The following is a 56680-nucleotide window of genomic DNA, read 5'->3' as shown; positions in this document are numbered from 1 at the left end:
ATGGTGAAATAGCTGGATATGCGGATGTTCAGCCAAATGGGTACATTGACCATTTCTATGTCTCGGGAGTCTACCCGAGACAGGGCGTAGGGACGCTACTGATGGACCGCATTCATGAAGAAGCCAGACAACGTGGAATGGGTGAACTTACTTCAAATGTCAGTAAGGCTGCGGAAGCGTTCTTTCTACGACACGGCTTTCATGTCGTGGAACGAGGTTTCCCTGTGTGTCGTGGCGTGACACTACAAAATGCACTGATGCGTAAATATTTGGCGAAACAGATGAAAAGAAAAAGAGTCGTGTCTGGATAGTTAAATCAGAGTGTCATCATCATTTCATGCCAGGCCATACCACCGTGATCTGACTCTGACGGTTTCATATACTGGTAACCAAAATGAGCATACAGATCGACGTGGCGATCTTTACACAACAGGTGGATTGTTTTTTTGTTCATTGCTTTCATATGCGCCACGAATTCACGCATCAGCAACGACGAGTATCCTTTGCCCTGATAATCCGGGTGAACCACGACAGACATAATCACGGCATTAGGTGCATCCGGATCGTGTCCAACCAGTTCTTTAAATTCTTCATCAGACATCACGACTTCCCATGCGCAGCCTGCATTGATGAAACCAATAACGTCGCCGTTCAGCTCCATACACAGAAAACCTTCCGGATAGCGGTTAATACGGGTGGCTATTTTCTCGCGCGTTGCGGCTTCATCCCCTTCGTAGGATGTGATTTCAATATCATAGCAACGATCGACATCGGCGGCAGTGGCCTGACGGAATACAGGGGTAGACATAGTTTTGCCTCTTCAGAATCATTTTGTTGGAAATATACTATCTTTTTTCAATCATGCTTTCGCTGCATTTTATGCAAAAATAAAATGTACAATATTCATTAATCACTATTTTCAAATTTCACCCGGAAAAAAGAACCATGGTGTCGACGTTGCGCAAGACCGATCTGAATTTATTGCTTATCTTCGATTCTCTTTATCGGCATGGGAGCGTAACGGAGGCCGCTAATGAAATGGCGCTAAGTCCGTCAGCGCTGAGTCATGCGCTCAATCGCTTACGTGCCTCACTGGATGATCCCTTATTTGTGCGCACTGGCGGACGCATGGTGCCAACGTCAAAAGCAGAGAGCATTGCCGCTAACGTTTCCGCCGCTCTGAACAGTCTCTCGACTTGCCTACATGAGCCTGAACACTTTGAGCCGGAAAAAAGCCGGGAGACGTTTACTTTTGCCGCCACGGACTACACGGCCGCTGTGATCCTGCCAGGCCTGATCGCGAGAGTTAACAGCCTCGCGCCGGGTATTACCATTAAGCTTATCTACTCACGCGATTTTAACGCCGATGAAGATCTGCTTTCGGGCAAAGTTGATTTTGCTCTTGGTTTTGAAGAAGAGCAGAAAAATCCCCGGCGCGGTATTGAGTCCATTACCTGCTTTACTGATGATTACGTGGTTGCGGTGCGACGTGGTCACCCTGAAATTTATGATTCCCTTACCCATGAGCGCTATATTAACGCCGGACACGTGGTGGTACGCCCATGGCTGGAATCCCGGGGTGCTATCGACCGCTATCTGGAAAGTCAGCAGGTACGCCGCCGAATTGTTGTTGAATTACCAAGTCTGATGATTGCCCCGCTCATTGTTTCAAATACTGATCTGGTCATCACGCTGCCCAAGCGGGGCATCTCATCTGTTTTTGATATGAAAAATCTTGTGGTGTTTACTCCTCCATTCCCAACACCCCAGTATATTCTGAAGGCTTATTACAGCCCACAGCTCAGTAACTCCCCTGGACATTTATGGATGAAAGAGCAAATTTTACAGCTTTGCGAGCCGCAAAACCCGATTACGTCAATGAATGCAGCCGATCAAACCCCTGACGCAGATCGGTGATCAGGTCATCCGGATCTTCCAGGCCAATCTGGAGCCGAAGGGGTTCTCCCTTCTTGTGCCACGTTGTCGCAGTTCGATATTCCCGGCAGCCGAAAGGAATAATCAGGCTTTCAAAACCGCCCCAGGAATACCCCATTCCGAACAGCTGCATGTCATTTAGCATGCGTGTACGGGATCAAGCACCACAGAGAACAGCCCTGACGATCCCGTAGGGTCTCGCTCCCATATTTCATGTCCCGGACAATCCGGCATTGCGGGGTGGAGTACAGTTTTGACTTCAGGTTGTTCTGCAAGCCAGTGAGCAATTGCCAGTGCTTCCGCTTCTTTCAGCGAATATGCAACGTTCTTAAACCATGTAAGGCAAAGAAACAGTCTTCTGCACCCGGTAACATGGCAAGTATGCCCAAAATCATGCCCGTTGATGTTGGGCTTTAGATACTTTTTACATCAACGTAACCCGCTTCCAGATAGCAGACAAAACTGGGTCAGAAAGTTAATTTATCCTGCTTTTTTGCCCGCAACTCGTTAACAATACCTACAAACGCAAGACCGACGGGAACAAGGGCCCCCCACAGGACGGAGTTCCAGCCGTAGAGGCTGAGTAGAGCACCTGAAGAAAATGACCCTACAATCATAACCCCAAATACCACAAAATCGTTCAGGGACTGGACCTGGGTTTTCTCTTCTGGACGATGATATTCAATGATCTTCGCCGATGCGCCGGTGAAGCCAAAATTCCAGCCGAGACCCAGCAAAATCAGCGACAACCAGTAGTGAAAAATATCGGTTCCACCGAGTCCGGCGAGGACAGAGCATGCAGTGATAAGCAAACCCGCAGCAGCGATACGCATGGCTCCAAAGCGGTTAATTAATTTGCCAGTGAAGAAACCCGGACCGTACATGGCAATAACGTGCCACTGGATACCGAGATTGGACGCCTGTTGAGAGATGCCGTGCATGTGCATCGAGAGTGGTGCTGCCGTCATCAGGAAGTTCATCACCATATAGGTTACCGCACCGCTGAATACGGTTCTGGCAAACCCTGGCCGACGGGCAATTTCGCGTAAAGGCCGCCCACCCGTTTTTATCGCGCAGGTAGGTTCTGCGGTTTTTACGCCTTTAAGTATGAATGCCGAAATAACGGCCACGAGCGCCTGCGCGAGGAACGTGACGGCGAAGGTATGAGGCGGCCAGAGGTGCATCGTGCCTGAAACCAGCATCGGGCCAATCACGCCGGCAACCACGCCGCCTCCCATCACCAGCGACAGGGCCCGGGCGCGACGTTCTGGCGTGACGCCGTCGGTTGCCGCAAAACGAAAGCTGAGCGCAACGGCTGCATAGGCTCCGCCCATGAAGGCGGCAATGCAGAACAATATAAATGAGCCAATCACGACGGCCAGGGCGGCGGTCAGTCCAGTCAAGACACCCGCCCCGGTTCCGACCATAAATGCGCTTTTACGGCCATTTTTACGCGCTAATGAGCCTAACGGCAGGATACAGCCTGCCATCCCCAGAACAAACATGGTGATGGGAAGTGTAGCCAGCGAGCTGCCGGGAGCGAGGGCGTTACCCACAATTGCGCCAGTGGCATAAAAGACGACAGAGTTGGCACCCGCGAGGGCCTGCGCGGCCGACAGGCGAATGATATTATTTCTCTGGTCTGCAACGGGCAGGAAATGTTCTGCGGACATGTGATTAATTATCCTGATTCATGGTGAGCACTATCCTGTATCGCGCCAGACCTTGCTTAAGTCTGTTGAGCGCCTCATTTGCCCGTTCAAATGGCAACAGCTCTGTGATGGGCAACGTCTGAAAGAGGTGGCTGAACTGCAGTGCGCGCTCGGTTTGCGCCGGTGTGCCGACGAAGGAGCCTGTCAAGGTGCGTTCAGCGCCGATCATCATACCCGGCGAGACCTGCAGCGGCTTTTGTCCTGTACCCAGCAAGATTGTTTTACCCTGGGGGGAGAGGGCGGACAAGAGGGCTGAAACCGTTTCTGAAGCCGGTGCAGTTGCCACGATAAAATCCACACCGCCGTCATTTTTCAGGCGTTCTGATGCATTTTCCTCAAGTGTATTGATGTAGTGATGCGCACCCAGCTTAAAGGCCGCGCGTTCTTTTTCGCTACCCCGTGCAATCACAGTCACCTCAAAACCCATTTTACGGGCGTACTGAACAGCCATGTGTCCAAGCCCACCCACTCCGAGAACAGCCACTCTGTCGCCCGCTCTTGCGCCTGAATTACGCAGTGCGTTGAAGGTAGCGGTACCGGCGCAAAGGATCGGGGCTGCATGCACGGAAGAGAGCGCGGAGGGAATTGCTATCAGCGCGGTATGTCGCATGACAACGTACTCTGCGTAGCCGCCATCGCAGCTGAGGCCCGGCGTCAGTTGATTTTCACAGAGATGAAAAAGCCCTCTGCGGCAAGGTTTGCAGTGCTGACAATACCCACCCAGTCGGCCGACGCCTACGCGCTGACCGCATTGCCAGATATCGGGTACCCTGTTCCCCTTGCGGGCAATAAACCCGACGATTTCATGTCCCGGTATACGGCCGGGTTGGCCCTCCTGCGGCGCTCTTTCCACGTCCCGGAGATCGGCACCGCATACTCCGCATGCTTCAATTTTGATAAGCACCTCATCCGGACCGGGAGCGCGTATCGGCCGCTTTGTCATTTCCAGCACACCGGGGGCAACGATCTGCATCGCGCGGTATTTTTTATTCATAAATGGCACCGATATAATAGGGATTATCAGATGGCAAGGGCGAGATCTTTAGCCCTGGCTTCCTGAACAAAGACGGCCGTCATACAGGCATTAAACGCAGCGAGCATTAATTCCCGCGGATCAGGAGCCAGTCCCTCGCCACCCAGCGAAACCGGTTCATCGGAATCGATAACATGGTTTTGAAGTGCCAACGGAGCGGAACCTCCGGAATACGGCTGGCAGAGCGTCCGGCGCGGTCTTCAGGCGTTACGGCCAGCCATCACACCGCCATCAATATCCCAGATAGCGCCGGTGACCCAGCCAGTTTTTTCAGAAAGCAGGAAAGCCACAGTTTCCGCGATGTCGACTGGCGTACCCACGCGTCCGATCGGATGGAAGCTGTCAAAGCTGTTCATCACATCTTTTACGTCGTCTTTCGGAATGAAGCCTTCGTAAATAGGAGTGTGAACAACGGCCGGAGAAACCGCATTCACGCGGATCCCTTTTTCACCCAGCTCAATGGCCAGGTTTTTAGTCAGCGCGTGCAGACCGGCTTTGGCCATCGAATAGGCTGAAGACGGCGTGGCACCAATCGCCTGCTGCGCCCACATGGAGCCGATATTCACGATGGAGCCTTTAATCCCGGCATCAACCATATTGCGCACCACGTCACGGGTAATAAAGAACGTTGCGCGGTTAATGCTCATATACATGTCATAGTCTGACGCTTCATGTTCGGTGAAGGGTTTTGGGAAAAACACGCCAGCCGCATTGACCAGCAGGCTGATATCTTTGTGTTCGGCATTAATGGTGTCTACCACATGCTGCATCCCTTCTTCTTTCATCAGGTCGGCAACGATGATAGAAACCTGACCATCCGCAGCCAGCGCCTGGCGGGCCTGCCCGGCTTTGTCCTGACGATTGCCAACAAGCACAACGCTGCCGCCGTTTTTCAGAACCAGCTTCGCCGTTTCGAAGCCCATACCGCTTGTACCACCGACCACTAACAGTTTTTTACCGGCAAAAGATGCGTTCATCGCTAACCTCTTTGAATTCATATGGTTGTTATTGATGAAAAGCCGTACTCCTCATCGTGTGAAATCAGAATGCCACCCGGACGCCTGATTGACGACTGAGAAGAAATTGCGACTCAGGAAAGAAAATCTTTCTCGCTGGCGTATACTGAGGAAAATAATGAATCAGGATTTCCACAATGCGATCGCTAAACCGACTTAAATGGCTGCACGCTTTTGAAGCCACCGCCAGGCACGGCAGCTTTACCGGCGCGGCACAGGAGCTTGGCGTTACGCCCGCTGCAGTAGGCCAACTGGTACGCTCGCTGGAAGACTGGGTCGGACACCCGCTTCTTCACCGCACCCGCTCCGGAAAAGAGCGGCTGACGTTGGTTGACGAAGCGGAGGAGGCGCTACAGGACATCACGCAGGGACTGGACAAACTCGAAACCGGGTTAAACAAGCTTCGCGGTCGCCGCTCGCGTTCGGTGGTGGTGGTGACGGCATCGCAGGTGCTGATGATGAACTGGCTGATGGATCGCCTGAACCGGTTTTCGGAAACGCACGAAAATATCAATCTGCGGCTTAACGTCACGGAAAAACTGATGGATGTGTCGCACGGCGAGGCGGACATCGGTATTCGCTGCGGACAGGGCGACTGGCCAGGCGTGTATAAAACCTGGCTGATGGATGAAGAAGCGGTGCTGGTCTGCAGTCCGCGCCTGGTGCCGCCCGGGAAAATGGCCTGCCGTGAATGGCTCGCCACGCAAAAACTCATTCACGATGACACGCCGCATCCTGGGGCGGATTTTCCGTCATGGGATGCTGTCCTGATGGCGGTCGGTGCACCCGAAGCGCTGGATAGCGGGCTGCATATTAACTCCACCTCAGCGGTCATCCTGTCGGCCCTGAGCGGCAGGGGCGTGGCCATCGTTCGTTACGCTTTGGTGAAGCAGCTTATCGAAACCGGTCAGTTGGTTCAACTGCACCCCGATCGCCGTTGGCCGCTCAAATGGTCCTATTATCTGGTCACCCCGCAACAAAAAGTTATGCGTGATGAAGTCAACGTTTTCCATGACTGGCTTCTTCAGGATGTCGTCTCAGACCGTTCATAAACTGCCCCCTCAGGCATTACGCTGCCCCGGCAATCACGTCGGGTGCGTAGTGCTTATACCACGACAATTCACGACATAGAATTTCTTTTCTGCTTCACAAGATTATCTGATTTGTTGAAGCTGTCTGGCTTTCTGATAATCGCCCTCAACGAAAGGTAATACAGACCGGTTTTTTAAACGGGCGTATTACTTCAACCCTGAACGAAGGAGAGAACGATGGCTTATCTGCAAATCACCCTGAATATCAGTAATGAAAACCGTGCGGCAGCCGCTGAGGTATACCAGAAATACAAAACTCCGTTTCTGACCACCATTGAGGGTGCCACCTCTAAAGAGCTGCTTGTCCGCGACGAAGACGTCCAGGTGCTGCACGGTTTTACGACCGTTGCGCAGGCGCAGGCATACCTTAACAGCCTGCTGTTTACGCAGGATGTCGTTGCCGGATTAAAACCGTATTTAAACAGTGCGCCTGACGTGCGTATTTTCGACGTCATTTAATAACTTTTCTGAGACAAACAACAACCGGAGTTTTGAATGTTCTTAAACTGGAATGAATATCGCAGTGGCCTGCTCGCCACCATCGACAAATTTGCCAAACTGCAGCCTGAGTTTATGAAAGGCTTTCAGCAGATGGATAAAGGTGCGTCAGAAAGCAAGCACCTCGATCCCAAAACCCATGAACTGATTGCGCTGGCCGTGGCCGTAACCACCCGCTGCGACGGTTGCCTGGCCGTTCATGTGGATGCTGCTGTTAAGTACGGTGCCACGCGCGAAGAGATCGCCGAAGCGCTGGCGGTTGCCATAAACCTGAACACCGGCGCAGCGCTGACGTATACCGCGCGCGCACTGGATGTGTACGATAATCTGCCGAACAAATAGGCCTGCACACGGCTCCGCGTGGGGCCGTCTAATCACTGATTATGATGTTACTGAATTATGATTTTTCGCAGCGCGTGATCATTACCCCGGATGATTATCAATGGATATTTTCACCCTGGCCCTGGGTTGAGCGCATGATGCTTGACCGGATTGGTCGCAAGCAGGTACGCGCAACCCTTCTCGTCAAGCTGCGCCAGATGTCTGCCGATGCACGCCAGCCGCTCAGGTTATATACGCAGAAGGCGGCTAACTGGCATGGTCAGCCGCAAAGACAAGTCTTCGCTTTATTCTCTGGCACCTCAGAAACAGTGCTGCTTCAGAAGCTTGCCCCAGGCGCGCGGATTTTCTGTGCGCCGCATGTTGGCGGAGCAGAGATCCACGACGTATCCGAGCCAGATTCGGGTAAAACGGCGATTTTTGGTTTTACTGGCGTACTTGCAAAATCGAGATGAACTGTCAGCGATGCTGTTCTCAAAAGCCTTTGTCGGGAGCCGCTCGTACGCTTATTTGGGCAGGATGCGGTAGAGCCCGAAGCTGAGTATATAAAAGACTGGGCGGCCGATCCGTTTCTGCAACGGAATTTGATCTCCAGCAGGAAGTCAGTCACGTAATACCTGAGCAACTTTCCGCCAGGGGAGAATTGTCCGGTGAGATAACAGGTATTGCCAGTGAATGGTCGCCGCAGTTCCTGGGCTATCTGACAGGCGCAATTGACTCTGCATTAACGGGCGTTCAGCGCTGGCTACAACAGAAATAACCCGCGAAAATGGGGGGCTACCATCCGAGCAGGAGATGGGTTGTTGAAAACAGAGTATCCGGTTCGATAATGCGTCAGCTTTTAAAAAGAGCTGGCTTCTGAAGCGTCCGCTCCTGGCACAATGCGGACAAGCTGACTTAGCTGAAGGTCCGCTGAGAGCGAGAAGCGGACGTTTGGCTTGCTACCAAAACAATGGTGAGAATATCAACGAGCTGTACATAAAGGACATCAAGTTCATTATGTACAGGCTCTATCTTCCGGCACGGACTATCGTGTTAATCTCCTAAGCCAAGTATCCCAAGATTCAATACGGATAGGTGGAGTTGAATGAATTTCATAGTCATGGCGTTTTTTACTTTCTTCTAAATCATTTACTGTTCGCCCCCCAATGACAATAGAGCGAACGTTTACATCTTTATTTGGATCTACTTGCTTACAAGATTCAGGTCCGACGAATGCATTATGGATTAAATCACCTGACAAAACTTTAATTCGTTTTTCATGAGCATCTTTCCGAAAAGATTCATAATCCCTATAGACCAGACCAAGCCTTTTTTGGATCTGCTCTGCGGCATCTCTAACTTTATGATTAAATGAACCGTAGCTATTCGCATTAACTAAGTTAAAGTTAGCTCCTTTCACTTCAATTAGGATGATATCCATACGCGATCTGCCTGCGAAAATTACAAAATCCACTAATCCATCAGCTAGCGGATATTCGGAAAAACAAATATACTCATTATTACCGACGTAAGCCTCGGCAATTAACGACAAATCGTTTTTTATAACCTGCTGAATATCTTGTTCCTTTGCACCTGACTCAATTAGCTGAGCAATTGAAGACTTGGGAATCATAGAATTTAATATTTCGCACTTACGAGAAATAAACTCTGGTGATGGTATATAAGTTGAATCTATAAAAGGATCTCGAGCGTACCTTATTTTATCGGCTTTCTCATATACCTTCCTATTATTTATGCTGCGTTCAGAAAACTCATCTTCATCACAACCGAGTAAATCTAATACTTTTTCTCTTGATATTGAGATCCATTCTGTTTTTGGGCTTATGTTCACTATATCAAACGTATCAAGCTTATGTGAGTTTCTTTCATAGTGCTCTATGAAAACGGCAGGTTGTGTAACTACCCCATGTTCATAGATTGAACTTATTATCTTTTCTACTGCATTGGTTACCGACTGACCATCGTTTAATGAACCTAGGTCGGTTAAAAGCACAATAATATCTTTTTTATTTATGTAACATCTGACTCTGCAAATCCCACCGATTCCGGAAGTTCGGTTATTGCCAAAATCGTGAACTAAATCTAATGTTTTCAATTTAAAAATATCCCTATACTCTTTGAAATTGGCTTTAATTTAAGCTAGACGAACTAACGTTTTAACATCATGCTTGTATAAATCAAACAACTTCCGCTCCTGGCACGATGGGGACCTTCGCAAACAGGACACCCTCGATCTCACCAAAATGGTCAAGCTTCACCTCTTTAATAGAAATATGGCTACTACCCATCGTGTTGCGCCCTGGCTCATTAATAAATCAACATTATAGGTCCGCAGAAGTCATGGGATGACCGGTGTTACCGGGATATTTACACATACACCGTTACCCCAACCCAATGATGGTCAGAGCTGTTAATACCTGTTAAGGCATAATGGATACACTCGCGGATAATCCTGCCACTAACTCAATGCCTGCAGGCATGGTATCTAACTGGATGCGCACCGGTACACGTTGAGCCAGCCGAACCCAGTTAAAGGTGGGATTGACATCCGGCAGCCCAAGTCCGCCGGTCTCATCGTTGCTGTCACCAATTCCCCGCCCGATACTCTCCACATGGCCTATGAGCTGCGAATCAAAACCCATCAGTGAAATCTGCGCGGTTTTCCCGACGCGGATATGACTCAGTTTAGTCTCTTCAAAATAGCCCACCACCCAGAAACTGTGCGCATCGACAATGGCGACTTTTGTCTCTCCCGCGGTGGCATAGTCACCGGGCCGAAGACGGAGATGTGTGACATAGCCGTCCACCGGTGATCTCACGGTGGCATGCGCTAAATTAAGCTGAGCCAGTTCCAGCGCGGTCAGTGCGCCCTGATAATTGGCCGCCGCGATGCTTGCCGCACTGCCTGTTTGCTGGATGTCCTCACTGGATATCACCCCTTTGATCATCGCCCGTCGCCTTGCCGCATCCTGCCGCATTAGCATCTCATGACGTTTTGCCTCAACGTCAGCCTGTGAACTCAGCACGGCCAGCTTCAGCCAGTGGGGATCGATGGCATAGAGAATATCGCCACGGTTAACCCACTGGTTATCGCGGACCGCCACGCGACTCACCGGCCCGGAAACATCCGGTGCAATCTGCACCACATCCGCACGAACCCGCCCGTCGCGTGTCCAGGGTGTTTGCGCATACTGTTTCCAGAAAATAAATGCCACGAGTGTCGCCACCGCAACGGCACTTAATGTCAGCGCATAGCGACCCAATAAAGAGAGTAAAGATTTCATGCAAATAACTCCAGAGTGGTCAGGCCCTGCAAAAGCAGGAAACAACTAATGATAAAAGTCGAAAAATCAATCAACGGGCGAAAGGGCAAACGTCGGTAAAGCCTGCTGAAAGAGAAAATTAATAAGAGTGATAGCGTACAGATCAGCGCGATGAGCACAGTCATCAGCAGACCGGGAAAAAAAACACCCCCGATATTGATGTCATTTATCATTTGTGGATTCCTCGTCCTGCGTTCGTAACGCGCAGTGCAAATCAACCAGTTTGTCGACTAACTGGCGCGATGGTTTATCAGTGGCGGGCAAGTATTGAACGGTTATCTCCGCGATGCGCTCGCGCAAGGCTTCAGTCTCCGTAGAGCGGGTAAGGTCATAAAGGATGGCGTTGATGCCACAGCCTGAGGGCATGTCGCAGCGGCGAAGATGCATCACACCGAGGCCAATGCGCAGAAAGTGCATCAGGTGAACAAGTGCCCGAGCGGATGATGGCCTGCTACGCGGTATGCGTGGCAGCAGCAAGGCAGCTCGATCAATCATCAGATTGGTCCAGTGCATTTCATCTCCTTTAAATACGCCGTTCACGCTCCGGCGGATATCACGCTGACAAAGTTTCAGCAGGCGGTTTATCGCCGCGTCGGCTTGCACGGTTTGCAGCAGGCTCATGCTAAAGACCGCAAAACCGGTCGCGAAAAATAGCGCGATGGCGGTGTTAGCCGCATCGGCGAAGTTGCCGCTGTAATGCGCACCCAACTCGCACAATACAGGTAGCGTCAACGTTATTCCCATCGCCATAAACGTGGTGGGCGGCCGTGCCTGGAGTGACCCGGCAAGCAGGTAGACCGGAGCAAGCACGGCAACCAGTACGGGAAAATCGCTGACCTGGGGAAGCAGGGCAAAACTATAGATGAGACTTATCAATACGCCCCAGAAGGAGCCGATAATGTATTTCACAATATGGGGTGCAGGCGTGTCGAAACTTCCAAACAGAGTGCAACAAACCCCAAGAATGGAAACCGCTGTACCGCCATCTGACCATGCTGAGTCGATCCATATCAGACAGCCGCTCAGGATGATGGCAAACGCGCCCAGTGCCGTCCGGATTGCACTCAGGGGATCGCGATGAAAAATATATCCTTTCGCCGCGCTATCTTCCGCCCGTATGGTCTCGGGTTCCGCGTGAAATATAGCCTGCGAAAGGCGCTCACACTGGTGAATAAGACTAATCAACTCCGCTATGTAGCCTAAGAAGTTCACCCCCAGCGCGTCCTCAAAGGTCAGTGATTGCACCGCACGCTTCTGTAGTAACCGGGTGCTACGTTTTTGTAGGGCTTCAGCAGTACTTTTGTGTTTCCCGACATTGTCGCAGGTGAGCCAGGCCTGAACATCATTCAGCAGCGTCTGTATTTCGACGGGCATATCCGCGATCACCTGCAAGCGATCGCGTAATTCGCCGTTCACGATGGCTAATCGCGCCAGCCTGTCATGGAGTGCTTTTCTGGCCTGTCGGGCCGGAACTGAAAGGGCAAAATCATACGGGATGTGGTGGCTGATGCCCTGCAGGAATTGCAGTGCAAGCGCGAGTTGCAAGGGGGCTGAAACCTTATCAGACTTGCCCGCCAGAGTATCGGCAGCATGCTGTCGTGCCGCGTGTAGCGTCTGCGTCAATTTGCTGTTAAACAGGCCTGATATCCGACTTGGCAGAATGTACCGGTGGATCAGCGCGGCGCAGACGATACCGATCGTTATCTCCTGCACCCGGATGATAGCAATGTTAAACACCGAGCCTGGGTCGGATACGGCGGGAAAGCCAATCAGGCTTGCGGTGTAACCGGCCAGTACAAAGGCATAGGCGCGGGGAGTACGGTCAAGCAGGGATAACCAGAGGCAGAAGGCTATCCAGCCTGTCAGCATCACGCTGCATACAATCGGCATATTCACAAACGTAGGCACGATCAATACCGTTGCCCCTGCGCCCGCCACGGTGCCGACCAGGCGATAGAGACACCGGCTCAGCGAAGCGCCCACAGAAGTTTGCGAAACAATATAGACGGTGATGATGGCCCAGGAGGGCCGTTCCAGGCCAATCGATAGGGCGATATAATAGGCGAGCATCGCAGCGGCAAAACTCCTGAGGGAATAGAGCAGGGCATGGGCGTCACTCAGTAGCATGGGAGTGATTATGCTGCCTGACCAGCGGCGTATCGCGTACCAAAAAGGGACGTGTTGGGGGATGATTGTATTCATGCCGAGAATTATTCCCGGTTTGCACACGTCACTAAATACTCTATTCTGTCAAAAAATACCTAAATGTTGCCAATAACATGACATCCCGACTTGCCAATACCTTGTTTGATCCCGACAGCACGTCGAGCCCGGCAGTCGCTCGTCATATCGATTTCGTCGATTACGCAGCCGAAGTTCCGGTTCATTCGCACCGTAAAGGGCAGTTGATTATTGCTCTGTATGGGGCGGTAATTTGTCGTGCGGAAAACGATATCTGGATTGTGCCACCCGATTGCGCGGTGTGGATCCCCGGCGGCGTTCCACATAGCGCCAAAGCGACCTGGAATGCGCACCTTAACTATCTGTTTATTGAACCTGGCACTGCCGCATTGCCGGAAAAATGCTGCACGCTGGCCATTTCACCACTGATTAAAGAGTTAGTTGATCGTTTAACGAATGAAGGCGTTGATTACGCACCACAGAGTCATGTTGGCAGGCTAACCAGAGTGACACTTGATGAACTCGTGACCATGCCACAGCAGAAATTGAGCCTGCCGGTCTCTGCGAACCCTAAAATTCGTGCTATGGCCGATGCGTTAGTCAGCAATCCAGACGACCGGAGCACATTCAAAGTCTGGGCAAAGCGACTGGCACTCAGCGAACGCTCGTTAGCGCGCTTAATGCTGCGTGAAACCGGTCTGACCTTCGGTCGCTGGCGTCAGCAACTGCACTTGATTATTGCCCTGCGGGAGCTGGCAAGTGGGGTGTCAGTACAAAATGTGGCAGCAAACCTGGGGTATGAGTCGGTTAACGCATTTATCACCATGTTCAGAAAAACCATGGGCAGTACGCCAGCGCACTATTTTTCTGTTCGCAAAACGGCTGATTCATAGACTTGATAAAGTGTGAGGCTCTTGATTTACGCATGGGCAAGATGCGGGCAACTGCATATCTCGGCCTGCAGCGGACCCTCCTGAAAGACGAGTCTCAGCGCTGGCATCGGCAGAATGCGTGACGGAACACATGACATCGATACGGGCGATGTTGAACAGTGTGCGTTCCCGTTCGGCAGGGGGGAGCGTGGTATGACAGGCCTGTTTCAGCCAGCCCGTATACCGGCCCCGTTTTCAGTTGTGTGAGGCGCTGAATGCCGTTGACGGGAGCGTCACTCACTTTTCCTGCGAGGGGCATCCCCGCGCCGCTGCGCGGCCATATGTTGTTTTCTCTTCCAGTGAGTCAGTGGCTCGCCGGACAGACTGCGCAATCAGAATGGCTCACCGGCAGGGTCGCCTGCGGTACGTGTGGTGGGTTACAGGGTATTTTAGTGGCGCTTCGGGCAATTTTTTGTACTGCATTGAACCCAATGATATCCGGTTAACCGGAAAGCCATGGCTGGGGTTAATCCCCCGCTGGCGAAGAAGGATAATGGATCATTATGCAACCTCTTGAAAATACTTACTTGATTATCAGAGCTTTTTTCCTCAAAATGTTTTTCTTTCAAACATTTTGCAATACACAATTTCTAAATGGATAAAGTATGACTCTGAATGAATTTTCATCAACTACAGCATCTATTTTTGGTAATTTTGAAAAAATTATAAGAATGCTAAAAAGCATAAGTGACCCTAAATACATAACCGTTGCCAACAGAAGAAGAACATTCTTGGAAAATATGTCCGAACATATTTCCATAATCAATAAATTCCATCCTTTCGCACATGCTGAATTCTTTACAAAAGAAGAAAAAGAAAATATCTTTTCACTACTAAAACTTACGGACAACTACATATCATCTATGATTTCTGATATTTTTTCAGATGATATTTATCGGAGCATTACCACTATCAATGATGATTTAATTAGGTATTCAAGAATATCTAAGTTTATCCAAGGCACGCATAATCAACCTAACACCATAGCTATGTTTAAAAATCAAGCTTCTAATGAAATAGCCAAAGTGGTAGATCTGAAAAATGAAATTGAAATAAGTGCAACTCAAATCAGAGAGTTAGCAGAAAGAAATGCAAATTCTCATGATAAAATCATTAAACTTGTTACGGACTTGAACGCCGAGACGAAAAAATTAGAAAGTGCCGGTTCTGAAATAGAATTCATACTAAAAAAGAGCAGAGATGCACTTATTGGTATAGAATCATCTAGTGAAAAGCTAAGAACTGTTGAAGAAACATTAAATAATATCGTTAATGCAAACAAATCAATGCAAGGCGAAATCATTAAAAAATCTGCTGAGTCTGCCAGTGAGATTAAAAACCTCCTTGATAAAAAAACTGAAATTGAAGAATTAAAAACTATTATATCTGGTGAAATAAATAATGCGAAAGAATTGAACTCTAAAGCTAATTCCGCATTGAATTTATCTGGAACATATAGACTATCAAGACACTTTAGAGATGCATACAAAACCGCAAATAAAAACAAAAGGTTTTGGGCCTTTGTATCAATAGGAGCTGCAATCGTATGTATAGCATTCGTGGTTTATATGCTTGTCAAGATGAATGAAGTTAGTTCTTATCCTCCTACAGACCAGGAGCCCAACTTATTATTATTATTCTTTGCTCGATTCTCAATGATTCCAGTATTAATAGGCTTCTTTGCATTTAGCGCCATACAATATGTTAAACAAAACAACATCAGTGAAGATTATGCACATAAAAAATTGCTATCTGAAACTCTTGTATCTTTCAAGCAGGAAATCAATAAGAACGATACCGATAAATCATCATTATTCATGGATAACATTCTTAAATCAGTATTAAGATCACCGCTTAGCTCCATAGACAAGAAGTCACATCAAATGGAAATTGATAAAATAAACGAATTGATTAATACGACATCTAAAATTAATAAAGAAATTATAGACCGCGTTTTGCCTGAGAAAGAGAAAGAGAAATAACCTTATCTATAGCTACAAGGAAGGTAATATGCTTTTTGCAGTTACCTTCATGTAGCAGGTTTGCAATCACTACATATGTAATTTTTATTTCCCACTCATCCGCCCTAACTCAATTTGCATACTTACCTCATTAATAGACATTTTGTCTTCCATGAGTGTTAGAGTAGATTGCCGTTAAAGCTGTTTTTAGATCGTAGATTTTTTTCTTACAGCTGCTGCCTGGCTTTTCTCCGTTTCCTCAGGAAGATACTTAAATTCACCCGTGAACCGGTATTCAGAGCAAATGCATTCGCTGCCATACCCGTCGCGGATATATGTCACACGACCGAACGCCACGTGTAAGCATCCCTGCAAAACGTACCATCAAATTTTAGGGAGTCTCTGACACCAACTTCCGCTTCTGGCACAAAGCGAACATTCTAAAACAAGTTGATGGACGATGAGCATTGCTCATCGCAAGCATTCAGAGCCAGGCAGAAAGACACTGCGGCACAGTTCCCGTTTCGTTTAGCCGAGGTTTACTGCATACGACCTGCACAATCTACCTCACCACACACATCGGTCTGCCAGATATCGGCTCGGGATGGATCTCCGTTTCCACGCTGAATACGCTTCTCAGCAATCCAGGATTCATCACTGCTTCCGGTGTGCCTTGTGCCATCACATGTCCGTTGGCCATGACCACCAGATGATCGCAGTATCGGCTGGCCTGATTAAGGTCGTGCAGCACTGCGACTACCGTTTTCCCCTGGGCTCGGAGTGCGCCCATCAACCGCATCAATTCCACCTGGTGATTGATATCGAGATAGGTCGTTGGCTCATCGAGCAGGACAACGGGCGTATCCTGCGCCAGGACCATCGCCAGAAATGCGCGCTGGCGCTGGCCGCCAGAAAGATCGGTTAACCGTCTGTCGGCAAGATGATGGATTTGGGTCTGGCTCATGGCGAGATTGACCCGCGCATTGTCTTGCGCACAAAGACGCCCCCAAAGTGGTAACCACGGGTTGCGGCCGTAGGAAACCAGCTCCTGGACGGTGATCCCCTCTGGCGTTAAATGGTGTTGCGGCAGCAGCGCCAGCCTGCGGGCAAGCTGGCGCGATGAGAACGTATTGATGGGATTGTCGTCAAGAAATACGGTGCCGGACTGCGGCATTAACAGCCGTGAAAAACAGTTTAACAGCGTCGATTTCCCACAACCGTTAGGGCCAAGTAGCGCAGTAATCTTGCCCGTAGGCAGTGCGAGTGATACGCCGTCAAGCACCTTGTTTGTCCCGTAACAGACCGTCAGATTTTCAGTTCGTAATGTCATTTATCGCATTCTCACAAGCAGCCAGACAAACCACGGCGCACCGATAATGGCGGTCAGCACGCCAGCCGGAAGCTCCAGCGGGGGATGAATAATTCGCGCCAGCAGGTCGGCCGCCACCAGCAGCAATGCACCCGTCATGGCCGAAACGGGCAGCAGCCAGCGGTGACGCCCACCGGTAATGGTGCGCACCATATGCGGTACCACGAGTCCAATAAAGCTAATCGGGCCGCAGACGGCCACGCCGGTTGACGTCATGGCAACCGCCAGTAGTAAAGCCTGAAACCGTGTACGCGGCACCGACACCCCGAGCGTGGTGGCACGCGCATCGCCCAATGCCAGGAGGTCGAGATCTCGGCAAAAAACCAGGCTCAGCGGCAGAAACAACATCAGCAGCGGGGCGGCAACCTTCACAAAACTCCAGTCACGTCCCCATAAGCTGCCGGTCAGCCACAGCAGGGCGCTGTTGACATCCTGTGGGCGCGAAAGCATCAGGTAATCCGTCAGGCTGGCCCAGCAGGCAGAAAGCGCGACACCCGTGAGCGCGAGCTTCATCGGCTGGCTGGTGTTCGCCAGCATTTTCAGCAGAATCAAGCCTGCCATGCCACCGGCAAAGGCCAGCAGCGGCAGGGCAATTACCGGTAGTGACGGCAAGAGCAACAGCGCGCCCACAGAGGCCAGGCTTGCGGCATGATTTACGCCGAGAATATCCGGCGATGCCAGAGGGTTACGCACGATCCCTTGAACCAGAACGCCTGCCACCGCGAGGGCTGCGCCGACCAGCAGCGCCAGCAGCAATCGCGGCAGGCGGTACGCCGTTAATACGTAATGATACTCGCGCCCGGTGTGCCAGTCGGTCAGCAGGGCGCGCCAGGGAACGGCGATCACCCCCATTTGCAGAGACAGAACCGAAAATCCCGTCAATGCGAGGGCGATGAAAATGACTAACGCAATTTTCATCCACGCCTCCTGACCAGCCAGACAAAGCAGGGCGCACCAATCAGCGCCACTACTGCCCCGGCAGGCAATTCGCCAGGAAAAGCCATCGCTCGGGCCAGAAGATCTGCCAGCAGCAGCAGCGTAGCGCCCAAAAGCATGCTCATCGGTAAAACCTTGCGCTGATCGAATCCCACCCAGAAGCGAGCCAGATGCGGCATCAGCAGGCCGATAAACGCAACCGGGCCAGCCACGCTGACGCAGGCACCGACCAGAAGCAGCACCAGAATATTGATGATCAAACGTAGCTTTGGCAGATTCACCCCCAGCGTGCGGGCAGTGCTGTCACTGACGTTAAGCAGGTTCAGTTGATTAGCCAGCAGCAACACCACCGGCAGGGCAACCGCCACCATCGGGAAAAGCTGCCAGAACTCCTGCCAGCGTGCGTGGGATACGCCTCCCGCGAGCCAGTATAAAATGCCGTAAGCGTGATCTTCCGTCAGCAGCAGGGTGATGCGGGTCAGGGCCATGCAAAACGCCGAGAACGCGATGCCCGCGAGGATCAATTTGTTTCGGTCCTGGCTGTGGCGAAATCCGCCGCCAGCGGTCATCACCAGCAGCCAGCTTACGCCGCCACCGCAGGCGGCGATAAAGGCGATGGAGTAACCTGCAACGGGCACGGGGCTGAGAGCGCTGGTCAGCGCCATCGCCAGCGCCGCGCCGCTGTTAATACCAAGCAGCGAAGGGGATGCCATTGAATTATGCGTCAGGGTCTGCAGCAGCGTTCCCGCGAGAGCCAGACTCGCGCCGATCAGAATGGCGACCAGGCTTCGCGGCAAACGAAGGTTTTGCACCAGCGCTTGTGCAAGCGTCGGCGTATGGCCCGGCAGCAGAGCGTGAATGGCGTCAACGCCAGAAACAGGAATGGCCGAGTAGCAAAACAGACTCAGCCAGAAGAGAGTGATAAGCGCGGCAAGGGGAAGACCCCACTGCAGCGCTGGATGTCTGAGAACCGTCATTTCACATCGGATAAAGGCTGGTGATGGAAGATTTTTACCGTGTCACTGGCAATGCGTTCGGCCGCGAAAATGCCGCGCATCCGCGCCCAGGCGTTACTGTCGACCGACGCCGTCTGCTGTTTTTGTACCGCAGTTAACATCTGCCACAGCGGGTCCTGCTGCCAGCGTTTGACGATGCTCTCTTCGCGGTAGTGGGCGACCAGCAGCCATGCTGGATTGAGCGCCAGCAACTGCTCCAGGCCGATAGACGGCATAGACGCACCGGATATTGCCGCCGGCACCTTCAGCCCCAGAGAGGTCAGGACGCCCTCGGTCCAGGTCTCTTGCGTGTGCAGGTTGAACTGCTGCTCCCGGGACGTACCAAACAACACCAGCGTGCCTTTTGGCAACTGGCTGGCCCACGCTGACATCTGTTGTTGGTGTTGCGCCAGACGTGACTGCATCTGTGTCTTTTGGCCTACCACTTCGCCGATAATGGCCGCAGATTGCAGATTTTCAGTGTAGGTTTCATTGCGGGACTTAAGCAGCAGCACCGGTGCGATTTGCTGCAAGGCGCTGTAGATACCCGCATGACGGCTGCTGTCGGCTATGATCAGATCCGGTTTCAGCGCGCTGATGGCTTCTAAGCTCGGCTGCGCGCGCGTACCGACAGACTGCCAGGGTTTAAGATGGGCGCGAACTTCTGGAAGAATTCGCGTGGCGTCGTTATCGTCGGCAATGCCGACTGGACTAACATCGACGGCTGCCAGTGCGTCCGCGAACGACAGTTCCAGCACCACGATCCGCTGTGGCGTTTTATCAAGCGTAAAGGTGCCATGTTCGTCAAGAACCGTGGCGGCAAAAGCGTTGCCGGTGAGCAGCAGCAGAGCGGCGAATAGCGTGCGTAGTGATGTGAACATGTGAATGGCCTGTGTCGAGTGGCGCGTCGTTTACCCGGCCGACAAAAACAGCATGCAGGCCGGGTAAACGGGATTTAGAACTTCAACGACCCCTGCATATACAGCGTGCGCGGCTGGCCGGCGTAAATGCCTTTATTGTTGTCGTCGTAGGAGCGGGTGAAATATTCTTGGTCGAAGATATTTTTCACACCGAACGCCAGGTTCAGGTCTGCCATCTGCGGACCGAAGTCATAGGCTACGCGTGCGCCCCAGAGCATGAAACCTGGGATACGGCCAGTGCTGCCGTCGGCGCTCTCTTTGACGGTGTTGGCGTTATCCGCAAACTGGCTGGACTGGAAATCGCTGTTCAGGTTGAAGGTCCAGTTGCCCGGCTTATAGTCCACGCCCAACGTGCCTTTGTGTTTCGGGGAGAACGGCACCTGGTTGCCGTAGGTGTCGCCTTTCTCACGAATCTCGGCGTCCACGTACGCATAGCTTGCGTAGACTGAAACGTTGTCGAGCGTTGGCGTCAGCGTGCCGAGGTCATAGCGGGCCTGGGTTTCCAGCCCGGTATGGCGCGTTTTACCGCGAGCTGTAACGGTGTCGTTGGTCTGGTTGGAGTCGTACTGATTATTAAAGTTAATCAGGAACAACCCCATTTCCGCGGTCAGCGCGCCATCGTCGTATCGGGTGCCGAGCTCCCAGGTTCGCGCTTTTTCCGGTTCCACATTGCCGCTTTGCACAGCCTTGCCAATTTGGCTGTACTGTACGGTGCCGAACGAGCCTTCGGTGTTTGCATAAAGATTCCAGCTGTCAGTCAGGTGATAAAGCACGTTTAGCGCCGGAAGCGGGGCGTTATAGCTCACTTCCTCATGTGTGCCTTTGATGGCGTTGTTCTGGTATGACTCGATATGTTCAAAGCGCATACCCGGAGTGATAGTCCAGTTGCCAATATCGATTTTGTCATCCAGATACCAGGCGTGCGCTTCGGTGCCGGAACGGGTGTCACGATCGTAAGGGCTGGCGCTGGACGGCAGTTGTCCGCTGCTGGTGGCGGTGTAGTAACGCATTTCATGCGTCGACTCGCTCACATAGCGGTATCCCACCCCCACTTCGTGCGCGGAAGGGCCCAGCATAAAGCTCTGGCTGTATCGTGGCTCAATGCCGCGTACCCAGTAATTGCGCGGTGAAAGCGTGGTGCGTTTGCCCTGTTCCAGGTAGCCGCTGCGCAGGGTTTCGGTGTAGAAGCCTTGAATATTGAATTTATGCTGGCTGTCCGGCTGGAACTGATAGCCAAGGCTTGCCAGCTTGCGACGCCCCCAGAAGCGATCGTTCGGACGCGTAGATTGCCAGCGGTCGGCGTTGTAATCCGCGCGCGACAGGCCCCCGGGCATATCGGCTTCACCGTCGTAGTATTGCAGAAGACTATTGAAGGTATGCACGTCGTTCGGCGCATATTTGCTTTTCAGCATCAGGTCATCGATGCGCGTCGCGCTGTGCTCGCGCCAGTCGCTGCCGCGCGTGCCGGAGTAAAGCAGGGCGGTGCCAAAACCGTTATCCGCTGTGCCGCCCACCATCAGGTTGTGTGTCTCTTTTGGATTATTTTGTGAGGACGTTGGGCTGAGCTGGCCTTCCATGCCGGCTTCGATACCGAAGTCTTGCGGAATGGCGCGGGTGACAAAGTTCACCACGCCGCCCACGCTCTGCGGTCCGTAACGTACGGCACCGCCGCCGCGCACCACATCAATGGCGTCCATATTTCCGAGCGAAACGGGTGCCAGGGAAAGCTGCGGCTGGCCGTAAGGGGCAAACGGCACCGGAATACCGTCCATCAGCACCGTTGAACGGCTGGCAAGGCGCGGGTTCAGGCCGCGAATACCAAAGTTCATCGCCAGATCGTGGCTACCGGTACCGTTGTTTTCCGGGGCGGTAACGCCAGGAATACGATTCAGCACCTCGCGCATGGTCGTCGCGCCGGTTTTGGCGAAATCCTCACGGCGGATAACGTCACGCGCGCCGGCATGTTCGAATACGTCGTTTTCGCGCGCATCGCCCAGCCAGTCGCCCACAACCGTGAGCGCATCTTCCTGCGGCGCAGGAACGTGTTCGAGCGTCCAGCTGTTATTCCCTAACGGCTTCACCTGCAGGCCACTGCCCAGGAGCAGCTGCTGTAAACCACTCTCAACATCGTAATCGCCGTGCAAACCGTTGCTGTGCTTGCCGCGCGTCAGGCTGGCATCAACAGACAGGGTAATTCCGCTGCGTGCGGCATATTGGTTTAGCGCTTTATCGAGTGAGCCTGGTGCAATATCAACCTGCGCTGCGAAAGCAGATAACGAGAGCCCAGCCAGCGGCAGCAGGCTCAGGCGAATGGCGTTAACCAAAGGTGTTGTTTTGCTAAAAACGCGTAAAGGCGTCATACCTTCTCCATCATCATTTTTGTTGTGTTCAGCTATGAGTCGAATGAGAAGGGGAAAAAGGACAATGAAAATGAGAATTATTTTTCTTACAGTGCCGAAATATTTACCCAGTATCGCGTAACAGTCTGAATTTTAACTGGAAGTGTCTGGGCAATAACATCCAGAATCGCATCGGTATTTTTCAGCGGGAACGTGCCACTCAGGCGCAGCCCGGCCACTGCCGGATCGCAACGCAGCACGCCGTTGCGATAACGGCCCAGTGTGGCAATGACCTCACCCAGCGGTTTATCGCTGAAACTCAGAACACCCTGGGTCCAGGTTGCGCTTTCATCATCCGCTGAGGCGATTGCACCAAATTCAGACGCGCTAAACTGCAGGCTCTCGCCAGCGTTGACGATGCGTTTTTCCTGCGGGCGGTTTGCCAGTAAGACTTCAACCGCATGCTGTTGAACGGTAACACGCGTGACGTTGTCCTGCTGGTAGACGGTAAATTCTGTGCCTAATGCGGTGAGCTGGCCCTGGCGGGTCACCACGCGGAAAGGCCTCTGCTGCGCATCTTTTGCGGTGGTAATCGCAATTTCGCCATACCAGAGGTGGACAGCGCGCTGATGCGTATCAAAACGAACATCAGCGGCGCTTTGTGTGTTGAGCGTCAGCAGTGAGCCATCCTCCAGCCGCTGATGGCTGACCACGCCTTTAGCGGTGCGGTAGTCGGCACGTAGACCTTCTCCGGCCTCAGATTGCCAGAGCTGCCAGCCGCTACCCACGCCAAGCAGTAGCAACAACCCTTTCATGACGTGACGACGAGTTAGGCGCGTATCGTGCAGCGCCCGGCTGGCGACATCGCCCGGAACGCTGCTGAGCTGGCTGCGCAGGTTTTCAACCTGTTGCCAGGCCCACTGATGATCTTTGTCCTGTTCATACCATTGTTGCCAGCGAGCTTCCTGCTGTGGGCTGACACGCTCGCCGCTCAATACCGCATACCAGTGTGATGCCGAGCGCAAAGCCTGACGGCGAGAATCGGTGATAGAAGCGTTCACAGGCCGTGCTCCAGACGAAACAGCAGACAATGTTCGATAGCCTTTGCCACATACTTTTTCACCGAGCTGACGGAGACGCCGAGCTTAAGCGCGATCTCGCTGTATTTGAGCCCCTCCAGTTGCGAAAGCAAAAACGCTTCGCGTGTGTTTCCGTTCAGGCCGTCAAGCATGCTGTCGATGAGTTGCAGGGTTTCGAGCTGGCTCTCACGTTCCTCGGGCGAAGGCGCGAGATTTTCCGGCATCAGCGCCAGCATCTCCAGATAGGCTTTTTCCAGCGCGTTTCGGCGAAACAGGTCGACCATTACCCGTTTGGCGATAGTGCACAGGAAGGAACGAGGGTCGCGGACAGTCTTGAGCGAGTCACTGCCCATTACCCGTAAAAATGTGTCCTGGGCAATATCATCAGCATCAAAGGCAGACTGGAGCTTGCGCGTCAGCCAGCTTTTCAGCCAGCCGTGATGTGTGCCATAAAGCGACTCGAACGTGAAGCAAGCGGTAGTAGTGGCGCGGTCAGACATGCGGATTGCATCAAAAGTTAATTATCACGCGGCTACATTAACATGAGAATGGTTATCATTACAATTGGAAATGAAATGAGATAGAAATGACATTTTAAAGGGGTTATGATTTTGGCATTAATAGCATCCCTTATTGCCCGCGCTTGCGCTCCCCATCTTTCCTGAGAGTCATAGATCCCATTGGCGATGGTTTAATTGCCTGCACATTCGCAGGCAATAGCACAATAAAATTACGCCAACGGGATGTCTTCAAGGCGGAAATAAACGGTGAGTCCATGCTTATGTGCGACATCGATGTCCATATCAGCACCTTTAGAAGCGCCTTTAATACGGTAAATCGCATCACATTTGGTGATAAGTCGATGGGCAACAGGGTAGATCATAGATTCGCCGATTTCATCGTCAATAGCCGTAGAACCGGCAGCTTTTGCCAGTGGTAGTGCCAGCCATTCGCCAATTACAGGAATGTGTCCTCTTTGATATACCGCTAACGCTGCATCTTCCAGGCGAGCAAGATTTGCATCGATAAGATTTTGTTTTCCATCCGTACCGCTACGGTAGGGGCCAGCAATGAGAATAAGTTGTTTCACAAAGAGAACCTCATAGAATGTTTTTCAGCGCGACGTGGTAAAGCAACATAATGGTTTTGCCATCGACGATAAGACCACTTTCAATTGCGGCAAGTGCGCTTGCAAGCGGCCACTCAAGCACTTCGATATCTTCTCCTTCAGCCGCAATTCCACCACCGGCACCTGTCTTGTCGGCAGCATCATATTCCGCGATGTAAAAATAGAGCTTCTCCGTGACCGAGCCTGGGCTCATGTACGCCTCGAAAACCTTCTGTACGCTGGATACACGAAAACCGGTTTCTTCTTCAACTTCGGCTTTGATCCGTTTTTCAGGAGCCATGTTGTCAAGAAGACCTGCTGCTGTTTCAATGAGATAGCCATCGTGACCATTTATAAATACCGGAAAACGAAACTGACGAGTTAAGATCACTGTTTTCCTGTCACGGTTATAGAGCAGAATCGTGGCTCCGTTGCCGCGATCGTAAACTTCACGACTTTGGCGCTGCCAATCACCGTTTCTTCGTTGAATATCAAAAGTGTATTTTTTTAAACAATACCAGTCATCGGATAATGTTAGGTTATCGACGATGCGTATTTCTGCACGCTTAGGTTGCATGAAGACTCCTTGATCCGTAGAGTTGACATCATAATCAGCATTATCGTGCAAATACAAGTATAAACATGCATAAACAGGAACGGTCATATGCTCGCTCATCAACGTAAACACCTTATTCTTGAACAACTGCAGGTTGAAGGGCAGGTCCAATCGAAAAATCTGAGTGATCGATTTGGCGTTTCAGAAGACACCATTCGACGGGATTTACGTGAGCTTGCCGCAGAAGGGCGATTGCAGCGCGTTCATGGTGGTGCTTTGCCATCGTCTTCAGCTGTTGCGACATTTTCCGAGCGTAAATCATTAAAAACAGATGTGAAAATGAAGATCGCGCGCAAAGGCACTGAACTCATTTCTTCGGGACAAGTTGTTATTGTGGATGGCGGCACGACCACATCAGAGCTGATTGCCTGTCTGCCGGACGATCTGCATATTACCGTGGTGACACACAGTCCCAGCATTGCACTGGGGTTGGTCGATAAACCCGAGATTGACGTTATTTTGATCGGTGGCCGACTGTACAAGCACTCCATTGTCAGTGTAGGGGCGGCCGCTATTGAAGGCATCGGCAATATTCATGCGGATATTTTCTTCATGGGGGTAACGGGTATTCATCCTGAAGCGGGATTAACCACGGGTGATTATGAAGAAGCGTGCATCAAACGTGCATTTTCCGGCAGAGCGGCGGAAACGGTCGTACTGGTGTCACCGGAGAAGGTCAACGCTGCGTCATCGTTTGTCATCGGTGAGGTAGGGCTAATCAATACTATCGTGGTTGATAGTGAAACCGATGATAATTGGTTAAGGAGTATTGAAGGAAAGGGCATCACCATTATCAAAGCGTGATTCTCTGTTAATCGAACATGAGAAATCGCATAAAAAACAGATACAGCCACGCCAGTACACTCTGGCCGTTCAGCAACTGTCGCAGATAGCCCAGCACTGTAAAAATCACGCTTTCCATCGTTTGTTCGTGAGATGGCACATATTTGTAAAGTCGGAGGGAAAGGGCAATGAATAGGGGATCTTTGGTAAGGATCTTACTGACTATGGCATTAGTTGGGGATGGGGTAGGACTAGCGACCGCTTTGAGCGAGGAGCAGAAGTTCGTAATCCCTTTAGACAATCCTCCAGGGAGGTTATGATAAAAGATACAGCCATAAAGCCTAAAGGGAGTGGACATGACATTGTTTGAGGAATGTAAGGAACTGCTCAAGACAGATTTTAATGTTGTGGAAGGGGATGATTTGAGCGCGATAATGGATATTTTTCATCAATATCCATGGCATAGCGGTAATCTCAGATGGTCGGAAATGGACTTCAGCGATTATGAACTTAGTCATGATATGTTTAACGGGGGCGGTTTAGGCAATGAAACTGTATTTGTCATAGCGGATGATGCGAATGCACCCGTGTTCAGAACCCATCTACAACTCATTGTGGATAATATCTACGATGTCATCGCCATATCACCTAACCTATTTATTTTTAATGATAAAATAATGATTAAACCTTTATTCCCTCATAATTATATACGGTTTGGTCTGCGAAAGTGATGAGCAGAAATACTGACCAGCTCCCCGTTGTTCAACTAAGACTTGTTATTGACAACCTCCGCTAATGGCACAAAGCGAACTGTCATAGGTGGAAGGTCCGCTATTGGCACCAGGCAGACATTTCAAATGACAATAATACCTAGATTTCAAGTGCAGCAAGTATGATGGTTTCCATTTTCTCCGGGGTAGTGAACGGCGCAAAACGCTTTAGCGGCTTGCCATCGCGCCCGATCAGGAATTTTGTGAAATTCCATTTTATCCGTCCCCCCAGCATGCCGGGCAACTCGTCTTTTAGATAACGGAATACTGGATGCGTAGCGGCACCGTTAACCTCCACTTTTTCAAACATCGGGAAGCTTACACCGTAGTTGATGTGGCAGGTCTGCGCGATTTCGTCGGCTTCGCCGGGTTCCTGCTTACCGAACTGGTTGCAGGGAAAACCAAGCACTACCAGTCCGCGAGCTGCATACTTTTTGTAAAGCGTTTCCAGACCTGCATATTGTGGCGTGAAGCCACAATGGCTGGCGGTATTTACCACCAGAACCAGCTTGCCAGCATAGTCAGCCATAGGGATACGCTGGCCGTCCAGGCTGGTGGCTGTTAGTTGATAAAAGGTGGTCATAGCGAACTCCTCAGAGCAGGACCTGTCAGACATCGGCATAGCCATACAGCATGGTGCTGCTGGGGCAAGTGAGGAGCGGAGGTGAGTCCGCTCGGTTTAGTGCTGCCAGATTCAGTCCCTAATGATCCAAATCTTCGCGAGTGGGTCCTTGAAAGTAAAGGGTACTAATATGGCAACTACGCGGTTGAGCCAGCACAAAATGAATTGTTTCCCAGACAGAACGCCCATTCATTAGATGTTCTCCCATTCTGGATTGAGTGTCGACAAGAGGATCTAACCCGGTCAATTCAAAATCCGGTGGGTATAACCCGGTTACCCGTATATTTTCTTTGGATAACTGTTCCGACAGTTTAGTTGTAAAACCACTCATCCCGTGTTTACTGGCAAAAAAAGCGGGATGGGCAATTGAATCCGTAAAATTCGGAATGCCGCATACAGATATAATCGAAACGATGTCAGCACTGTCTGAGCGCCTTAATCCTGGAAGCAATGCCTGTGTTAGTAGAATTGAACCTGTCAGGCCTGAGCTGACGGTATTGTAGATTTCTGAGTCCGGTTGTTCGTCTATAGTCCCTGATAACCACTGAGCAGCATTGAGAATTAGAATGTCGATGGACCTGTCTATATCTAAGAGTTGTGAAGCAAACTGAGAAATAGATTCAGGCTGGGTTAAATCACACAGATACCCTTTTGCAACACCACCTTCAGCGGCGATGATGCTGCAGGTTTTGTGAATATCCTCAACCCGCCGGGCAGAAAAATCCACGTTGACGCCTTCTCGAGCCAACCAAACGCACAACGCCTGACCAAATCCTCCTCCGCCGCCGGTGATAACGGCTCTTTTACCTTTCAACATAACGATGCTTCCCTTTCGTGATGAGTTTGTGTCGCTGGATATATAGCATGGTGATACGGGGTCACATCTTCCCGTTAGTGCCATTTACGGCGGGATATAAATAGCGGTTTGCATGCGTTATATCGTTCTCAAAATGGGCTCAGCTCAGATTTAAGCAAAATGCACACCGACGGGGGGATGCATGATGGGACGTCAATCAAGATTAAAATACCGACAATCCCAATCCTTGTTTTACTTCTCTTAGCGTTTGCTGTGTGATGTCGTAGGCCTGCGCGCTGCCTTTTTTAAGCATCGCCATCAGCATACCTTTATCCTGAATATAGGTTGCCCGACGCTCACGCATGGGCGCGATGAGTTCTTGCAGGCACATCTCCAGCTCATTTTTACATGCCCGATCACCCAATCCTCCTTGCTGATAATTCACTTTCATTTCTGCGACTTTGGCCTTATCCGGGTGAAAAGCATCCAGATAGGTGAACACGACATTACCCTCAATTTGCCCCGGATCGGACACTTTTAGGTGGTTAGGATCAGTGTACATTGCGCTGACGGCGCGATGGATAGTCTCTTCACTTGCCGACAGGAGCAGCGTATTACCGAGTGATTTCGACATCTTGGCGTTGCCGTCAATACCAGGAAGACGGCTGGTTTCGCTTAACATAGCTTTACAGTGATGCAGAACGGGGGTCGGTAACAGGCTATTCATCTTATGCACGATTTCATTAGTCTGTTCGATCATCGGCAACTGATCGTCGCCGACGGGCACCAGGCTGGCTTTGAACGCCGTAATATCTGCTGCCTGGCTGATGGGGTAAACCAGGAAACCGACCGGAAGCGAACGGGCGAAACCTTTTTGCGCAATTTCATTTTTGACCGTTGGGTTACGCTCGACGCGAGCCACAGTAACGATATTCATATACAGCGCGGTGAGTTCGGCAAGGGCAGGTAGTGCTGATTGTAAACAAAGGGTGGTGAGTGAGGGATCAATACCTGCAGCGAGATAATCGGCCAACACTTCGGGTATGTTATTTTGGATCTTTTGTGGATTGCTGCCGTTATCGGTCAGACCTTGCAGGTCTGCGACCAGAACAAACTGCTGATAGTCGTGTTGCAGTATCGCGCGTTGGCGCAGGGAACCGACATAGTGGCCAAGATGCAGTGGCCCAGTAGGGCGGTCGCCGGCAAGGATGATGGATTTGTTGTTCATAGAAGACTCCTTAAGCATAAAACCGAAAGGGGTCTCAAAATGCAAATAACCGCCTTTCGGCGGTTATTTAAAAATGGATAAACACATTCTGACCGCCTTTAAGAAGGCAGCCACCAACGCTTGTGGTTAAAACCGTTGCAATCGTGTTTTATATTCATCGGGTCAACATATCACTACCAGGGGTAGAGGTAAAGTAATGCTCTGCCCGCTCGGGGGGATATTTTAGGAAGTACCCGTCTGGGCTTACGCACCGCTTTTTAGCTCGCTTCCAGCATCCCAAAGCTCACTATGCGTGAACGCCCCAGCTCTTTTGCGCGATACAGCGCGACATCCGCGGCACGTAACAGGTTATCGCTCTGGGCGTGCTGCGGGTAGCTGGCGACACCAATAGACACATCAACATGACCGATGTCAGAGACGCCAAAGCTGAGCGTCAACTCGCGTACCCCGTTGTAAATGTCCGTCGCAAAGCGATTGGCCGCTTCTTCATCCATACCGGCAAGCAGAACCAGAAACTCTTCACCACCGTAGCGGAAGGCCATTCCGTGGTCGTGAACAACGCGCTGAATAATTGCTGCGATACTTTTTATCACCCCATCACCAGCCTCATGACCAAATCGGTCGTTGATGTTTTTGAAGTGATCGATATCGATCATCAGGCAACTAATCGGTTCCTGGTTGTGGACAGCCTGACTCATTTGGGTGCGCAGAGTGTCTTCAAGGTGATGGCGATTGCGCAGACCGGTCAGTGGGTCGTAAAGCGCTTTTTCCAGTAATGCATCGCGCAGACGTTGGTTGGCTAATGCCAGTCCAAGTGCCTCGGCCATCAGCTCCAGATAAGCACGGGAAGGGGCGGAATTGTCACTGAGATTCTGGAATGAGAGCAGGCCGATGGCTTCCCCCTGGGCGATCAACGGTACGCACAGGGTATGATCCTGACACGACTCAGGCAGGTGGTAGCAGGCGATATCAGGCTCACCTTGCACGGGAGGATGACTTTGCCCACGGCGCACTGCCCAGCAGTCATCCAGATGGAAAGGGTCTGTTTTGCCTTGCGGCGAAAGCCACTCGGCGGCACAGCGCATGTGCCAGGCTTGCCGATCAAGAATGTAGAGCCGTCCGGCAACGCCAGGGGCAATGTTCGGGGCAAAAAGCTGCGCAACATTGATAACATCGGCAAAGTTTTCGCAGCCCTGTAAACGCTGGGTCATACGAGCCAACAGTTCACGGATCGCCCAGTCGGCGTCCCGCTCTTTCTCCAGCCGCTGCCGCACCAGGCCGTTCTCACGAAAGATGCGAATGGCTTGCGCCATATCGCCAATCTCGTCAATCTGATTAAAGTTAGGCGTTTCTACGGCATAATCCTGCGATGCGAGACGGTGAACCACGTCGCTCAGACGCACAACCGGACGCAGTACGCGGCGTTTCAAAATAAAGCCGAGGACAAACAAAAACAGCAGCGCGGTTAAACCGACCATAACTTCGGAGAGCGTACGCAGTATGCGGGAAGTCCTGGTGGCATCGTCAATGCTGTTACGTACACGGTTATCGAGCAACTGCCGGAAATGATCTATCCGCACCTGCGCCCGTTCCAGTTCCTGTTCATAGGCTTTGCCGTAGAGCAGGGCGATTGCCTGTGACGTTTCTCCGCGGGCCATACTGGCGAGCGCGGCTGCTTGCTCTTCCTGCAGCGCATCGACAATTTGTAATCCTTCATGCAGCAGCGCCAGCTCTTCACCTGTCGCGCCGAAGTCTTTTAATTTTGTTAACCGCAGCTCAATCGCTTTTAGTGATGACGCCTTTTGGCGATAGGCATTCAGTGCTTCTGGATCTTTGGCGATCACGTACTCGCGAGCTAAATCTGACAATGACCAGGCATCGAGCTCCACCTCTTCGGTTAGCTGATCAAATTTATACCGCTGCTCTACCACCTGACGTTCAGTATTGTCTGCTCCGGATGCCATCAGCATAACGACGCCGGAGGCAATGGTCAGGCATACCGTCGCACTGTAGGCCCAGTTGGTGATTGTGGCTATTCGCACTTTTTCGTTCCTTCTGCGACGATTAATGAATAAGCATGATTGAAATTATAGGAAACGTATGATTTTGCGTGAAAACAAAAGGCGACCCGCGGTCGCCCCTTGTTATCGTCATGCCATCATAAATCTGGAGGGTTTTTTCCTTCTTCCATGAAGGCTTCATCGATACCTTCTACGTTGCCCTCATGGTCACGTCCGGAGAACAGATTCCAACTGGCCAAAAACAGTGCAGCGATTAGCGGGCCAATCACAAAGCCATTGATACCGTAAATCTCCATCCCACCGAGGGTGGTAATCAATATCAGGTAGTCCGGCATTTTGGTGTCTTTTCCTACCAGTAGCGGGCGCAGGATATTGTCCACCAGTCCGACAATAATGACGAAGAATCCGACAATAAACAGCCCTTGCCACAGTTGGTGGGTGGCAAAGAGGAAAATAGCCGCCGGGACCCAGACTATCGCCGAGCCAACCGCAGGCACCAGCGAGAGGAATGCCATTAGTGCGCCCCACAAAACGCTGCCGTCGATGTCGACAATGGCGAAAGCAATGCCGCCCAGCGTGCCCTGTACGACAGCGACAACCGCCGTGCCTTTGACTGTCGCCCGCGTGACACCCACGAATTTGGCAAACAAGTGCTGCTTGGCAAAATCAGACAGCGGTAAGGAATCCAGAATCTGACGCACCAGATACGGTCCATCCTTCAACAGGAAAAATAGCAGGTACAGCATGATGCCAAAGCTGATGGCGAAGCCGAAGGTCCCTTTACCAATCAGGAAAGCACTGCCTGCGAGGTACTGTCCGCCCTGCAGCGCAATGTCGGAGAGTTTTTTCTGGATCTGCGCGACATTATCCAGATTGTGTTCTGCGAGGAATCCTCTGGCCCAGTCAGGAAGATAAGAAAGAATAGAACTGACCACTTCCGGAAACTGCGTATCGTTTTGCTGCAACTTGGTGTAAACCACATTCAGTTCGATTGCCAACGATGACAGGATCACCATCAGAGGAATAAAGACAATTAAGCAAATAATACCAATAGTGATTAACGATGCCAGACCGTTACGTTCGCCAAGCGCACTGCGCAGTTTGTTTTTTACTGGATTAAAGATGGTCGTCAGAATTGCGGCCCACAAGATTGCGGAGAAGTAGGGGGACAATACGTCGAAAAACGCCCAGGTCACGAGGGCAAGAATGAAAATGAAGAAACCTTTGGTCAGTCCGTTAAATCGCATTAGTGAATCCTGTAACTGAGAAGCAGTCTCGACTATAGAACTGTTCAGCAGAATTACCAACTGTGGATGTTGATTCCGGCTTAACGCCGCCTTGATGAGCAAACAGTGAACTCAGAGCAAAAAATTGCCGCGTGTTCCTGTCTCCGTAAGGGGTGAGCGAATGATCTATCTACTCGCCGAGAAAGGGGGCAACGTGTCTGGAAAGCCAAAAATTCTCCGTCGTTTACTGTCCACCATGAAGCGAGTTGATTCGCCAGCCGGTTGAAAATTCGTTATGATCTATCCCCACTTTTTAGTCTGGTTGTCTGATGTCTACGATTCTCGATACCTTTGTTGCTCCGCCGTGCCATGACGAAATAGAAATCCTTTACCAGGATGAACATCTGCTGCTTATCAATAAACCCAGTGGGTTGCTGAGTCTGTCGGGGAAAAATCCGCAAAATCTTGATTCGGTTCACTATCGTCTGGTACAGATATACCCGGGCTGCACGCTGGTACATCGGCTTGATTTTGGTACTTCGGGTCTGATGGTCGTTGCACGCAATAAAGCGATCAATGCAGCGCTCTGTCAGCAGTTCAGCCAGCGCGCGGTGACTAAGGTGTACAGCGCATTGTTATGTGGACACCTGAAACAGGATGACGGTGTGATTGATGCCGCCATTGTCAAAGATCCAGCACTGTTTCCGTTGATGTCGATTAGTGCTATTAGCGGTAAACCTGCGCGTTCCCGTTTTCGGGTGATTGAGCGCTTCAATCAGCTACTGAAGGATGGACGGTCACTGCCCCTGACACGGGTGCAACTGATGCCGGAGACCGGACGAACCCATCAGCTACGTCTTCACTGTCAGCATTTGGGTCATCCGATCTGGGGCTGCGATCTTTATGGTGGACGCGAGTGGCCTGGCACGGAGCAGACGTCGCGGCTGATGTTACACGCCAGCGAACTGCGCCTGGTACATCCCATCAGCCATGAACAAATCAACGTCTGCCATGCCAGCCCATTTTAACCCGGCGGCTATTACGGTGTTATCGTGCTGCACGTTGCAGAATGACGGCTGACGGCTGGCGTTGCAGAAAACGCATCCGCAGCATCATCAGCACCGCGGCAGAGGTCAGGCCAATAATAAAGCCCATCCAGAAGCCCGCTGGCCCCATGCGGTCGACGACCAGATCGGTGAGCGCAAGAATATATCCACTTGGCAAACCCAGCACCCAGTACGCCGTGAAGGTGATAAAGAAAATGGAACGCGTATCTTTATAACCACGTAGGATTCCGCTGCCAATAACCTGAATGGAGTCCGAAATCTGGTACACGGCAGCCAGCAACATCAGCTGTGCAGCCAGTGTGACAACTTCAGGATTATTGTTGTAGAGCAGGGCGATGTGCTCGCGCAAAGTGACGGTGAAAACGGCGGTCATCATCGCCATACATACGCCGACACCTAAGCCAGTTCTGGCAGCGGTCTGTGCATCCAACGTTGATCCCTGACCCAGGCGGTATCCCACACGAATAGTGACGGCAGCCGCCAAAGACATCGGCAGGACAAACATTAATGAGCTGAAGTTCAGCGCGATCTGGTGCCCGGCCACGTCAACAATCCCCAGCGGGGAGACCAACAGCGCCACCACGGCAAACAGCGTGACTTCAAAAAATAATGCCAGCGCAATTGGCAAACCCAGCTGTACCAGGCGTTTCATCACCGCGGTGTCAGGTTTCTGGAAGCCACGCTCATTACGGATATCACGCATTGATCGGGCGTGTTTTACGTAAGAAAGCATGGCGGCAAACATCACCCAATACACCGCCGCCGTTGCCACACCGCAGCCTACGCCACCCAGTTCTGGCATACCCAAATGGCCATAGATGAAAACATAGTTAACCGGAATGTTCACCAGCAGGCCGAGAAAACCCATTACCATTGCCGGTTTGGTCTTGGCCAGGCCTTCGCACTGATTACGGGCAACCTGGAAGAACAAATATCCGGGCGCACCCCATAGCAGCGCGCGCAGATATCCCACGGCTTTGTCGGCCAGTGCAGGGTCAATGTTATGCATAGAGCGGATAATGTATCCCGCATTCCAAAGCACAATCATAATCAGAACGGATACGATCCCCGCCAGCCAGAAACCCTGACGTATTTGATGAGCAATACGATCGCGGCGCCCGGAACCGTTAAGTTGCGCAATCACTGGCGTCAGAGCCAGCAACAGCCCGTGACCAAACAGAATTGCGGGTAGCCAGATGGACGTACCGATAGCAACGGCTGCCATGTCCGTCGCGCTATATCCGCCGGCCATCACGGTATCGACGAATCCCATTGCGGTTTGAGCGATTTGCGCAAGAATCACCGGAATTGCCAGAGCTAATAACTGACGCGCTTCACTTACATACTTTTGCACGTGTACACCACTATATTGTTGTTATTTGAGAGACTAAAAAAGCCGCCTTATATGGCAGCAAGGAGAAAATGCAGGGGGAATTTCAGTCTATTGTAGCGAGGAATCCGTATTTCTCCAGTGAAAAAATAGGCGGGAGCGGCGCATTGCTGGCAACCTGATTTTCCACCTGCTATTGTGCACAGCAGAGATGTCTTAATTGAGTTCAGGAGTTACAGGTATGTTTACGGGTATTGTGCAGGGCACCGCGAAACTGGTGTCGATTGATGAAAAACCGAATTTTCGCACACATGTAGTGGAGTTACCTGAATACATGTTGGATGGGCTGGAGACCGGCGCATCGGTAGCACACAACGGCTGTTGTCTGACAGTGACCGAAATTAACGGTAACCAGATAAGCTTCGATCTGATGAAAGAGACGCTGCGAATCACCAATCTGGGTGACCTGAAGGTAGGCGATTTGGTCAACGTTGAGCGCGCAGCAAAATTCAGCGATGAAATTGGCGGACATTTAATGTCAGGCCATATTATGACTACCGCCGAGATATCGAAAATTCTGACCTCAGAAAACAACCGCCAGGTGTGGTTTAAAGTTCAGGATCCGTCGCTGATGAAATATATCCTGTACAAAGGATTTATCGGTATTGACGGTATTAGCCTGACGGTTGGCGAAGTCACACCGACACGCTTTTGCGTGCATTTGATTCCGGAAACCCTGGAACGTACAACGCTGGGCAAGAAAAAACTGGGTGCGCGAGTCAATATCGAAATCGACCCGCAAACACAGGCTGTTGTTGATACGGTTGAACGTGTATTGGCCGCGCGTGAAAGCGCTATGAGCAACGTTACTGGCGAAGCGGGCGTTTAAGTCGGAATAAAAAGCCCCCGGTAGTTCGGGGGCGATGCTGTCTAACGGGGAACGCGGAGCCCGTGTTCAACGCCACGAGAGAACACAACCTGCCACAGCTGGATGTCGCGCGCGCGAAATGCGCCAGCACACGCATTCAGGTAATAACTGAACATCCGTTTAAAGCGTTCACTATAGTTGGCGGCAATTTCTGGCCAGGCGGTCATGAAACGCTCATGCCAGGCCATCAGAGTAGTATCGTAATCCGCACCAAAGTTATGCCAGTCTTCCATCACGAAATGTGGCTCGCTGGCGTTGGCTATCTGGCGAACTGACGGTAAACAGCCGTTCGGGAAGATGTATTTATTGATCCACGGATCAACATTATTGTCGGTTTTTTTAGAGCCGATGGTATGCAGCAAAAAAAGACCGTCTTGCTTTAAATTACGGTCAACAACGTCAAAATAGGTGTTGTAGTTTTTCGGCCCCACATGCTCAAACATACCGACGGAAACGATACGGTCAAACCGGTCATTCAGGTCACGGTAGTCCTGCAGCAAAATCGTGACATCCAGCCCTTCACAGCGCGTCTGCGCCATTTTTTGCTGTTCTGCTGAAATAGTCACGCCAGTCACGCTCACCCCGTATTGTGACGCCATGAACTGGGACAAGCCTCCCCAGCCGCAGCCAATATCGAGAACGCGCATACCTGGTTTCAATTGCAATTTATCGGCAATCATTTTTAGCTTCGCCTGCTGGGCAGATTCCAGGGTATCGGCATCTTTCCAGTAGGCGCAGGAATATTGCATGTAGGGATCAAGCATGCGGCTAAAGAGATCGTTGCCAAGATCGTAGTGTTCTTTGCCAACGACCCACGCACGTTTTTTGGTTTGTAAATTAAACAGACGGGCCATTGCGATACGTAGCGTATCTCTGAAGTGGCGGGGAAGTTGGCTTTCAAGACCTGCACGCAGGACTTTGCTAAAAAACATATCCAGCCGATCGCATTCCCACCAGCCGTCCATATAACTTTCACCTAAACCCAACGACCCTTCCTGCAACACGCGTTTGAAAAAGTCGGGGTTTTTAACGCGAATATCTGCCGGTGCCGGGCCATTAATAGTAATGCCTGCACGGCTCAATAGCTCATTGGTGATTCGGTACCAGTCATCATCCGGTACGCTGACGTCTTCTATACATGATGAACTCATAGCTTCTCCATCACTGGTCGGTGATCAGAACCTTAAAACAGCGTAGACGCTTTTTTGGGCTTTGTGAGAAATCTCACGGAATTAATCCGCGAATCTATAATCCGACGTAGAACAGAGGAAGGGAGGAACCCTTGCCGAAAAGGCCATCCATGGAAGAACGGGAACCTGCTTGTTCCCGTTACTCTATAAATCTTATCGTTTTATTAACAACCGAAAATCAGTATAGGCCTGAATTTTTGGCTATTCAACCGAAAATTGTTAGCGGGCTAACTAAATGCCCGCAACAATGATTAATGTGACTCACCGTGTGCAACTTGCGCGCTCTCATCCGGCAAGGATGTGTTCTCAGCCTGTGACTGCATTTTGTAACCTAACGCGGCCAGTAACACTGTCGTCAGCATAACGCTGGTGGTCGTGAGCAGCGGCGTGCTGATTAACCACGAAACGACCAGGCTTGCCAGGAAGCATAACCCCAGTTGCAGCGTATTCTGCAACGCAGCGGCGCGCCCTGTTGCCTGAGGGAATGGGCGCAGCGCCTGAGCGACAACGATAGGGTAGATTGCCCCGTTCGCAATGGCCATCACGCAGAATGGGATCAGGATTTCAGCCAACGCAACGTGGTGAATAAAGCCTGTAGCCCAGGTGCCGATAACGCTAATGGCGTACAGGATAAGCAACCATGGCAGAAGCTGGCGACCCTGCCATTTTTGCAGTGCCGCGCGGCAGCCGTAACCCCCGATCAAAAATGCAATAGTTTGCGGGACATAGCTCAGACCAATCACAGCCGGGCTATAGCCCATTTCGCTAAGGATAAATGGTGAACCCGTCAGCCATGCGAAGAAACTTGCAGAACATGCTGCGTAAATCAGTACATTTCCACGGTATGCTTTGGAGCGCAGCAGCGTAGCGAACGTCAGTTTATCCTGGCTGTCGTCGCGCGCTTTTGCCGTTGGTTTTAAGCGCAGGGCCGGCAGCATCAGGATCAGGGTAATCGCAAAAAGGGTAGCAAAAATGGCCTGCCAGGAAAAATGTACCAGGATCCAACTGCCTAATAACGGTGCAAGTGCAGGGGATAATCCAACCAGCGGCATAATGGTGGCAAAAATGCGGTTTACTTTTTGTGAAGGATAATAATCAGTAACCAGCGCCTGCCAGATAACCGAAGCCGCACAGACACCAACGGCCTGAATAAAGCGTAGCACCAGTAAGCCGGTGGCGTTTTCTACCCACAACATGCCCAGGCTGCCCAGCGCGAAGATGGATAAGCCCAGCAGCAAAATAGGTTTGCGACCATAGTGGTCAGAGAGTGGCCCCCACAAAAGTTGTGCGACGGCAAATCCCGCTAAGAACAAGCTAAGGCTGGCACTCACGGCAGAGGCGGGCGTCTGTAAATCGGACTGAATAGCCGCAAAGGCGGGCAAATACATATCCGTTGCCAGAAAACCCAGCACGCTAAGACCTGCCAGCCAGACTAAAAACCCTTTTCCCGGTTGCATTATCGTTTCTCTTTTTAGCAATAGAACATTGCCGCTGAGTGTAGTGAGTGTAATTCTCGCTGTGAAACGCTAATATTTGCTTACTGATTTCAAATTTTTTGCAGGCAGAATATGTGGTCTGAATATTCACTTGAGGTGGTTGATGCGGTGGCGCGTAACGGTAGCTTTAGTTCGGCCGCGCAGGAGTTGCACCGCGTACCTTCGGCGGTAAGCTACACAGTGCGCCAACTGGAAGAGTGGCTGGCTGTGCCACTTTTTGAACGTCGTCATCGGGACGTGGAATTAACGCCTGCAGGTGCGTGGTTTTTAAAAGAAGGCCGATCTGTTATCAAAAAAATGCAGATCACCCGTCAGCAATGTCAGCAAATTGCCAACGGCTGGCGCGGGCAGTTGGCGATTGCAGTCGATAACATTGTCCGCCCGGATCGTACCCGCCAGATGATCGTGGATTTCTACCGCCATTTCGATGATGTGGAACTTCTGGTCTTTCAGGAGGTGTTTAACGGCGTCTGGGACGCGCTTTCAGATGGTCGGGTGGAGTTAGCTATCGGAGCAACGCAGGCCATTCCGGTAGGGGGGCGCTATACGTTCCGGGATATGGGAATGCTGAGCTGGAGTTGCGTGGTGGCCAGTCATCATCCGTTGGCGGCAATGCCGGGACCGCTCAGTGACGATACGTTGCGCAACTGGCCATCGCTGGTACGCGAAGACACGTCCCGTACGCTGCCAAAGCGTATTACCTGGCTACTGGACAACCAAAAACGCGTCGTGGTGCCTGACTGGGAATCATCGGCCACCTGCTTGTCAGCCGGACTCTGTGTCGGGATGGTACCGACGCATTTTGCCAAACCGTGGATCGATAGCGGAAAATGGGTGGCGTTACAGCTGGAAAATCCGTTCCCGGATGCCGCATGCTGTCTGACATGGCAACAGAACGATACGTCGCCGGCATTGAGCTGGCTGCTGGACTATTTAGGGGATAGCGAAACGCTGAACAAGGAGTGGCTGCGGGAGCCGGATGAGGCTCCCGCACAACAGTCTTAACGACGGTAATCGCGGAACGGGCCGTCGGCCACGGAGCGACGCTCTACCAGGCGTGGGTGTACCTCGATGGACTGCGATTCTTCACGTTTATTCACGATTCGGTCTAACAGCATGTTGAAGGCCGTTTCACCAAGTGAATCTTTTGGCTGATGGATGGTTGTCAGCGCAGGGGTGAAGTAACGGGCGTTGCGCACGTTGTCGTAACCGATAACTGAGATATCCTGCGGCACGCGCAGTCCCATCTCATCTGCGGCACACAGCGCACCCATCGCCATAATATCGCCACCACAGAATACGGCGGTTGGGCGATGTGACTGGGAGATGATTTGCTGCATAGCGCGGTAGCCGGATTCAGGCTCAAAATCACCCTGGACAATCCAGTTGTCAGGCACTTTAATCAGCGCTTCTTCCATCGCTTTCATGAAGCCAGCCAGGCGGCCTGCGCCGGTATTACGCTCCATAGGTCCTGGGATCACGCCGATCTCACGATGACCGCGTTCAATCAGATACCGGCCTGCCATGTAACCGCCTTCGAAAGCGTTATCAATGACGGTATCGGTAAAGTCGGCTTTTGCTTCGCCCCAGTCCATAACCACCATGGGAATATGGCGATACTCTTCGAGCATGGAAAGCAGTGATTCCGGATATTCTGAACACATTACCAGCAAGCCATCTACGCGCTTTTGCGCCATCATAGACAGATAAGCCTGCTGTTTTTCGAGACTGTTCCAGGCGTTGCCCAAAATCAGGGTGTAGCCTTTCTGGAAACAATTTTTCTCAACGGCCTCGATAATTTCGGCGAAATAGGCCGCTTCGCTGCTGGTTGCCAACAAACCGATCGATTTGGTGTGATTCACCTTCAGGCTACGTGCAACTGCGCTAGGGGAGTAGTGCAGCTCTTTGATCGCTGCCCAGACAGCGTTGCGCGTTTCTTCAGCGACAAAGCGCGTTTTGTTAATTACGTGTGATACGGTTGTAGTGGAAACGTTTGCTCGCTTCGCTACATCTTTAATAGTTGCCATTACATCTCACTCCAGACCATATCCTAAGCTCCTGAGAATACTCTAGGTAAACGTTTGCCTTCACACACCCTCAACGCAACGTCAGGGTTGCGGCACGCCGGGAAAACGACACGGAACGTCAGGAAGGGGTCAATGGCCGGTACGCTAATCAAGTAAGCGTGGAATTTTGTCTGATCTTAACGAAAAGGGGAAGAGTTAAAAGCAGTTATCAATATAAATCGTGAGAGATTTTTGCTTTCAAGTGTGTAAAAATGCGCAATATCACTTTTTGTGTGGGAATAAAAAGGAGAAAACTTGATGAGCACCGATCTGAAATTTTCGTTAGTAACGACCATAATTGTTCTGGGCCTGATTGTCGCGGGTGGCCTGACTGCAGCACTGCACTGATTTCCCCTGAGGGAGTTCGCTCTCCCTCATCCTTTCTGCTTGCCTTTTCCGTCCTATTTTTTGCAAATAAGCAAAAGTCTTTTGCAGTTTTGTTAACTTTATTAATTTTGCGATCAATGTCATGCTTTTGACTCTTATGATGTGTCGTGCCAAGGCTCGACGTTACGGAGTCGATAGATGAAACTCAATTATCCTTTACTGGCGCTGGCGATAGGTGCGTTTGGCATTGGAACGACCGAATTTTCTCCTATGGGGTTGCTACCCGTCATTGCCAAAGGCGTGGATGTATCCATTCCGGCCGCCGGGATGTTAATCAGCGCGTATGCGGTAGGCGTGATGGTTGGCGCCCCGCTGATGACATTACTGCTGTCCCATCGTGCGCGTCGCAATGCGCTTATCTTCCTGATGGCCATTTTTACGTTGGGTAATGTACTTTCGGCGATATCTCCGGATTACACGACGCTGATGCTGTCGCGCATTTTGACCAGTCTTAACCACGGGGCATTTTTCGGCCTTGGCTCTGTGGTTGCCGCAAGCGTGGTGCCCAAACACAAACAGGCCAGTGCCGTAGCAACCATATTTATGGGGTTAACAATTGCCAATATTGGCGGTGTTCCCGCAGCAACCTGGCTTGGGGAAACCATCGGCTGGCGTATGTCCTTTATGGCGACGGCGGGACTGGGTGTTATCGCCATGGTCAGCCTGTTCTTCTCATTACCCAAAGGTGGGGCAGGAGAGCGCCCGGATGTCCGCAGCGAACTGGCGGTACTCATGCGTCCGCAGGTGTTGTCGGCTCTGCTGACGACCGTTCTGGGGGCCGGGGCGATGTTTACGCTTTATACCTACATCTCACCCGTGCTGCATAGCATTACTCATGCTACACCGGCGTTTGTCACCGCTATGCTGGTGCTGATTGGCGTTGGGTTCTCTATCGGTAACTATCTGGGGGGTAAACTGGCTGACCGTTCGGTTAACGGTACGCTAAAAGGCTTTTTACTGCTGCTGATGATTATTATGCTGGCGATACCTTTCCTTGCGCGTAATGAGCTGGGTGCGGCCGTGAGTATGGTGGTGTGGGGTGCAGCAACGTTTGCGGTGGTTCCGCCGCTGCAGATGCGTGTGATGCGCGTTGCCAGCGAGGCGCCTGGATTGTCATCGTCAGTTAATATTGGCGCGTTTAATCTGGGGAATGCCCTGGGAGCGGCGGCTGGTGGGGCGGTAATTTCCGGAGGGTTGGGCTACAGTTTCGTACCGGTAATGGGGGCGATTGTGGCGGGACTTGCGCTACTGCTGGTCTTTGTCTCGGCAAGGAAACAAGCGGAAGAAGTCTGCAACGCAACGAATTAAAAACAAAAACGCAGAAGGGAAACCCTTCTGCGTTGTCATCTTATGCTGCGAAGTTTTTCGCAACAAATTCCCAGTTCACCAGTGCCCAGAAGTGTTCCAGGTAGCCAGGACGGGCATTACGATAATCGATGTAGTAAGCATGTTCCCACACGTCAACGGTCATCAGCGGCGTCGCGTCAGTCGTCAGCGGTGTACCTGCGTTGGAGGTGGACACGATAGCCAGTTTGCCATCCGTTCCTTTGACCAGCCAGGTCCAGCCAGAACCGAAATTCTTGATAGCGGCATCGGTGAATTGTGCTTTGAAGTCTGCAAAGCTGCCAAAGGAGGCGGCAATCGCTTCGGCCAGTTTACCGGTTGGCTCGCCACCTGCGTTCGGGGCCAGGCAGTTCCAGTAGAACGTGTGGTTCCAGACCTGGGCTGCGTTATTGAATACACCACCTTCAGAGCTACGTACGATCTCTTCCAGTGATTTACCTTCAAACGCCGTGCCTTTAATCAGGTTATTCAGGTTAGTAACGTAAGTCTGGTGATGTTTGCCATAGTGGTATTCCAGCGTTTCGGCAGAAATGTGCGGTGCCAGAGCATCTTTGGCATACGGTAATGCAGGTAATTCGAACGACATTGCTTCTCTCCTTATTATTTATATTGAGTACACACAATAGCCTCATTGTGAGTAAGGATAGGGTAGCAAATTGAAAGGTTATGCAAAAGAAGAACTTACCCTACAGCATATTCTGTAGGGTAAGTTTTTAGCGAATTGTTTTCGGCGTCATTACACGGCGAGCGCCCACGTAGTGGCGTTGCCAGTAATCTTCGCTCAGAGAGGTTATTTGAATTTCCTGACCGCTGCGTGGAGACTGGATAAATTTACCATTGCCGACATAGACGCCAACGTGGTCGGCGGTACCGCGACCTTGCGTGCGGAAGAAGACCAGATCACCGTTTTTCAGTTCGCCACGTTCAATCGGCGCAGCGTCGCGCAGGTGATACATTTCATTGGCGGTACGCGGAATACGGAACTTGACCAGATCTTTGTATGCGTAATAAACCAGCCCGCTGCAATCAAAACCGGTTCTGGGTGAGGTGCCCCCCCAACGGTAAGGTTTGCCGATTTGGTTCATCAGGGTAGACATGGCGGTTTTGGTTGCTTTCTGTACTTTCACTTTATGTACATCAGCAACGGCTGTTGGCGCAGTCGTCTTCACTTTTACACAACGTGGCTTATGACCTTTGCGCGGGGTACATTTTTCAGTCCAGGTGACGGCGGGGGATTGTATTGCCGCTGTTTTACTACGACGGTTTGCTGTTTTCGTCGATTTTGCCGGAGTCGCTGTGCGTTTTTTGGAGGAGGAAGCCGTTTTCGTACTGGTTTTACTGGTGTTTTTTGTCGCCGTTTTCTTGTTGGTTTTTGTTGCTTTTTGGCTGGCTGTTGCGCTTTTCTTTTTATCTACCGTCTTGACGGTGTGGGAAGCGGTAGGTGTCGTCCTGGCCTGCTTGGAAGCATGAGCCATAGGCGTAAAAGGCAGTGTGGTAAAAAGTAAAGCACAGAGCGTGATCGAGATTCGGTTTATCCGCGCCACTGAGCAGTCCTCTGGTAAGGCAGGTCTATCGTGCCTGCGTGTGATTTTCAAAACTTGACGATTCTAATCTATAGAAAGAGGGAAAGTTAATAGCTTTTTTCGTTTAAAACTACGTTTCGTAACCGACCGCAAAAAAAAACAGCAATTCAGGGCGTAATTGGTGAACAGATAATCAATTCCACAGGCTCCATGCGGATAAATGAGATTGTGAATGCAACTTTTAACGACAGGCGATAAAATAATATCGCGTAATGAAAATGTTATTTTCCGTTACCTGCCTGACCCGCTACAATGTCAGACTACTGCCGTAAAAGAAGTTTAAGGAAGCAAGATAATGAGCACCACTATCGAAAAAATCCAGCGCCAGATCGCTGAAAACCCGATTCTCCTGTACATGAAAGGTTCCCCAAAACTGCCAAGCTGCGGTTTCTCTGCTCAGGCTGTGCAGGCGTTGTCCGCCTGTGGTGAACGTTTTGCTTATGTTGATATTCTGCAGAACCCGGATATTCGCGCCGAGCTGCCGAAATATGCCAACTGGCCGACTTTCCCACAGCTGTGGGTTGATGGTGAACTGGTAGGCGGCTGTGACATTTTAATTGAAATGTACCAGCGCGGGGAGTTGCAGCAGTTGATTAAAGAAACTGCGGCGAAATACAAAACCGAAGAGCCAGACGCTGAGTAATTTTAGCGGAAATAAAAAAGCGACCTGTGATGGTCGCTTTTTTTATCGGTCCGTTATGCTTCTTCGGGCATGGGAAGAGGCCAACCGCCGAGGCGTTTCCAGCGGTTAACGATTTCGCAAAACAGAACGGCTGTCCGTTCTGTGTCATACAGCGCCGAGTGCGCCTGAGTCCCATCAAACTCCATTCCTGCAGCCAGACAGGCTTTTGACAGTACTGTTTGCCCCAGCGACAGGCCGCTTAATGCTGCCGTATCAAAGGTGACGAAGGGGTGAAACGGATTACGTTTCAGTGAAGCGCGTTCTGCTGCAGCCATCATAAAACTGTGATCAAATGTCGCATTGTGCGCCACCATGATAGCCCGATTACAGCCGCTATCTTTGATACCTTTACGCACCATTTTGAAGATGGCATGCAGCGCGTCGTACTCGCTGACCGCGCCACGCAGCGGGTTGCTCGGGTCGATACCGTTAAATGCCAGCGCTTCGGGTTGTAAATTCGCCCCTTCAAACGGTTCAACGTGGAAATGTAACGTCATGTCCGGCATCAGCCAGCCTTGTTCATCCATTTTCAGAGTGATGGCTGCAATTTCAAGCAGCGCATCGGTTTTGGCGTTAAATCCTGCTGTTTCGACATCAATGACGACAGGATAAAAACCACGAAAACGGTCACACAGACCGGAAAGTTGAGCGTTATCGGACATCTGGGTCTCTTAATACGGGAAAATTGCAGCGCGTATTATGGCAAAATGATGAGTATAAAACTACGGGCACAGACGATCTGCGCCCGAGGGGAGGTTAGTCGCCCAGACCGCGGCCGGCGTCTTTTTCTTCGATCAGCTCAATTTTATAGCCGTCCGGATCTTCAACAAACGCGATCACTGTTGTGCCGCCTTTTACCGGACCCGCTTCACGCGTTACGTTACCGCCGTTTTGACGAATACGTTCACAGGCCTCTGCCGCGTTATCTACGCTCAGGGCGATATGACCGTAGGCTGTGCCCAGCTCATACTTATCGACACCCCAGTTATAAGTCAGTTCGATCACCGCTTCGCTGGTTTCCGGGCCGTAGCCGACAAAGGCCAGAGAGTACTTGTATTCAGGGTTTTCGCTGGTACGCAGCAGCTTCATGCCCAACACGTTAGTATAAAACTCGATGGAACGCTGCAGGTCACCCACGCGCAGCATGGTATGAAGTAAACGCATCTTTTTCCCCTTCGAAAATGGCTAATACATTCAAAATGTTGTTTTAGTATAGCGGCGTTGTTACGCCGCTATCAATGGCAGAACTGAGTTTGTGAGGTTACAGGGTAGGATAATCGGTATAGCCTTCAGCACCGCCGCCGTAGAAACTTTCCGCACGCTGTGGATTGAGCTCGGCTTTACGCTGCAGACGTGCAACCAGATCCGGGTTAGCTATGTAAGCACGACCAAAGGCAACAGCATCGATCAGACCTTTCTCGATCAGTGATTCGGCTTTCTCTGGCGTATAGGCGCCCGCACCAATAATCGGACCGTGGAAACGGGCGCGAACTTTCTCGCGGAACGCGTCTGAATACGGTTCGCCACCAGCCCAGTCTGGCTCGGACATGTGCAGATAAGCAATGCCGCGTTTGCCCAGTTGTTCAATCAGGTACAGAGCATCAGCCTCTTCATTCGGACCGTTGTCGACGTTCTGGAACGAGCCGATAGGGGAAACACGAATACCAATGCGATCGGCACCCCATTCTTTAATACCGGCATCAACCACTTCCAGCACAAGACGCGCACGATTTTCGACGCTACCGCCGTATTGATCGGTACGCTGGTTAGAGGTTGGCGACAGGAACTGGTGCAGCAGGTAGCCGTGGGCAGAGTGTAGTTCAACCATGTCGAAACCCGCTTCGCGCGCGTTGGCTATTGCCTGACGGAAGTCATTTACGATGCCTGGGATTTCTTCGGTTTCCAGCGCACGCGGCATTGAGGTATCGACACGTGTTGCCTGGCCATTTTCATCGCGCAGTGAGGTGCGGGTACCGGCGCTAATCGCAGAAGGCGCAACCGGTGCCTGACCATTTGGCTGCAGACTGGCGTGAGAAATGCGCCCGGTGTGCCACAACTGAACAGCAATATGACCTTGCTCAGCATGTACGGCCGCAGTGATTTTTTTCCATGCGGCAATCTGTGCTTCGCTGTGTAGCCCCGGCGCCCCTGCGTAGCCTTTCGCCTGGGCGGAGATCTGCGTCGCTTCACTGATAATAAGACCTGCGCTGGCGCGTTGACGGTAATACTCGGCCATCAGCGGAGTAGGGATGTCGCCCGGCTCGATGCTGCGCAGACGCGTCAGTGGCGCCATGAATATGCGGTTCGCTGCCGTAATGGCGCCCACTTTCAGTGGGGAAAACAGTTTTTCAGATGACATGTGGCACTCCTGAATAGACCGGTCGTCTAGTAATAAAGGAAATAAAAACGCCTGTTAAACGGCAGGCGTTGTAATGATGGTTTTAACGTGCGCCAGCGCATTTTCCAACGGAGTGGCGCTACGAGAAATCTTGGCCTGGAGGTTGGCGCCCAGCCACAATGCATACAGCACCTGTGCCTGCTGTAACGGCTCGCCAACAAAGGACAGACAGTGATTGCCCCGGCCTTTCTCCAGCGCCTGCGCTAACAGCGCAATAATGTGCCGTGCACCTTTATCCATCGCTGTGCGCATATCCTCTGACAGATCGCACACTTCGGCAGACAGCTTAACGGTTAAACAGCCGCTGATAATGCCGTGCTGGCTAAACTGGTTCAGGGTTTCCTGATAGTAGGCCAGGATACGGTTGCGGTAATTCCCCGCCCCTGTAGCAAAATGCGTAGCCAGTCGCTGATGATAGGCCGCATAGTGGCGTTCCAGCATCGCGACGCCGAACGCTTCTTTCGAGCGAAAATAGTGATAAAACGAACCTTTAGGAACTTCAGCGGTTTTCAGTAGTTCGCTTAAGCCCATGCCGGTGAAGCCGCGCTGCATACACAGCAGCTCGCCGGTCGCCAGCAGATGTTCGCGTGTATCGTGTTCAGTGACTTTGTTCATGGGAAAAAGTGTAATAGACCAGTCGGTCTAATGCAATAGCCCTTGCGAGAAATTCAGTTAACGTCTTCAATAGGTATATCAATCTTACTAAAGGAGGGGATGTGGCCGAACAGCTGGAGTTTTTCCCTGTCCAGAGCCCATGCCGTGGAATATGTCAGTCTGACGAACGCGGATTTTGCCGTGGCTGTTTTCGCAGTCGGGATGAGCGTTTTAACTGGCAGAAAATGAGCGATGCCCAAAAGCAGGAGGTACTGCGGCTTTGTCGCCAGCGCCTGATGCGTAAATTACGCGCAAACAAATCCAACCCGCCGGAAGAACCGCAACAACCTTCACTCTTTTAAAAGCGTAATTGCGTATACTCGATGCACATTCACTTATAAGGAAGCTGCTATGGTTCAGCGTATTACTATTGCGCCGCAAGGCCCGGAATTTTCGCGCTTTGTGATGGGGTACTGGCGCCTGATGGACTGGAATATGTCCGCACGTCAGCTAGTCAGCTTTATTGAGGAACATCTCGATCTGGGTGTCACGACTGTCGATCACGCGGATATTTATGGCGGATACCAGTGTGAGGCGGCGTTTGGCGAGGCGATGAAACTGGCACCGCACCTGCGTGAAAAAATGCAGATTGTGACCAAATGCGGTATTGCCACGACGGCGAAAGAGGAAAACGCGCTGGGTCATTACATCACTGACCGCGCCCATATTATTGCCAGTGCCGAACAGTCGCTGAAGCTGCTGGCAACCGATCATCTTGATCTGCTGTTGATCCACCGTCCCGATCCGTTAATGGATGCAGACGATGTGGCGGAAGCTTTCAAGACATTACATCATAGCGGTAAGGTGCGCCATTTTGGTGTCTCTAACTTCACGCCATCACAGTTTTCACTGCTGCAATCGCGATTACCCTTCACCCTGGCAACCAATCAGGTCGAAATTTCACCGGTGCATCAACCCCTCCTGTTGGATGGGACGTTAGATCAGCTGCAACAACTGCGTATCCGTCCAATGGCCTGGTCCTGCCTCGGCGGCGGTCGCTTGTTTAATGACGATGCGTTCCAGCCATTACGAAATGAACTTGCCGTGATAGCAGAAGAACTGAATGCACAGTCCATAGAACAAGTGGTGTATGCGTGGATCCTGCGTCTGCCGTCGCAGCCACTGCCGATTATTGGCTCGGGTAAAATCGAACGTGTGCGTGCTGCAATTGAATCAGAGTCATTGAACATGTCTCGCCAGCAGTGGTTCCGTATTCGTAAAGCGGCGCTCGGTTACGACGTGCCTTAATCACGTATTCAGCGTTCCGTCGTTCAAATTTGTGTCACTGGATTACACTTATCAGTCAGACACCTGGATGACGGAGGTTGTATGAAACGTTTGAGTTTAGCCATCATCACGTTATTGGCCTGTGCAGGTGCACAGGCTGCCAGTGAGAAGGTGGTGATGAATCTGGTGACGTCGCAGGGCGTTGGCCAGGAGATTGGTACGGTCACTATTGCCGAATCCGCAAAAGGGCTGGAGTTTACGCCTGATCTTAAAGCACTGCCACCGGGTGAACATGGTTTTCATGTGCATGCTAACGGCAGTTGCCAACCCGCTATCAAAGAGGGTAAAGCCTCAGCAGCAGAATCGGCTGGCGGTCATTATGATCCGCATAAAACTGGCAAGCATGAAGGTCCGGAAGGCGCAGGTCACATGGGTGACCTGCCATTGCTGGTGGTAAATAACGAAGGGAATGCGACAACGCCGGTTGTTGCGCCGCGGCTCAAAACGCTCGACGAGGTAAAAGGTAAGGCGCTGATGATCCATGTGGGTGGCGATAATATGTCCGATCAACCGAAACCACTTGGCGGCGGAGGTGCGCGCTACGCCTGTGGTGTTATCAAGTAATCAGCGACTCAGCGTGCCCGGTGGCGGCGCTTGCTCAAGTTGTGAAAGTGAGCAGTGTAGTCGCCAGATAAGGGCCGATAACTCCTGCGCTGCGGGCTGATGATGATGGGCCAGTGCATCACAGATGCGCTGGAGTTCGTTAAGCGTGGCATTCAGCGGACGTTGCTGCACGCCACGTTCACTCATCACATCGCGTAACAGTGATATACACACATCCCTGACGCGCGCCAACGGATCTGATCGTGCCTCCCAGACGCGAAGTTGCCATACCACGTGTGAGCAGTTCAGTAGCACCACTCCCCAGCGTAGTAACCAACGTCGCGCCAGTGCATCCTGGCTGTTGCTGAGCTGGCTGACATGATGATAGGTCAGTGACTCAAACTCATTTTCACTGAGTGACGGATGGCGGCTAAGTTGATCAACAAAGTTACGCCGTAACGCGCGAATATGACGGCGGCTCTTTCTCGCATCAGAACCTGGCCGCAGAATGGCAAAAGCCAGCCACGACAGAGCGACGCCCGTGATCTTCGCCGTATTGTCATTCAAAAAAACTGCAAAATCATAGACGGGAGGATTGGTCACCGCGATGAACGATCCCATAAAGACGATCAGCTGTCCCCAAAGCCCCGCCAGTTTCGGCATCTGTAATTTTAACAACTGCATGGTGGCAAGCAGTGGGAAGAGAAACAGAATGAACTGCCAGAGATCGGTAATTTGTACCATCAGACCGAATTTCACCACAAAACTGAACAGCGACAGCAGGACCAGCGTGCGCATCAGCAAAGAGAGTGATTTGAAGGGGGCTGCTACGGCGGAATACAACACGCAGCTGATGGCGGCAAGTGTCAGAGCCCCGGAGCCTGATTCCCATTGTGCGCCAATGCTCCACGCGCCGATTGCCATCAGCGTAATGAAGGTACGCAATCCGCTCCAGAGAGCCTCCGCGTTATCGGTATGACGGGCAAGACCCGGCGTGCGCTCAATATTGATATTATCGACCGTAACCCCCTTTTCCAGTAAGCGCAGATAATGGCTGCTTTTCAGATAGATACGGCAAAAATAGCGCAGACGCTGCCAGAAGGCGACGTGCCGATAGTCATGCTGATCGACGGGGCACAGCGGGGCGATAATCCGCGCGACGGCGTAGCTGTCGGTATCGGGTTTTACCAATGCGTTCAGCAACTGCTCAATGACATTCCGGGTATTTGCCGGAGGATTGGGCCAGTTCAGTAGCATCCGCCGCAGGCTGGAAATTACGCTGGTCAACCGCAACTGCTGGTGTAACAACGCATTGAGCAAGGTATTTTGACGGCGAAAACGGTAGTGGCTCCAGAACGCCTGAATACGTAGCAGATTCATGGTCAGGATTTGGCCGATCACCCCTTCATGGGCGGTGCGGATAGCATCTGTGGTTTCTGGCTGCCAGAGTAAACTGGCATGCTCCAGCAAACGTGCATGCATATTTTTCAATGCGGTCAACAGCGTGGTGCCATCGGATGTACTGGGCAGGATCATCATCATCAAGCCGCCACACAGGATCCCGACAATGACTTCGCACACACGTGCCTGGGCGATATCCCACAGTTGCGTAACCTCTGTAATATGCACCATTGGAAACGCAATAATCGCCGCGGTATAGCCTGCCAGTTGAAAAGCGTAGGCCACGTTGTTGGTGAAATGCGCGCACGCCCAGGTACAAAAACCGATCCAGACTGACATGCTCAACAGAAACAGCCACGGTTCATTGAGTGTATGGCCGGCTATAATCAATGCGGCCGTTGCACCAAGTAAACTGCCCGCGATACGCCCCAGACTTTTGCTGATCACGCCACCAACGGTTGGAAAACTGACTACCGCTGCTGATGTCATCGCCCAGTAGGGTTCGTCCAGATTGAGGTAATAGGCGAAGGTTAGCGCCAGACACATCGCAATAGTATTACGCAGCGCGTAACGCCATTGTCCGCTCGTGGCTTTAAACCACGGCAGAATGGCTGGTGTCAGGCGGGGCAGTTTCATTTTTGCTGGCCGATGGACACGCTACAGGTTGTCCCCGAAACCAGCGTAACATCGTGCGGAAGGGTATCAAATTCGATACGAACAGGAACCCGCTGCGCCAGACGGACCCACGGAACGTTTGGTTTGATGTCAGGAACCAGACCGGAATTGCTTTCCACGCTCTGATCATAAATAGCGCGACCAATGCTGGAAACGTGACCCTGTAACTTAATGTTGCCGCTGTAGAGAGTGATTAGAGCAGGTGCCCCGTCTTGAATATGGCGTAGCTTGGTTTCTTCGAAATAGCCCATGACATAAAAAGAGTGACTGTCGACCAGAGCAAACAGCGGTTTACCCGTTGAGGCGTAGTCTCCGGTACGGGTTGATAGATTGGTGACCCAGCCTGTGACCGGGGCTTTGACTACCGTTTGCGCCAGTTGCCACTGAGCATGGCGCAAGCTGGCCTGGGCTGCGGCAACAGTCGCCTGCATGGCTTTTACATTGAGCAGTGCACTGTCCAAATCTTCTGCCGAGATGAAATTTTGCGACAAATTGCGGCGACGTCTGGCTTCATTATCGGCTTTGGTCAGATCGGACTGCGCTTTGGCCAGCTGAGCCTGTGCATTCAGCTCAGCTATTTGGAAAGGGGTCTTGTCGATAACAAAAAGAATATCGCCTTTGTTAACCAGTTGATTATCTTTAATGTTGAGTTCACTAATGCTGCCAGAGATTTGTGGTGTGATGCTGACCTGTTCAGCGCGGACTTTTCCGTCACGCGTCCATGGAGATTGCATATAGTAATTCCACATCCACCACCCGGCGAGGACGGCGATGACAGCGACTATAATAGTGGAGAAGTATTTAATGGTTTTAAGCGACATAATCACCACGCAATCAACATGACAAAGGCCAGACACACGCAAAGCGTAAAGAGGGACAGATCCATTAACAGGGGATGCCAGATTTCGCCAGAATAGATCCAGTCGCGTAGCAGGCGATGAACAACTAGCCAGAGGATAAATCCTGCAACAAACGCCTTGAAAATAGGGGGGAAGTAGACAGATGCTCCGATCATTAAATCTTGTAGGGGCAATCCTGTTGCATTAAACATAAACTTCACGGGCAAAATCCTTGGCGAAAAGAGCGTTGCTATAGGTTTAGCAAAAAAAGGGACAATGTGTCTCTGTAACGCATAATGTCTGAAAAAATGTCATCCGGTAAGCAAATTTGGCAATACATTTGTTTTGGGAATACAAATGCTGCACACTATTCTAAAATCAGCACAATAACTTAGCAAGCTAATTATAAGGAGATGAAATTGGAATCGCCATTAGGTTCTGATCTGGCACGGTTGGTGCGCATTTGGCGTGCTCTGATTGACCATCGCCTGAAACCTCTGGAGTTGACGCAGACGCATTGGGTTACGCTGCACAACATTCATCAGTTGCCACCGGATCAATCACAGATTCAACTGGCTAAAGCGATTGGTATTGAGCAGCCTTCATTGGTGCGTACACTCGACCAGTTAGAAGAAAAGGGACTCATTTCACGACAGACTTGCGCCAGCGATCGTCGGGCAAAGAGAATTAAATTAACGGAGAAGGCCGAACCGCTGATTGCTGATATGGAAGCGGTTATCAATAAAACGCGCGGCGAAATTCTGGAAGGGATTTCCGCTGAGGAAATTGATCTGCTGATAAAACTGGTCGCCAGACTGGAACACAATATCATTGAACTGCAGTCGCAGGGCTAAAGCGATCAAAACGACGTGTGGCCAGAGGCTGACCACACGTGAATTCGATTAACGTGGAGACACGGTAACCTGGCTACCATTGTTAGCCATAACAACGCGCTGACCCGCAGAGAATTTGGTCGCACCCTGCTTCTGAACCACCATAATGGTATTACCGTCATCCTTACGAATTTCCAGTTCTACGCCCTGGGTTTTATTCATCGCGCCTTGTACGCCCTGGCCTGCTACGCCACCAGCAACCGCACCTGCAGCTGTCGCTAATGAACGACCGGTACCGCCGCCTACGGTGTTACCGAGGAACCCACCCAGCACAGCACCACCAATAGCGCCAATCACGTTTGCGTCGTCACCACCCTGGATTTGCACCGGACGAACATGAACAATCGTACCGTAGGTAACGTTCTGAACTTGTTTCGCTTCGGATGCGGTATACACGTCACCGGAAAGGCTATCATTGTTAACGCAGCCCGCTAAAGATACGCCCATTAATGAAACAATCAGCACACGTTTAATCATTTACAAATCTCCTTTGTCACCACGAAACGCTAATAAAGCACTCCTCATGGCTAAATTATATGGCATTTGTGAGCCTAAGGTCACATGTTCTACTGGAACAATATGAAAATCTTAACCGAAATCGGGTTAACCGAGTATAAACGAATCATTCATCACAGTGATGGAATTTAGCGGTTACTGGAAAGATTAACCTGCAAAAATCATCAAGGAAGCATGGAATTAGTCGACACTTTATGGTGGAGTGTCAAGGCTAATTTGCTTAAAAGGATGACGTATGAAATCGGGCCGTTTTATCGGAGTGATGTCTGGAACCAGCCTTGATGGTGTGGATGTTGTGCTGGCGGCGATAGATGAAACGATGGTTGCGCAGCAGGCAAGTCTGACATGGCCCATCCCCGTTCATGTAAAACAGGCCATTCTGGATATTTGTCAGGGGCAGCAACTGACGCTTTCCCAATACGGTCAACTGGACACGCAGTTGGGGCGTTTGTTCGCTGATGCGGTGAACGCGTTGCTGCAGCAGGAAAAATTAAAACCGCAGGATATTGTCGCGATCGGCTGTCATGGGCAAACCGTGTGGCATGAACCGACAGGAATTGCGCCACACACGTTACAAATTGGTGATAACAACCAGATTGTAGCGCGTACCGGGGTAACGGTGGTCGGTGATTTTCGTCGGCGCGATATCGCGTTAGGTGGACAGGGGGCACCGCTGGTTCCCGCTTTTCATCAGGCGTTGCTGGCGCATCCAACGGAACGCCGGATGGTGTTAAATATTGGTGGTATTGCCAATCTGTCACTGCTCATTCCAAAACAACCGGTTCGGGGGTATGACACCGGCCCGGGCAATATGCTGATGGATGCGTGGATTTGGCGGCAATGTGGCCAACCTTATGATAAAGATGCACAGTGGGCCTGCTCGGGTACAGTGATCCTGCCACTGTTGCAAACGATGCTTAACGATCCGTATTTCTCTGCACCAGCGCCAAAGAGTACGGGGCGCGAATATTTCAATTATGGCTGGATTGAACGCCATCTGGCGCAGTTTCCGGGAATTCGCCCACGAGACGTACAGGCGACTTTGGCTGAGCTGACGGCCGTGACGATTTCCGAGCAGGTCCTGTTGAGCGGTGGGTGTGAACGGTTGATGGTATGTGGCGGCGGTAGTCGCAATCCACTTCTTATGATGCGTCTGGCGGCGCTGCTGCCAGGGACGGAAGTGACCTCCACCGATGAAGCCGGGATCAGTGGTGATGATATGGAAGCGTTGGCCTTTGCCTGGCTGGCGTGGCGTACACTCGCGGGACTGCCGGGCAACCTGCCTTCGGTGACCGGTGCATCTGAGCCCAGCGTTTTAGGGGCTATTTTCCCCGCCAATCCACGAACTCAGAGTTAACTGAAATTATTTCAGGCGCTATACCGATAAACTAGGGATGTTAGGGAGGGTGTTTTTGCCCTCCGGGACCAGGAAAGTCTTCAGGAAATGGCTATGAAAAAATTGTTATTAGTGTGTCTGCCCGTATTGCTTACCGGTTGTAGTGTGTACAACCAATTTGTCGAGCGCATGCAAACGGATACGCTCGAATACCGCTGTGATGAAAAACCGCTTACCGTAAAATTGAACAATACCCGACAGGTGGCGAGCTTTGTTTATGATAATCAACTATTGAATCTCAAACAGGGTGTGTCGGCATCAGGTGCACGCTATACCGATGGTATCTACGTCTTCTGGTCTAAAGGCGACGAGGCAACGGTCTATAAACGAGACAGAATTGTGCTAAATAACTGTCAGTTACAGAACCCGAAGCGTTGAGATTTTCACCTGGGCGGCGCACAATAGCGTCACCCACTGACAATCCGTAGCCAACATCATGTCTGATAACGACGAATTGCAGCAAATCGCGCATCTGCGCCGTGAATACACGAAAGGTGGTCTTCGCCGCCGCGATCTTCCCGCCGAACCCCTTGCGCTGTTTGAGCGCTGGCTGGGGCAAGCCTGTGATGCCAAACTGGCAGACCCTACCGCTATGGTCGTCGCAACAGTCGATGAACACGGTCAGCCGTATCAGCGAATCGTGTTGCTCAAACATTATGATGACAAAGGGCTGGTGTTTTATACCAACATGGGCAGCCGTAAGGCGCACCAGATCGAGAACAACCCACGCATTAGCCTCTTGTTCCCCTGGCATACGCTGGAACGGCAGGTGATGGTCATCGGCAAGGCCGAACGCTTGTCCATGCTTGAGGTGGTAAAATATTTCCACAGTCGCCCGCGCGATAGCCAGATTGGCGCCTGGGTTTCTAAGCAGTCCAGTCGGATCTCCGCACGCGGAATTCTGGAAAGTAAATTTCTTGAGCTGAAGCAGAAGTTTCAGCAAGGGGAAGTTCCGTTGCCGAGTTTCTGGGGCGGCTTTCGAGTGAGCATTGAACAAATGGAGTTCTGGCAGGGTGGTGAAAACCGTCTGCACGACCGTTTTTTATACCAACGTGAAGATGACGCGTGGAAAATTGACCGTCTGGCCCCCTAAAGATGCAAAATTCTTGTTTTAAGCGCTGGTGCTGATGAATCCGGCGCTTTATTCTATGTCTCTTTCGCATCAGGCGAAAA

Annotated in this window: 60 protein-coding genes and 2 pseudogenes (1 of these 62 only partly in view); 23 read left to right on the top strand and 39 right to left on the bottom strand. The window is 51.3% G+C overall.

The window, feature by feature from the left end; genetic code table 11:
* Positions 1 to 311: the 3' portion of a GNAT family N-acetyltransferase gene (locus HV041_RS09945; RefSeq protein ID WP_121584581.1), read on the top strand. The gene continues 187 nt to the left of window position 1, outside the view; 311 of the gene's 498 nt are visible here — the last part of the coding sequence; the start codon falls outside the window, past its left edge; the stop codon is at positions 309 to 311.
* A gap of 5 nt (positions 312 to 316) precedes the next feature.
* Here the strand turns inward: HV041_RS09945 and HV041_RS09940 are convergent, their stop codons facing one another.
* On the bottom strand, positions 317 to 808 hold the full coding sequence (locus tag HV041_RS09940) for a GNAT family N-acetyltransferase (protein ID WP_115602095.1): 492 nt from the start codon (positions 806 to 808) through the stop codon (positions 317 to 319).
* Positions 809 to 945: 137 nt separating this feature from the next.
* Here HV041_RS09940 and HV041_RS09935 point away from each other — a divergent pair, with 137 nt between their 5' ends.
* Positions 946 to 1917, top strand: coding sequence for a LysR family transcriptional regulator (locus HV041_RS09935; RefSeq protein WP_121584582.1), 972 nt, complete (start codon positions 946 to 948; stop codon positions 1915 to 1917).
* Here HV041_RS09935 and HV041_RS09930 read toward each other — a convergent pair.
* The 5 genes and pseudogenes from HV041_RS09930 to HV041_RS09910 form a co-directional block, all read right to left on the bottom strand.
* A pseudogene (locus tag HV041_RS09930) lies at positions 1871 to 2315 on the bottom strand (PLP-dependent transferase); the annotation flags it as partial. The gene HV041_RS09935 and the pseudogene HV041_RS09930 overlap by 47 nt on opposite strands.
* Positions 2316 to 2402: 87 nt before the next feature.
* Complete coding sequence (locus HV041_RS09925; RefSeq protein WP_121584583.1) at positions 2403 to 3608, bottom strand: MFS transporter; 1206 nt, start codon at positions 3606 to 3608, stop codon at positions 2403 to 2405.
* 4 nt (positions 3609 to 3612) lie between these two features.
* Positions 3613 to 4641 carry an alcohol dehydrogenase catalytic domain-containing protein gene (locus HV041_RS09920; protein ID WP_121584584.1) on the bottom strand — a complete coding sequence of 343 codons (1029 nt, stop codon included), beginning with the start codon at positions 4639 to 4641 and terminating at the stop codon, positions 3613 to 3615.
* Between the two features lie 26 nt (positions 4642 to 4667).
* On the bottom strand, positions 4668 to 4832 hold the full coding sequence (locus HV041_RS09915; RefSeq protein ID WP_226813999.1) for a hypothetical protein: 165 nt from the start codon (positions 4830 to 4832) through the stop codon (positions 4668 to 4670).
* Between the two features lie 48 nt (positions 4833 to 4880).
* Positions 4881 to 5657: an SDR family oxidoreductase gene (locus HV041_RS09910; RefSeq protein ID WP_061067834.1), complete on the bottom strand. Its 777-nt coding sequence runs from the start codon at positions 5655 to 5657 to the stop codon at positions 4881 to 4883.
* Between the two features lie 176 nt (positions 5658 to 5833).
* On the opposite strand from HV041_RS09910, the gene HV041_RS09905 reads away from it, so the two are divergent.
* The 4 genes from HV041_RS09905 (at position 5834) to HV041_RS09890 (ending at position 8079) form a co-directional block, all read left to right on the top strand.
* Positions 5834 to 6748 carry a LysR substrate-binding domain-containing protein gene (locus HV041_RS09905; RefSeq protein WP_121584585.1) on the top strand — a complete coding sequence of 305 codons (915 nt, stop codon included), beginning with the start codon at positions 5834 to 5836 and terminating at the stop codon, positions 6746 to 6748.
* Between the two features lie 216 nt (positions 6749 to 6964).
* Positions 6965 to 7246, top strand: coding sequence for a hypothetical protein (locus HV041_RS09900; RefSeq protein WP_048211789.1), 282 nt, complete (start codon positions 6965 to 6967; stop codon positions 7244 to 7246).
* A 36-nt stretch (positions 7247 to 7282) separates the two neighbouring features.
* Positions 7283 to 7627, top strand: coding sequence for a carboxymuconolactone decarboxylase family protein (locus HV041_RS09895; RefSeq protein ID WP_048211788.1), 345 nt, complete (start codon positions 7283 to 7285; stop codon positions 7625 to 7627).
* A 41-nt stretch (positions 7628 to 7668) separates the two neighbouring features.
* Positions 7669 to 8079 (top strand): hypothetical protein, encoded by a 411-nt coding sequence (locus HV041_RS09890; RefSeq protein ID WP_226814000.1) that lies wholly within the window; start codon positions 7669 to 7671, stop codon positions 8077 to 8079.
* 572 nt (positions 8080 to 8651) lie between these two features.
* Here HV041_RS09890 and HV041_RS09880 read toward each other — a convergent pair.
* From HV041_RS09880 to HV041_RS09865, 4 genes are all read right to left on the bottom strand, one after another.
* Positions 8652 to 9722: a Shedu immune nuclease family protein gene (locus tag HV041_RS09880; RefSeq protein ID WP_153070205.1), complete on the bottom strand. Its 1071-nt coding sequence runs from the start codon at positions 9720 to 9722 to the stop codon at positions 8652 to 8654.
* A gap of 325 nt (positions 9723 to 10047) precedes the next feature.
* Complete coding sequence (locus HV041_RS09875; protein WP_121584587.1) at positions 10048 to 10911, bottom strand: HlyD family secretion protein; 864 nt, start codon at positions 10909 to 10911, stop codon at positions 10048 to 10050.
* Positions 10908 to 11123, bottom strand: coding sequence for a DUF1656 domain-containing protein (locus HV041_RS09870; RefSeq protein ID WP_040233557.1), 216 nt, complete (start codon positions 11121 to 11123; stop codon positions 10908 to 10910). Before HV041_RS09870 ends, HV041_RS09875 begins: the two co-directional genes overlap by 4 nt.
* Positions 11113 to 13077 carry an FUSC family protein gene (locus HV041_RS09865; RefSeq protein WP_237558111.1) on the bottom strand — a complete coding sequence of 655 codons (1965 nt, stop codon included), beginning with the start codon at positions 13075 to 13077 and terminating at the stop codon, positions 11113 to 11115. The genes HV041_RS09870 and HV041_RS09865 overlap by 11 nt, the downstream gene beginning before the upstream one ends.
* A gap of 152 nt (positions 13078 to 13229) precedes the next feature.
* Here HV041_RS09865 and HV041_RS09860 point away from each other — a divergent pair, with 152 nt between their 5' ends.
* Positions 13230 to 14024: a helix-turn-helix transcriptional regulator gene (locus HV041_RS09860; protein WP_121584589.1), complete on the top strand. Its 795-nt coding sequence runs from the start codon at positions 13230 to 13232 to the stop codon at positions 14022 to 14024.
* A 644-nt stretch (positions 14025 to 14668) separates the two neighbouring features.
* Positions 14669 to 16045 carry a hypothetical protein gene (locus tag HV041_RS09855; protein WP_121584590.1) on the top strand — a complete coding sequence of 459 codons (1377 nt, stop codon included), beginning with the start codon at positions 14669 to 14671 and terminating at the stop codon, positions 16043 to 16045.
* Between the two features lie 186 nt (positions 16046 to 16231).
* On the opposite strand, the gene HV041_RS09850 is transcribed toward HV041_RS09855, so the two are convergent.
* The 10 genes from HV041_RS09850 to HV041_RS09805 form a co-directional block, all read right to left on the bottom strand.
* On the bottom strand, positions 16232 to 16366 hold the full coding sequence (locus tag HV041_RS09850; protein ID WP_249424108.1) for a DUF4222 domain-containing protein: 135 nt from the start codon (positions 16364 to 16366) through the stop codon (positions 16232 to 16234).
* A gap of 220 nt (positions 16367 to 16586) precedes the next feature.
* On the bottom strand, positions 16587 to 17354 hold the full coding sequence (fecE, locus tag HV041_RS09845; RefSeq protein ID WP_061067837.1) for a Fe(3+) dicitrate ABC transporter ATP-binding protein FecE: 768 nt from the start codon (positions 17352 to 17354) through the stop codon (positions 16587 to 16589).
* Positions 17355 to 18311 (bottom strand): Fe(3+) dicitrate ABC transporter permease subunit FecD, encoded by a 957-nt coding sequence (fecD, locus tag HV041_RS09840; RefSeq protein WP_121584593.1) that lies wholly within the window; start codon positions 18309 to 18311, stop codon positions 17355 to 17357. It lies immediately after the preceding gene.
* Positions 18308 to 19306: an iron-dicitrate ABC transporter permease FecC gene (gene fecC, locus HV041_RS09835; protein ID WP_121584594.1), complete on the bottom strand. Its 999-nt coding sequence runs from the start codon at positions 19304 to 19306 to the stop codon at positions 18308 to 18310. Before fecC ends, fecD begins: the two co-directional genes overlap by 4 nt.
* The gene (locus HV041_RS09830; protein ID WP_121584595.1) at positions 19303 to 20205 is read right to left on the bottom strand and encodes a Fe(3+) dicitrate ABC transporter substrate-binding protein FecB; all 903 of its coding nucleotides are present in this window, start codon (positions 20203 to 20205) and stop codon (positions 19303 to 19305) included. Before HV041_RS09830 ends, fecC begins: the two co-directional genes overlap by 4 nt.
* Before the next feature lie 74 nt (positions 20206 to 20279).
* Positions 20280 to 22604, bottom strand: a complete 2325-nt coding sequence (fecA, locus tag HV041_RS09825; RefSeq protein ID WP_121584596.1) for a TonB-dependent Fe(3+) dicitrate receptor FecA — start codon at positions 22602 to 22604, stop codon at positions 20280 to 20282.
* A gap of 86 nt (positions 22605 to 22690) precedes the next feature.
* A complete protein-coding gene (fecR, locus tag HV041_RS09820; RefSeq protein WP_121584597.1) occupies positions 22691 to 23644 on the bottom strand; it encodes a ferric citrate uptake sigma factor regulator FecR in 954 nt (317 codons plus the stop codon).
* Positions 23641 to 24162, bottom strand: a complete 522-nt coding sequence (fecI, locus tag HV041_RS09815; RefSeq protein WP_048211780.1) for a ferric citrate uptake sigma factor FecI — start codon at positions 24160 to 24162, stop codon at positions 23641 to 23643. The genes fecR and fecI overlap by 4 nt, the downstream gene beginning before the upstream one ends.
* A 230-nt stretch (positions 24163 to 24392) precedes the next feature.
* On the bottom strand, positions 24393 to 24752 hold the full coding sequence (locus HV041_RS09810) for a DUF4406 domain-containing protein (protein ID WP_061067842.1): 360 nt from the start codon (positions 24750 to 24752) through the stop codon (positions 24393 to 24395).
* Between the two features lie 10 nt (positions 24753 to 24762).
* Positions 24763 to 25347 carry an NUDIX domain-containing protein gene (locus HV041_RS09805; RefSeq protein ID WP_101742555.1) on the bottom strand — a complete coding sequence of 195 codons (585 nt, stop codon included), beginning with the start codon at positions 25345 to 25347 and terminating at the stop codon, positions 24763 to 24765.
* 87 nt (positions 25348 to 25434) lie between these two features.
* Here HV041_RS09805 and HV041_RS09800 point away from each other — a divergent pair, with 87 nt between their 5' ends.
* Entirely contained in the window at positions 25435 to 26190 is a 756-nt protein-coding gene (locus HV041_RS09800; protein WP_048211778.1) for a DeoR/GlpR family DNA-binding transcription regulator, read from the top strand.
* A 335-nt stretch (positions 26191 to 26525) separates the two neighbouring features.
* Positions 26526 to 26900 carry a hypothetical protein gene (locus HV041_RS09795; protein WP_121584598.1) on the top strand — a complete coding sequence of 125 codons (375 nt, stop codon included), beginning with the start codon at positions 26526 to 26528 and terminating at the stop codon, positions 26898 to 26900.
* A gap of 139 nt (positions 26901 to 27039) precedes the next feature.
* On the opposite strand, the gene HV041_RS09790 is transcribed toward HV041_RS09795, so the two are convergent.
* From HV041_RS09790 to HV041_RS09770, 5 genes are all read right to left on the bottom strand, one after another.
* On the bottom strand, positions 27040 to 27522 hold the full coding sequence (locus HV041_RS09790) for a glutathione peroxidase (RefSeq protein WP_048211777.1): 483 nt from the start codon (positions 27520 to 27522) through the stop codon (positions 27040 to 27042).
* 118 nt (positions 27523 to 27640) lie between these two features.
* Positions 27641 to 28378, bottom strand: a complete 738-nt coding sequence (locus HV041_RS09785) for an SDR family NAD(P)-dependent oxidoreductase (RefSeq protein WP_048211776.1) — start codon at positions 28376 to 28378, stop codon at positions 27641 to 27643.
* 202 nt (positions 28379 to 28580) lie between these two features.
* A complete protein-coding gene (gene trpS, locus HV041_RS09780; RefSeq protein ID WP_121584599.1) occupies positions 28581 to 29585 on the bottom strand; it encodes a tryptophan--tRNA ligase in 1005 nt (334 codons plus the stop codon).
* 257 nt (positions 29586 to 29842) lie between these two features.
* The gene (locus HV041_RS09775; protein WP_061067850.1) at positions 29843 to 31627 is read right to left on the bottom strand and encodes a diguanylate cyclase; all 1785 of its coding nucleotides are present in this window, start codon (positions 31625 to 31627) and stop codon (positions 29843 to 29845) included.
* 116 nt (positions 31628 to 31743) lie between these two features.
* On the bottom strand, positions 31744 to 32853 hold the full coding sequence (locus HV041_RS09770; protein WP_061067851.1) for an AI-2E family transporter: 1110 nt from the start codon (positions 32851 to 32853) through the stop codon (positions 31744 to 31746).
* 308 nt (positions 32854 to 33161) lie between these two features.
* Here HV041_RS09770 and HV041_RS09765 point away from each other — a divergent pair, with 308 nt between their 5' ends.
* Entirely contained in the window at positions 33162 to 33860 is a 699-nt protein-coding gene (locus HV041_RS09765) for an RluA family pseudouridine synthase (protein ID WP_048211772.1), read from the top strand.
* 19 nt (positions 33861 to 33879) lie between these two features.
* On the opposite strand, the gene mdtK is transcribed toward HV041_RS09765, so the two are convergent.
* Complete coding sequence (gene mdtK, locus HV041_RS09760) at positions 33880 to 35253, bottom strand: multidrug efflux MATE transporter MdtK (RefSeq protein WP_061067852.1); 1374 nt, start codon at positions 35251 to 35253, stop codon at positions 33880 to 33882.
* Between the two features lie 217 nt (positions 35254 to 35470).
* Here mdtK and HV041_RS09755 point away from each other — a divergent pair, with 217 nt between their 5' ends.
* Positions 35471 to 36118 (top strand): riboflavin synthase, encoded by a 648-nt coding sequence (locus HV041_RS09755; protein ID WP_048211770.1) that lies wholly within the window; start codon positions 35471 to 35473, stop codon positions 36116 to 36118.
* A 41-nt stretch (positions 36119 to 36159) separates the two neighbouring features.
* Here HV041_RS09755 and cfa read toward each other — a convergent pair whose 3' ends face one another.
* Both cfa and punC read right to left on the bottom strand, forming a co-directional pair.
* Complete coding sequence (gene cfa, locus HV041_RS09750; RefSeq protein ID WP_121584600.1) at positions 36160 to 37308, bottom strand: cyclopropane fatty acyl phospholipid synthase; 1149 nt, start codon at positions 37306 to 37308, stop codon at positions 36160 to 36162.
* Between the two features lie 290 nt (positions 37309 to 37598).
* A complete protein-coding gene (gene punC, locus HV041_RS09745; protein WP_048211768.1) occupies positions 37599 to 38804 on the bottom strand; it encodes a purine nucleoside transporter PunC in 1206 nt (401 codons plus the stop codon).
* Between the two features lie 111 nt (positions 38805 to 38915).
* On the opposite strand from punC, the gene punR reads away from it, so the two are divergent.
* Positions 38916 to 39848, top strand: coding sequence for a DNA-binding transcriptional activator PunR (gene punR / locus HV041_RS09740; protein WP_048211767.1), 933 nt, complete (start codon positions 38916 to 38918; stop codon positions 39846 to 39848).
* Here the strand turns inward: punR and purR are convergent.
* Positions 39845 to 40870 carry an HTH-type transcriptional repressor PurR gene (gene purR, locus HV041_RS09735; RefSeq protein WP_048211766.1) on the bottom strand — a complete coding sequence of 342 codons (1026 nt, stop codon included), beginning with the start codon at positions 40868 to 40870 and terminating at the stop codon, positions 39845 to 39847. The two genes, punR and purR, sit on opposite strands and share 4 nt — an antisense overlap.
* A 297-nt stretch (positions 40871 to 41167) precedes the next feature.
* Here purR and cydH point away from each other — a divergent pair, with 297 nt between their 5' ends.
* Together cydH and HV041_RS09725 are read left to right on the top strand one after the other, a co-directional pair.
* On the top strand, positions 41168 to 41257 hold the full coding sequence (cydH, locus tag HV041_RS09730; protein ID WP_003029209.1) for a cytochrome bd-I accessory subunit CydH: 90 nt from the start codon (positions 41168 to 41170) through the stop codon (positions 41255 to 41257).
* A gap of 177 nt (positions 41258 to 41434) precedes the next feature.
* Positions 41435 to 42604, top strand: coding sequence for an MFS transporter (locus HV041_RS09725; RefSeq protein ID WP_121584601.1), 1170 nt, complete (start codon positions 41435 to 41437; stop codon positions 42602 to 42604).
* 40 nt (positions 42605 to 42644) lie between these two features.
* Here HV041_RS09725 and sodB read toward each other — a convergent pair whose 3' ends face one another.
* Positions 42645 to 43226 carry a superoxide dismutase [Fe] gene (gene sodB / locus HV041_RS09720; protein WP_048211764.1) on the bottom strand — a complete coding sequence of 194 codons (582 nt, stop codon included), beginning with the start codon at positions 43224 to 43226 and terminating at the stop codon, positions 42645 to 42647.
* 127 nt (positions 43227 to 43353) lie between these two features.
* Positions 43354 to 44184: a C40 family peptidase gene (locus HV041_RS09715; RefSeq protein ID WP_048211763.1), complete on the bottom strand. Its 831-nt coding sequence runs from the start codon at positions 44182 to 44184 to the stop codon at positions 43354 to 43356.
* Between the two features lie 334 nt (positions 44185 to 44518).
* Here HV041_RS09715 and grxD point away from each other — a divergent pair, with 334 nt between their 5' ends.
* Positions 44519 to 44866, top strand: coding sequence for a monothiol glutaredoxin 4 (grxD, locus tag HV041_RS09710; RefSeq protein WP_003832760.1), 348 nt, complete (start codon positions 44519 to 44521; stop codon positions 44864 to 44866).
* A gap of 53 nt (positions 44867 to 44919) precedes the next feature.
* On the opposite strand, the gene rnt is transcribed toward grxD, so the two are convergent.
* The 4 genes from rnt to HV041_RS09690 all read right to left on the bottom strand — a co-directional run bounded on the left by rnt (position 44920) and on the right by HV041_RS09690 (position 47918).
* Complete coding sequence (rnt, locus tag HV041_RS09705) at positions 44920 to 45567, bottom strand: ribonuclease T (protein ID WP_048211762.1); 648 nt, start codon at positions 45565 to 45567, stop codon at positions 44920 to 44922.
* Positions 45568 to 45661: 94 nt separating this feature from the next.
* Entirely contained in the window at positions 45662 to 46069 is a 408-nt protein-coding gene (gloA, locus tag HV041_RS09700) for a lactoylglutathione lyase (RefSeq protein WP_003029198.1), read from the bottom strand.
* Between the two features lie 97 nt (positions 46070 to 46166).
* The gene (locus HV041_RS09695; protein ID WP_048211761.1) at positions 46167 to 47264 is read right to left on the bottom strand and encodes an alkene reductase; all 1098 of its coding nucleotides are present in this window, start codon (positions 47262 to 47264) and stop codon (positions 46167 to 46169) included.
* Positions 47265 to 47318: 54 nt separating this feature from the next.
* Positions 47319 to 47918, bottom strand: a complete 600-nt coding sequence (locus tag HV041_RS09690; RefSeq protein ID WP_121584602.1) for a TetR/AcrR family transcriptional regulator — start codon at positions 47916 to 47918, stop codon at positions 47319 to 47321.
* 101 nt (positions 47919 to 48019) lie between these two features.
* On the opposite strand from HV041_RS09690, the gene HV041_RS09685 reads away from it, so the two are divergent.
* From HV041_RS09685 to sodC, 3 genes are all read left to right on the top strand, one after another.
* The gene (locus tag HV041_RS09685) at positions 48020 to 48259 is read left to right on the top strand and encodes a DUF1289 domain-containing protein (RefSeq protein WP_048211759.1); all 240 of its coding nucleotides are present in this window, start codon (positions 48020 to 48022) and stop codon (positions 48257 to 48259) included.
* 49 nt (positions 48260 to 48308) lie between these two features.
* Positions 48309 to 49205, top strand: coding sequence for an aldo/keto reductase family oxidoreductase (locus tag HV041_RS09680; protein WP_048211758.1), 897 nt, complete (start codon positions 48309 to 48311; stop codon positions 49203 to 49205).
* A gap of 81 nt (positions 49206 to 49286) precedes the next feature.
* On the top strand, positions 49287 to 49808 hold the full coding sequence (sodC, locus tag HV041_RS09675; protein ID WP_005127180.1) for a superoxide dismutase [Cu-Zn] SodC: 522 nt from the start codon (positions 49287 to 49289) through the stop codon (positions 49806 to 49808).
* Here the strand turns inward: sodC and HV041_RS09670 are convergent.
* The 3 genes and pseudogenes from HV041_RS09670 to HV041_RS09660 all read right to left on the bottom strand — a co-directional run bounded on the left by HV041_RS09670 (position 49784) and on the right by HV041_RS09660 (position 52923).
* A pseudogene (locus HV041_RS09670) lies at positions 49784 to 51824 on the bottom strand (FUSC family protein). The gene sodC and the pseudogene HV041_RS09670 overlap by 25 nt on opposite strands.
* A complete protein-coding gene (locus HV041_RS09665; protein WP_048211756.1) occupies positions 51821 to 52684 on the bottom strand; it encodes an HlyD family secretion protein in 864 nt (287 codons plus the stop codon). Before HV041_RS09665 ends, HV041_RS09670 begins: the two are co-directional and overlap by 4 nt.
* A gap of 2 nt (positions 52685 to 52686) precedes the next feature.
* Positions 52687 to 52923: a DUF1656 domain-containing protein gene (locus HV041_RS09660; protein WP_005127177.1), complete on the bottom strand. Its 237-nt coding sequence runs from the start codon at positions 52921 to 52923 to the stop codon at positions 52687 to 52689.
* Positions 52924 to 53115: 192 nt separating this feature from the next.
* Between HV041_RS09660 and slyA the strand changes: the two genes are divergently transcribed.
* Complete coding sequence (gene slyA / locus HV041_RS09655) at positions 53116 to 53556, top strand: transcriptional regulator SlyA (protein WP_019076732.1); 441 nt, start codon at positions 53116 to 53118, stop codon at positions 53554 to 53556.
* Between the two features lie 48 nt (positions 53557 to 53604).
* Here slyA and slyB read toward each other — a convergent pair whose 3' ends face one another.
* Positions 53605 to 54072, bottom strand: a complete 468-nt coding sequence (gene slyB, locus HV041_RS09650; protein ID WP_003029175.1) for an outer membrane lipoprotein SlyB — start codon at positions 54070 to 54072, stop codon at positions 53605 to 53607.
* 274 nt (positions 54073 to 54346) lie between these two features.
* Here slyB and anmK point away from each other — a divergent pair, with 274 nt between their 5' ends.
* The 3 genes from anmK (at position 54347) to pdxH (ending at position 56600) form a co-directional block, all read left to right on the top strand.
* Positions 54347 to 55468 (top strand): anhydro-N-acetylmuramic acid kinase, encoded by a 1122-nt coding sequence (gene anmK, locus HV041_RS09645; RefSeq protein WP_048211755.1) that lies wholly within the window; start codon positions 54347 to 54349, stop codon positions 55466 to 55468.
* Between the two features lie 87 nt (positions 55469 to 55555).
* Positions 55556 to 55885, top strand: coding sequence for a C-type lysozyme inhibitor (mliC, locus tag HV041_RS09640; protein WP_086523662.1), 330 nt, complete (start codon positions 55556 to 55558; stop codon positions 55883 to 55885).
* 58 nt (positions 55886 to 55943) lie between these two features.
* The gene (gene pdxH / locus HV041_RS09635; RefSeq protein ID WP_121584603.1) at positions 55944 to 56600 is read left to right on the top strand and encodes a pyridoxamine 5'-phosphate oxidase; all 657 of its coding nucleotides are present in this window, start codon (positions 55944 to 55946) and stop codon (positions 56598 to 56600) included.
* Positions 56601 to 56680 lie beyond the last annotated feature (80 nt).

This window comes from Citrobacter sp. RHBSTW-00029 (genome assembly GCF_014104295.1).
Lineage (GTDB): Bacteria > Pseudomonadota > Gammaproteobacteria > Enterobacterales > Enterobacteriaceae > Citrobacter > Citrobacter youngae.
The sequence above is the reverse complement of the archived record's forward strand: the minus strand, read 5'-3'. Positions and strand labels throughout refer to the sequence as shown.

Excerpts from the sequence above, each read along its gene's own strand:
- slyA (WP_019076732.1), top strand. The coding sequence starts at position 53,116 with ATGAAATTGGAATCGCCATTAGGTTCTGATCTGGCACGGTTGGTGCGC.
- slyB (WP_003029175.1), bottom strand. The coding sequence starts at position 54,072 with ATGATTAAACGTGTGCTGATTGTTTCATTAATGGGCGTATCTTTAGCG.
- HV041_RS09875 (WP_121584587.1), bottom strand. The coding sequence starts at position 10,911 with ATGAAATCTTTACTCTCTTTATTGGGTCGCTATGCGCTGACATTAAGT.
- cydH (WP_003029209.1), top strand. The coding sequence starts at position 41,168 with ATGAGCACCGATCTGAAATTTTCGTTAGTAACGACCATAATTGTTCTG.
- sodB (WP_048211764.1), bottom strand. The coding sequence starts at position 43,226 with ATGTCGTTCGAATTACCTGCATTACCGTATGCCAAAGATGCTCTGGCA.
- HV041_RS09905 (WP_121584585.1), top strand. The coding sequence starts at position 5,834 with ATGCGATCGCTAAACCGACTTAAATGGCTGCACGCTTTTGAAGCCACC.
- HV041_RS09690 (WP_121584602.1), bottom strand. The coding sequence starts at position 47,918 with ATGAACAAAGTCACTGAACACGATACACGCGAACATCTGCTGGCGACC.
- fecD (WP_121584593.1), bottom strand. The coding sequence starts at position 18,311 with ATGAAAATTGCGTTAGTCATTTTCATCGCCCTCGCATTGACGGGATTT.
- gloA (WP_003029198.1), bottom strand. The coding sequence starts at position 46,069 with ATGCGTTTACTTCATACCATGCTGCGCGTGGGTGACCTGCAGCGTTCC.
- HV041_RS09795 (WP_121584598.1), top strand. The coding sequence starts at position 26,526 with ATGACATTGTTTGAGGAATGTAAGGAACTGCTCAAGACAGATTTTAAT.
- HV041_RS09925 (WP_121584583.1), bottom strand. The coding sequence starts at position 3,608 with ATGTCCGCAGAACATTTCCTGCCCGTTGCAGACCAGAGAAATAATATC.
- HV041_RS09890 (WP_226814000.1), top strand. The coding sequence starts at position 7,669 with ATGATGTTACTGAATTATGATTTTTCGCAGCGCGTGATCATTACCCCG.
- rnt (WP_048211762.1), bottom strand. The coding sequence starts at position 45,567 with ATGTCCGATAACGCTCAACTTTCCGGTCTGTGTGACCGTTTTCGTGGT.
- punR (WP_048211767.1), top strand. The coding sequence starts at position 38,916 with ATGTGGTCTGAATATTCACTTGAGGTGGTTGATGCGGTGGCGCGTAAC.
- fecC (WP_121584594.1), bottom strand. The coding sequence starts at position 19,306 with ATGACGGTTCTCAGACATCCAGCGCTGCAGTGGGGTCTTCCCCTTGCC.
- HV041_RS09695 (WP_048211761.1), bottom strand. The coding sequence starts at position 47,264 with ATGTCATCTGAAAAACTGTTTTCCCCACTGAAAGTGGGCGCCATTACG.
- fecA (WP_121584596.1), bottom strand. The coding sequence starts at position 22,604 with ATGACGCCTTTACGCGTTTTTAGCAAAACAACACCTTTGGTTAACGCC.
- HV041_RS09770 (WP_061067851.1), bottom strand. The coding sequence starts at position 32,853 with ATGCGATTTAACGGACTGACCAAAGGTTTCTTCATTTTCATTCTTGCC.
- pdxH (WP_121584603.1), top strand. The coding sequence starts at position 55,944 with ATGTCTGATAACGACGAATTGCAGCAAATCGCGCATCTGCGCCGTGAA.
- HV041_RS09860 (WP_121584589.1), top strand. The coding sequence starts at position 13,230 with ATGACATCCCGACTTGCCAATACCTTGTTTGATCCCGACAGCACGTCG.
- HV041_RS09910 (WP_061067834.1), bottom strand. The coding sequence starts at position 5,657 with ATGAACGCATCTTTTGCCGGTAAAAAACTGTTAGTGGTCGGTGGTACA.
- punC (WP_048211768.1), bottom strand. The coding sequence starts at position 38,804 with ATGCAACCGGGAAAAGGGTTTTTAGTCTGGCTGGCAGGTCTTAGCGTG.
- HV041_RS09800 (WP_048211778.1), top strand. The coding sequence starts at position 25,435 with ATGCTCGCTCATCAACGTAAACACCTTATTCTTGAACAACTGCAGGTT.
- HV041_RS09940 (WP_115602095.1), bottom strand. The coding sequence starts at position 808 with ATGTCTACCCCTGTATTCCGTCAGGCCACTGCCGCCGATGTCGATCGT.
- HV041_RS09755 (WP_048211770.1), top strand. The coding sequence starts at position 35,471 with ATGTTTACGGGTATTGTGCAGGGCACCGCGAAACTGGTGTCGATTGAT.
- HV041_RS09855 (WP_121584590.1), top strand. The coding sequence starts at position 14,669 with ATGACTCTGAATGAATTTTCATCAACTACAGCATCTATTTTTGGTAAT.
- HV041_RS09865 (WP_237558111.1), bottom strand. The coding sequence starts at position 13,077 with ATGCTACTGAGTGACGCCCATGCCCTGCTCTATTCCCTCAGGAGTTTT.
- anmK (WP_048211755.1), top strand. The coding sequence starts at position 54,347 with ATGAAATCGGGCCGTTTTATCGGAGTGATGTCTGGAACCAGCCTTGAT.
- HV041_RS09830 (WP_121584595.1), bottom strand. The coding sequence starts at position 20,205 with ATGTTCACATCACTACGCACGCTATTCGCCGCTCTGCTGCTGCTCACC.
- fecI (WP_048211780.1), bottom strand. The coding sequence starts at position 24,162 with ATGTCTGACCGCGCCACTACTACCGCTTGCTTCACGTTCGAGTCGCTT.
- HV041_RS09920 (WP_121584584.1), bottom strand. The coding sequence starts at position 4,641 with ATGAATAAAAAATACCGCGCGATGCAGATCGTTGCCCCCGGTGTGCTG.
- purR (WP_048211766.1), bottom strand. The coding sequence starts at position 40,870 with ATGGCAACTATTAAAGATGTAGCGAAGCGAGCAAACGTTTCCACTACA.
- HV041_RS09900 (WP_048211789.1), top strand. The coding sequence starts at position 6,965 with ATGGCTTATCTGCAAATCACCCTGAATATCAGTAATGAAAACCGTGCG.
- HV041_RS09765 (WP_048211772.1), top strand. The coding sequence starts at position 33,162 with ATGTCTACGATTCTCGATACCTTTGTTGCTCCGCCGTGCCATGACGAA.
- fecE (WP_061067837.1), bottom strand. The coding sequence starts at position 17,354 with ATGACATTACGAACTGAAAATCTGACGGTCTGTTACGGGACAAACAAG.
- trpS (WP_121584599.1), bottom strand. The coding sequence starts at position 29,585 with ATGAACAACAAATCCATCATCCTTGCCGGCGACCGCCCTACTGGGCCA.
- HV041_RS09805 (WP_101742555.1), bottom strand. The coding sequence starts at position 25,347 with ATGCAACCTAAGCGTGCAGAAATACGCATCGTCGATAACCTAACATTA.
- HV041_RS09785 (WP_048211776.1), bottom strand. The coding sequence starts at position 28,378 with ATGTTGAAAGGTAAAAGAGCCGTTATCACCGGCGGCGGAGGAGGATTT.
- HV041_RS09665 (WP_048211756.1), bottom strand. The coding sequence starts at position 52,684 with ATGTCGCTTAAAACCATTAAATACTTCTCCACTATTATAGTCGCTGTC.
- HV041_RS09725 (WP_121584601.1), top strand. The coding sequence starts at position 41,435 with ATGAAACTCAATTATCCTTTACTGGCGCTGGCGATAGGTGCGTTTGGC.
- HV041_RS09895 (WP_048211788.1), top strand. The coding sequence starts at position 7,283 with ATGTTCTTAAACTGGAATGAATATCGCAGTGGCCTGCTCGCCACCATC.
- HV041_RS09935 (WP_121584582.1), top strand. The coding sequence starts at position 946 with ATGGTGTCGACGTTGCGCAAGACCGATCTGAATTTATTGCTTATCTTC.
- sodC (WP_005127180.1), top strand. The coding sequence starts at position 49,287 with ATGAAACGTTTGAGTTTAGCCATCATCACGTTATTGGCCTGTGCAGGT.
- HV041_RS09680 (WP_048211758.1), top strand. The coding sequence starts at position 48,309 with ATGGTTCAGCGTATTACTATTGCGCCGCAAGGCCCGGAATTTTCGCGC.
- grxD (WP_003832760.1), top strand. The coding sequence starts at position 44,519 with ATGAGCACCACTATCGAAAAAATCCAGCGCCAGATCGCTGAAAACCCG.
- mliC (WP_086523662.1), top strand. The coding sequence starts at position 55,556 with ATGGCTATGAAAAAATTGTTATTAGTGTGTCTGCCCGTATTGCTTACC.
- HV041_RS09790 (WP_048211777.1), bottom strand. The coding sequence starts at position 27,522 with ATGACCACCTTTTATCAACTAACAGCCACCAGCCTGGACGGCCAGCGT.
- HV041_RS09870 (WP_040233557.1), bottom strand. The coding sequence starts at position 11,123 with ATGATAAATGACATCAATATCGGGGGTGTTTTTTTTCCCGGTCTGCTG.
- cfa (WP_121584600.1), bottom strand. The coding sequence starts at position 37,308 with ATGAGTTCATCATGTATAGAAGACGTCAGCGTACCGGATGATGACTGG.